At 36.4% G+C, this 57,671-nt stretch carries 51 protein-coding genes and 1 pseudogene (2 of these 52 cut by a window edge); 28 read left to right on the forward strand and 24 right to left on the reverse strand.

Going from position 1 to position 57,671, the window contains the following annotated elements; all coding sequences use genetic code 11:
* The 10 genes from dnaX to yjiA form a co-directional block, all read left to right on the forward strand.
* Positions 1-1,196, forward strand: the 3' portion of a protein-coding gene (gene dnaX / locus JEP71_RS07525) for a DNA polymerase III subunit gamma/tau (RefSeq protein WP_198626028.1). It extends 778 nt beyond the left edge of the window; 1,196 of the gene's 1,974 nt are visible here — the last part of the coding sequence; its start codon lies beyond the left edge, outside the window; its stop codon occupies positions 1,194-1,196.
* A 54-nt stretch (positions 1,197-1,250) separates the two neighbouring features.
* Complete coding sequence (locus JEP71_RS07530; RefSeq protein ID WP_023580840.1) at positions 1,251-1,580, forward strand: YbaB/EbfC family nucleoid-associated protein; 330 nt, start codon at positions 1,251-1,253, stop codon at positions 1,578-1,580.
* Positions 1,580-2,185, forward strand: coding sequence for a recombination mediator RecR (gene recR / locus JEP71_RS07535; protein ID WP_088493661.1), 606 nt, complete (start codon positions 1,580-1,582; stop codon positions 2,183-2,185). Before JEP71_RS07530 ends, recR begins: the two co-directional genes overlap by 1 nt.
* 245 nt (positions 2,186-2,430) lie before the next feature.
* Positions 2,431-3,099, forward strand: coding sequence for a vWA domain-containing protein (locus JEP71_RS07540; protein ID WP_227336451.1), 669 nt, complete (start codon positions 2,431-2,433; stop codon positions 3,097-3,099).
* Positions 3,099-3,854 (forward strand): PP2C family serine/threonine-protein phosphatase, encoded by a 756-nt coding sequence (locus tag JEP71_RS07545; protein WP_109371663.1) that lies wholly within the window; start codon positions 3,099-3,101, stop codon positions 3,852-3,854. The genes JEP71_RS07540 and JEP71_RS07545 overlap by 1 nt, the downstream gene beginning before the upstream one ends.
* On the forward strand, positions 3,848-5,323 hold the full coding sequence (locus tag JEP71_RS07550; protein WP_198619371.1) for a DNA-binding protein: 1,476 nt from the start codon (positions 3,848-3,850) through the stop codon (positions 5,321-5,323). The genes JEP71_RS07545 and JEP71_RS07550 overlap by 7 nt, the downstream gene beginning before the upstream one ends.
* Before the next feature lie 15 nt (positions 5,324-5,338).
* Positions 5,339-7,846: an energy transducer TonB family protein gene (locus tag JEP71_RS07555; RefSeq protein WP_198626030.1), complete on the forward strand. Its 2,508-nt coding sequence runs from the start codon at positions 5,339-5,341 to the stop codon at positions 7,844-7,846.
* A 336-nt stretch (positions 7,847-8,182) separates the two neighbouring features.
* Positions 8,183-10,333, forward strand: coding sequence for a carbon starvation CstA family protein (locus JEP71_RS07560; RefSeq protein WP_109371657.1), 2,151 nt, complete (start codon positions 8,183-8,185; stop codon positions 10,331-10,333).
* A 60-nt stretch (positions 10,334-10,393) separates the two neighbouring features.
* Entirely contained in the window at positions 10,394-10,600 is a 207-nt protein-coding gene (locus JEP71_RS07565) for a YbdD/YjiX family protein (RefSeq protein WP_004245057.1), read from the forward strand.
* A gap of 22 nt (positions 10,601-10,622) precedes the next feature.
* The gene (gene yjiA, locus JEP71_RS07570) at positions 10,623-11,603 is read left to right on the forward strand and encodes a GTPase (RefSeq protein ID WP_198626032.1); all 981 of its coding nucleotides are present in this window, start codon (positions 10,623-10,625) and stop codon (positions 11,601-11,603) included.
* A gap of 198 nt (positions 11,604-11,801) precedes the next feature.
* Here the strand turns inward: yjiA and JEP71_RS07575 are convergent, their stop codons facing one another.
* The 3 genes from JEP71_RS07575 to pepT form a co-directional block, all read right to left on the reverse strand.
* Entirely contained in the window at positions 11,802-13,124 is a 1,323-nt protein-coding gene (locus tag JEP71_RS07575) for an L-cysteine desulfidase family protein (RefSeq protein WP_198626034.1), read from the reverse strand.
* A 676-nt stretch (positions 13,125-13,800) separates the two neighbouring features.
* On the reverse strand, positions 13,801-15,168 hold the full coding sequence (dcuC, locus tag JEP71_RS07580) for a C4-dicarboxylate transporter DcuC (RefSeq protein ID WP_198619374.1): 1,368 nt from the start codon (positions 15,166-15,168) through the stop codon (positions 13,801-13,803).
* Complete coding sequence (gene pepT, locus JEP71_RS07585; protein ID WP_198619375.1) at positions 15,165-16,418, reverse strand: peptidase T; 1,254 nt, start codon at positions 16,416-16,418, stop codon at positions 15,165-15,167. The genes dcuC and pepT overlap by 4 nt, the downstream gene beginning before the upstream one ends.
* Before the next feature lie 444 nt (positions 16,419-16,862).
* On the opposite strand from pepT, the gene JEP71_RS07590 reads away from it, so the two are divergent.
* Positions 16,863-18,251, forward strand: a complete 1,389-nt coding sequence (locus JEP71_RS07590) for a hypothetical protein (RefSeq protein ID WP_198626035.1) — start codon at positions 16,863-16,865, stop codon at positions 18,249-18,251.
* A gap of 133 nt (positions 18,252-18,384) precedes the next feature.
* On the opposite strand, the gene JEP71_RS07595 is transcribed toward JEP71_RS07590, so the two are convergent.
* A complete protein-coding gene (locus JEP71_RS07595) occupies positions 18,385-18,570 on the reverse strand; it encodes a hypothetical protein (RefSeq protein ID WP_198619377.1) in 186 nt (61 codons plus the stop codon).
* A 463-nt stretch (positions 18,571-19,033) separates the two neighbouring features.
* On the opposite strand from JEP71_RS07595, the gene JEP71_RS07600 reads away from it, so the two are divergent.
* A complete protein-coding gene (locus JEP71_RS07600) occupies positions 19,034-20,554 on the forward strand; it encodes a hypothetical protein (RefSeq protein ID WP_198626036.1) in 1,521 nt (506 codons plus the stop codon).
* A gap of 81 nt (positions 20,555-20,635) precedes the next feature.
* Here the strand turns inward: JEP71_RS07600 and JEP71_RS07605 are convergent, their stop codons facing one another.
* The gene (locus tag JEP71_RS07605) at positions 20,636-21,976 is read right to left on the reverse strand and encodes an MATE family efflux transporter (RefSeq protein WP_198619379.1); all 1,341 of its coding nucleotides are present in this window, start codon (positions 21,974-21,976) and stop codon (positions 20,636-20,638) included.
* A gap of 200 nt (positions 21,977-22,176) precedes the next feature.
* On the opposite strand from JEP71_RS07605, the gene JEP71_RS07610 reads away from it, so the two are divergent.
* Positions 22,177-23,076: a diaminopimelate dehydrogenase gene (locus JEP71_RS07610; protein WP_198626037.1), complete on the forward strand. Its 900-nt coding sequence runs from the start codon at positions 22,177-22,179 to the stop codon at positions 23,074-23,076.
* An 84-nt stretch (positions 23,077-23,160) separates the two neighbouring features.
* On the opposite strand, the gene JEP71_RS07615 is transcribed toward JEP71_RS07610, so the two are convergent.
* On the reverse strand, positions 23,161-23,988 hold the full coding sequence (locus JEP71_RS07615) for a phosphoenolpyruvate hydrolase family protein (protein WP_198619381.1): 828 nt from the start codon (positions 23,986-23,988) through the stop codon (positions 23,161-23,163).
* 16 nt (positions 23,989-24,004) lie between these two features.
* A complete protein-coding gene (locus JEP71_RS07620; protein WP_109371637.1) occupies positions 24,005-25,216 on the reverse strand; it encodes a Tm-1-like ATP-binding domain-containing protein in 1,212 nt (403 codons plus the stop codon).
* A 230-nt stretch (positions 25,217-25,446) separates the two neighbouring features.
* On the opposite strand from JEP71_RS07620, the gene JEP71_RS07625 reads away from it, so the two are divergent.
* From JEP71_RS07625 to JEP71_RS07640, 4 genes are all read left to right on the forward strand, one after another.
* Positions 25,447-26,079, forward strand: coding sequence for a TetR/AcrR family transcriptional regulator (locus JEP71_RS07625; RefSeq protein WP_109371635.1), 633 nt, complete (start codon positions 25,447-25,449; stop codon positions 26,077-26,079).
* A 64-nt stretch (positions 26,080-26,143) separates the two neighbouring features.
* Positions 26,144-26,776, forward strand: a complete 633-nt coding sequence (locus JEP71_RS07630; protein WP_006535016.1) for a helix-turn-helix transcriptional regulator — start codon at positions 26,144-26,146, stop codon at positions 26,774-26,776.
* A 222-nt stretch (positions 26,777-26,998) separates the two neighbouring features.
* Positions 26,999-28,630, forward strand: coding sequence for a hypothetical protein (locus tag JEP71_RS07635; RefSeq protein WP_198626038.1), 1,632 nt, complete (start codon positions 26,999-27,001; stop codon positions 28,628-28,630).
* A gap of 74 nt (positions 28,631-28,704) precedes the next feature.
* Complete coding sequence (locus JEP71_RS07640) at positions 28,705-30,261, forward strand: hypothetical protein (RefSeq protein WP_198626039.1); 1,557 nt, start codon at positions 28,705-28,707, stop codon at positions 30,259-30,261.
* Here the strand turns inward: JEP71_RS07640 and JEP71_RS07645 are convergent.
* A complete protein-coding gene (locus JEP71_RS07645; RefSeq protein WP_198626040.1) occupies positions 30,256-30,666 on the reverse strand; it encodes a GNAT family N-acetyltransferase in 411 nt (136 codons plus the stop codon). The two genes, JEP71_RS07640 and JEP71_RS07645, sit on opposite strands and share 6 nt — an antisense overlap.
* A gap of 113 nt (positions 30,667-30,779) precedes the next feature.
* On the opposite strand from JEP71_RS07645, the gene JEP71_RS07650 reads away from it, so the two are divergent.
* Positions 30,780-31,817 carry an AbrB family transcriptional regulator gene (locus JEP71_RS07650; RefSeq protein ID WP_196532273.1) on the forward strand — a complete coding sequence of 346 codons (1,038 nt, stop codon included), beginning with the start codon at positions 30,780-30,782 and terminating at the stop codon, positions 31,815-31,817.
* 113 nt (positions 31,818-31,930) lie between these two features.
* On the opposite strand, the gene JEP71_RS07655 is transcribed toward JEP71_RS07650, so the two are convergent.
* The gene (locus JEP71_RS07655) at positions 31,931-32,281 is read right to left on the reverse strand and encodes a YacC family pilotin-like protein (RefSeq protein ID WP_160230012.1); all 351 of its coding nucleotides are present in this window, start codon (positions 32,279-32,281) and stop codon (positions 31,931-31,933) included.
* 213 nt (positions 32,282-32,494) lie between these two features.
* Between JEP71_RS07655 and cueO the strand changes: the two genes are divergently transcribed.
* Both cueO and hpt read left to right on the forward strand, forming a co-directional pair.
* Positions 32,495-34,075, forward strand: coding sequence for a multicopper oxidase CueO (gene cueO / locus JEP71_RS07660; RefSeq protein WP_198619386.1), 1,581 nt, complete (start codon positions 32,495-32,497; stop codon positions 34,073-34,075).
* A gap of 159 nt (positions 34,076-34,234) precedes the next feature.
* Positions 34,235-34,777, forward strand: coding sequence for a hypoxanthine phosphoribosyltransferase (hpt, locus tag JEP71_RS07665; protein WP_151434361.1), 543 nt, complete (start codon positions 34,235-34,237; stop codon positions 34,775-34,777).
* A 56-nt stretch (positions 34,778-34,833) separates the two neighbouring features.
* Here hpt and JEP71_RS07670 read toward each other — a convergent pair whose 3' ends face one another.
* The 3 genes and pseudogenes from JEP71_RS07670 to can form a co-directional block, all read right to left on the reverse strand.
* The gene (locus JEP71_RS07670; RefSeq protein WP_198626042.1) at positions 34,834-35,250 is read right to left on the reverse strand and encodes a helix-turn-helix domain-containing protein; all 417 of its coding nucleotides are present in this window, start codon (positions 35,248-35,250) and stop codon (positions 34,834-34,836) included.
* A pseudogene (locus tag JEP71_RS07675) lies at positions 35,247-35,557 on the reverse strand (type II toxin-antitoxin system HigB family toxin). The gene JEP71_RS07670 and the pseudogene JEP71_RS07675 overlap by 4 nt, the downstream one beginning before the upstream one ends.
* 146 nt (positions 35,558-35,703) lie before the next feature.
* Positions 35,704-36,357: a carbonate dehydratase gene (gene can, locus JEP71_RS07680; protein ID WP_072070989.1), complete on the reverse strand. Its 654-nt coding sequence runs from the start codon at positions 36,355-36,357 to the stop codon at positions 35,704-35,706.
* Positions 36,358-37,205: 848 nt separating this feature from the next.
* Between can and JEP71_RS07685 the strand changes: the two genes are divergently transcribed.
* The 4 genes from JEP71_RS07685 to JEP71_RS07700 all read left to right on the forward strand — a co-directional run bounded on the left by JEP71_RS07685 (position 37,206) and on the right by JEP71_RS07700 (position 40,596).
* Complete coding sequence (locus JEP71_RS07685; RefSeq protein ID WP_109371621.1) at positions 37,206-38,141, forward strand: ABC transporter ATP-binding protein; 936 nt, start codon at positions 37,206-37,208, stop codon at positions 38,139-38,141.
* Positions 38,138-38,908, forward strand: a complete 771-nt coding sequence (locus JEP71_RS07690; RefSeq protein WP_109371619.1) for an ABC transporter permease — start codon at positions 38,138-38,140, stop codon at positions 38,906-38,908. The genes JEP71_RS07685 and JEP71_RS07690 overlap by 4 nt, the downstream gene beginning before the upstream one ends.
* Before the next feature lie 185 nt (positions 38,909-39,093).
* Positions 39,094-40,326: an MFS transporter gene (locus JEP71_RS07695; RefSeq protein ID WP_198626044.1), complete on the forward strand. Its 1,233-nt coding sequence runs from the start codon at positions 39,094-39,096 to the stop codon at positions 40,324-40,326.
* 87 nt (positions 40,327-40,413) lie between these two features.
* On the forward strand, positions 40,414-40,596 hold the full coding sequence (locus JEP71_RS07700; RefSeq protein ID WP_198619389.1) for a DUF2526 family protein: 183 nt from the start codon (positions 40,414-40,416) through the stop codon (positions 40,594-40,596).
* Positions 40,597-40,696: 100 nt separating this feature from the next.
* Here the strand turns inward: JEP71_RS07700 and htpX are convergent, their stop codons facing one another.
* The 5 genes from htpX to JEP71_RS07725 form a co-directional block, all read right to left on the reverse strand.
* Entirely contained in the window at positions 40,697-41,662 is a 966-nt protein-coding gene (gene htpX / locus JEP71_RS07705) for a zinc metalloprotease HtpX (RefSeq protein ID WP_196532270.1), read from the reverse strand.
* A 76-nt stretch (positions 41,663-41,738) separates the two neighbouring features.
* Positions 41,739-42,299, reverse strand: a complete 561-nt coding sequence (locus JEP71_RS07710; protein ID WP_196532269.1) for a LemA family protein — start codon at positions 42,297-42,299, stop codon at positions 41,739-41,741.
* Between the two features lie 303 nt (positions 42,300-42,602).
* Positions 42,603-43,421 (reverse strand): dimethyl sulfoxide reductase anchor subunit family protein, encoded by an 819-nt coding sequence (locus JEP71_RS07715; protein ID WP_198619390.1) that lies wholly within the window; start codon positions 43,419-43,421, stop codon positions 42,603-42,605.
* A gap of 2 nt (positions 43,422-43,423) precedes the next feature.
* Positions 43,424-43,975, reverse strand: coding sequence for a 4Fe-4S dicluster domain-containing protein (locus JEP71_RS07720; RefSeq protein WP_198619391.1), 552 nt, complete (start codon positions 43,973-43,975; stop codon positions 43,424-43,426).
* Positions 43,976-43,977: 2 nt separating this feature from the next.
* Entirely contained in the window at positions 43,978-46,314 is a 2,337-nt protein-coding gene (locus JEP71_RS07725) for a molybdopterin-containing oxidoreductase family protein (protein ID WP_198626046.1), read from the reverse strand.
* Positions 46,315-46,545: 231 nt separating this feature from the next.
* Between JEP71_RS07725 and JEP71_RS07730 the strand changes: the two genes are divergently transcribed.
* Positions 46,546-47,235 carry a helix-turn-helix domain-containing protein gene (locus tag JEP71_RS07730; RefSeq protein ID WP_198619393.1) on the forward strand — a complete coding sequence of 230 codons (690 nt, stop codon included), beginning with the start codon at positions 46,546-46,548 and terminating at the stop codon, positions 47,233-47,235.
* 64 nt (positions 47,236-47,299) lie between these two features.
* Here the strand turns inward: JEP71_RS07730 and efeB are convergent, their stop codons facing one another.
* The 6 genes from efeB to JEP71_RS07760 all read right to left on the reverse strand — a co-directional run bounded on the left by efeB (position 47,300) and on the right by JEP71_RS07760 (position 51,872).
* A complete protein-coding gene (efeB, locus tag JEP71_RS07735) occupies positions 47,300-48,565 on the reverse strand; it encodes an iron uptake transporter deferrochelatase/peroxidase subunit (protein WP_198619394.1) in 1,266 nt (421 codons plus the stop codon).
* Positions 48,555-49,478: an EfeM/EfeO family lipoprotein gene (locus tag JEP71_RS07740; RefSeq protein WP_198619395.1), complete on the reverse strand. Its 924-nt coding sequence runs from the start codon at positions 49,476-49,478 to the stop codon at positions 48,555-48,557. The genes efeB and JEP71_RS07740 overlap by 11 nt, the downstream gene beginning before the upstream one ends.
* Complete coding sequence (locus JEP71_RS07745) at positions 49,468-50,304, reverse strand: FTR1 family iron permease (RefSeq protein ID WP_198619396.1); 837 nt, start codon at positions 50,302-50,304, stop codon at positions 49,468-49,470. The genes JEP71_RS07740 and JEP71_RS07745 overlap by 11 nt, the downstream gene beginning before the upstream one ends.
* A 2-nt stretch (positions 50,305-50,306) precedes the next feature.
* Positions 50,307-50,654 carry a cupredoxin domain-containing protein gene (locus JEP71_RS07750; RefSeq protein ID WP_088493623.1) on the reverse strand — a complete coding sequence of 116 codons (348 nt, stop codon included), beginning with the start codon at positions 50,652-50,654 and terminating at the stop codon, positions 50,307-50,309.
* A 69-nt stretch (positions 50,655-50,723) separates the two neighbouring features.
* Positions 50,724-51,281, reverse strand: coding sequence for an iron transporter (locus JEP71_RS07755; protein WP_109371597.1), 558 nt, complete (start codon positions 51,279-51,281; stop codon positions 50,724-50,726).
* Positions 51,282-51,584: 303 nt separating this feature from the next.
* The gene (locus tag JEP71_RS07760) at positions 51,585-51,872 is read right to left on the reverse strand and encodes a helix-turn-helix domain-containing protein (protein WP_072063612.1); all 288 of its coding nucleotides are present in this window, start codon (positions 51,870-51,872) and stop codon (positions 51,585-51,587) included.
* Positions 51,873-52,474: 602 nt separating this feature from the next.
* Here JEP71_RS07760 and gss point away from each other — a divergent pair.
* Positions 52,475-54,352: a bifunctional glutathionylspermidine amidase/synthase gene (gene gss, locus JEP71_RS07765; protein WP_198626048.1), complete on the forward strand. Its 1,878-nt coding sequence runs from the start codon at positions 52,475-52,477 to the stop codon at positions 54,350-54,352.
* Between the two features lie 179 nt (positions 54,353-54,531).
* Here the strand turns inward: gss and dsdC are convergent, their stop codons facing one another.
* A complete protein-coding gene (dsdC, locus tag JEP71_RS07770; protein ID WP_109371592.1) occupies positions 54,532-55,476 on the reverse strand; it encodes a DNA-binding transcriptional regulator DsdC in 945 nt (314 codons plus the stop codon).
* 223 nt (positions 55,477-55,699) lie between these two features.
* On the opposite strand from dsdC, the gene dsdX reads away from it, so the two are divergent.
* Together dsdX and JEP71_RS07780 are read left to right on the forward strand one after the other, a co-directional pair.
* Positions 55,700-57,037 carry a D-serine transporter DsdX gene (dsdX, locus tag JEP71_RS07775; RefSeq protein WP_160230020.1) on the forward strand — a complete coding sequence of 446 codons (1,338 nt, stop codon included), beginning with the start codon at positions 55,700-55,702 and terminating at the stop codon, positions 57,035-57,037.
* Between the two features lie 12 nt (positions 57,038-57,049).
* Positions 57,050-57,671 carry the 5' end (the start) of a D-serine ammonia-lyase gene (locus JEP71_RS07780; protein WP_198619398.1) on the forward strand. It continues 707 nt past the right edge of the window, so 622 of the gene's 1,329 nt are visible here — the first part of the coding sequence; it begins with the start codon at positions 57,050-57,052; the stop codon falls past the right edge of the window.

A 57,671-nucleotide genomic window follows, 5' to 3' on the forward strand; every position in this document is an offset into this window, starting at 1 on the left:
ATGGTCAACAGGTCATGTCGCTGGTTAATGAAGTCGCTTCAAGAGGTACTGACTGGGAAAATTTCTTGGTTGAAACACTCTCATTACTGCATCAAATTGCGATGTTGCAGTTATTGCCTAGTGAAGAAAATCCTCAAGAACAATTTACTCAAGAACGCCTACGTTTATTGGCAAAATCTGTTTCTCCACAAGATTTACAACTCTATTATCAAACCTTATTAGTAGGGCGAAAAGAACTGGCTTATGCGCCAGATAGACGCATGGGGGTTGAAATGACTCTGTTACGTGCGCTTGCTTTTCATCCTAAAACAGTGATTGATGAAATACCTTCTGCGCCATTAGCACAAACTTTACCTTCAGCATCATTGCCTACAAATAGAATGTCTGAACATTATGCTCCGCAAACTGTGCAGACTCATTCGCCTCAAGTGGATCACCCATCTTCTTCACCAATAGAAAATAGTGCTTCATTAGGCAATAGCCCCGCAGCACAACTTCTAAGGGCAAGGCAGGCAATAAAGGGGACGGAACAACAAACCCCGCCAAAAAAGTCTGAACCGGCGACGCCTAATCGGGCCAAGCCGGCTGCTAGTGCATTAGAGCGGCTAGCAGCCGTGAGTGAAAAACGCCAGCAAGCAGCGAAGCGTCAGACTAATGCGCCTGAAAAAAAGAAAAAAGAAGAGTATCAGTGGCGTCCGCAAAACCCTGAGTTAATGTCAACGCAAGAGGTTGTTTCTTCACCAAAAGAGATCAAAGAAGTTCTCGAATATGAAAAAACACCTGAATTAGCAGCAAAAATTGCTAAAGAGTCGCAAGAAAGAGATGCTTGGGCGGCTGAAATTGACAAAATGCCACTCCCTAAATTGGTGCAACAACTGGCATTAAATGCGTATAAAGAGACAGTAAACGAAGAAAACGTTATTTTGCATTTACGAACTAAACAGAAACATTTAAATTCTGCAAATGCGTTACGCACGCTTACTAATGCGTTAAGTGAATTGCATGGAAAAGCAATTTCACTCACAATTATAGAAGATGATGATCCAACGGTAAAAACACCGTTGGAGTGGCGACAAGCCATTTATGATGAAAAATTGGCGTTATCGCGTCAATCGATTATTACGGATAAAACGATTCAAACATTACAGCAATATTTTGATGCTGAATTGGATGAAGAGAGTATCCGACCTGTTTAATCGCAACATGTTGTATGACTTCATACTGTGTGGCTTTTACAAAGAGAGACAATTATGTTCGGAAAAGGTGGTTTGGGTAATCTGATGAAGCAAGCCCAACAAATGCAAGAAAAAATGCAACAAATGCAAGAAGAGATCGCAAACTTAGAAGTGACAGGTGAATCTGGCGCTGGCTTAGTTAAGATCACTATCAATGGTGCTCATAATTGCCGTCGTGTTGAAATCGATCCTAGCCTGCTAGAAGATGACAAAGAGATGCTGGAAGATCTGATTGCTGCTGCCTTTAATGATGCTGCGCGTCGTATTGATGAAACACAAAAAGAAAGAATGGCCTCTGTTTCTAACGGTATGCAATTGCCACCAGGCTTTAAGATGCCATTCTAATGCAAACCAGCCCACTTCTTGAATCATTAATGGAAGCGTTGCGTTGTTTACCCGGTGTCGGGCCTAAGTCAGCGCAACGAATGGCTTTCCAACTACTTCAACGCGATAGAAGCGGTGGTATGCGACTTGCACAAGCACTCACGCGTGCAATGTCTGAAATCGGTCATTGCTGTGATTGCCGAACTTTTACTGAAGAAGAGCGTTGCACCATCTGTGCGAATGTTCGTCGTCAGCAAAATGGGCAAATTTGTGTTGTCGAAAGTCCTGCGGATATTCATGCTATCGAGCAGACAGGGCAGTTTGCAGGGCGATACTTTGTCTTAATGGGGCATTTATCCCCTTTAGATGGTATCGGTCCTATGGACATTGGTTTAGATAGACTTGAAGAGCGCTTAAGCCAAGAGACGATTTCTGAAGTGATCTTGGCAACCAATCCGACTGTTGAAGGTGAAGCTACAGCCAATTATATTGCTGAAATCTGTGCTCAGTATGATATTACGGCAAGCCGGATAGCTCACGGCGTTCCAGTGGGCGGCGAACTTGAAATGGTTGACGGTACAACGCTTTCACACTCTATTGCTGGACGCCAAAAGATCCACTATTAACATCATAAATATTTTATTTAAAAAGCACCTTTTACTTAATGTAATGAGGTGCTTTTTTTCATCTAAAATCGCGTAAATGTTCTAAAATTTAATTTAAAACACTCTATTTAAAACCTCAAAACCTGTTTTTTTTCAGAAATATCTTTATCTTCCTTTTATCGCTTTTTTCTTTCTGATGAATTTTGCGTCTTTATGTTACATTAATCATTATCATGAAAAATAATAACTGAATGATGGAGCATCCCATGATCCCTGACGTAGCCTTGGTTGATAACAGTGAACAACGTACCCCTCTGATCTTAGTGCTAGATAGCTCTGGCAGTATGTATGGTCAACCTATTCAACAATTAAATGAAGGGCTTAAATTACTCGAACAAGAACTCAAAAATGATGTGATTGCGGCTAAACGTGTACGTATTTTAGTGATTGAATACGGTGGATATGACCAATGTACGGTTCATGGTGATTGGAAAGATGCTATGGATTTCACAGCCCCTGTTTTAGAAGCTAATGGCACAACCCCAATGGGACAAGCCATTACTTTAGCGCTTGAAGAAATTGAAGCTGAAAAACAGCGCTTTAAACAAGCGGGTGTTGCTTATACACGTCCTTGGCTATTTTTAATGTCTGATGGTGTTCCGACAGACCAATGGGAACAGGCTGCACAGCTTTGTCGCCAAGCAGAAGAAAGCCAAAAAACAGCGGTGTTTCCGATTATGGTTGATGGCGCATCAGCAGAAGTCATGGGAAGTTTTAGTCGTAATGGCGTTAACGGCGTGAAAATGCTTAAAGGGTTGCAATTTAAAGAACTGTTCTTGTGGCTAAGCGCCAGTATGCAGGTTGTTTCACAATCTACACCAGGCGGTACGGCACAATTACCTTCAACTGATTCTTGGGCGAGTGTACCTGTTTGATGAATGATTGGTTAGCTTATGGGGCATCTGTGACAGGCATTGCCCATCAAGAACGTCAAATTCCCTGTCAGGATGCTTATTTTATTCGTCGTAAAGGTGAATATCTTATCGCTGCTGTTTGTGATGGTGCTGGTTCTTCTCGTTATAGTGAACAAGGTGCTCAGCTTGTTGCTCGGTTATTTACGCTACGTATTACAGAGTGGCCAAACATTGATTTGTTAACCGAAAAACAGATAACACAAGGAGCTAAACAACTTATTGAAGATATTCGCCTCCAACTTGCTGAATATGCAGAAATAAAGCAGTGTGCGCTTAATGAATATGCATCAACACTGGTTGCATGTTGGGTCGGTGATGATAGTGGCTATTTATTCCATTTGGGGGACGGTATTGCTGTGGTGGAATACTGTGATGGTACAAGTTATGTATCACAACCTGAAAATGGAGAATATGCGAATCAAACTTGGTTTGTAACGTCAGAAAATTGGGAAGCGCATTTACGCGTTATTCCCCTAAATAAACCTGTAAAACAAGTTATTTTGATGTCTGATGGTGTACAGCCTTTTGCCATGAATAAAGCGGGTGATGCCCTTTATGAACCGTTTATCACCCCTGTGATCCGTTATTTAAAAACTGTATCAGAAGATAGTGGAAGTGAGGCATTAGCAGGGACTTTAGCTGATCCTCGAACACACTCAATCACAGGCGATGATAAAACCTTAGTTATTTGCATCAGGGATGAAGAGTTGTGGTAAAAGCGAGAAAGAAAGGGATAGTTCAACCAGTATCTAGGCAATTACAAGATGAAAACGGTAAGATTTATCAAATAGGTGATTTGATAAAAAGTGGTGGTGCGGGTAGCGTTAGCCATATTAATAATGCACCTTTCCAAGTCTCAAAAGTTTATCATGACAAAATTGATAAAGCCTATTATCTGAAAAAGATCACGGCAATGCAGAAGTTAGAACCTGCATTAAAGCCCGTTTCTGTTAACGATACGCCCATTATCCAACTCGCATGGCCTCAAGCACGTTTATACAATAGCCAAAAGCAATTTGTTGGCTTTGTGATGCCTGAACTTGATGTGAAAAATACGATTGAGTTGGAATACATTCTTCAAGAACGCCAAGCCAAAGCGCATGGCTTACCCACGGGAATGGGGGCGAAAGTGAGTCTCGCATATAACCTTTGCTCATTGATTGATGCTTTACATCAGCAAGGGCACCGTATTATTGATATGAAACCGCTGAATTTGCGGTTTTATAAATCAAGTCTGTATATGTCTCTTCTCGATTGTGATGGATTTAGTATCCAAGGTGAGAATACGCGTTTTCCTGCTGGGCAATTTACTGTTGAATATCTTGCCCCTGAATTTCAAGCAAAACAAACCGTTCCAGAATCTCAAGAAGAGTGGCAAGACCGATTTGCCTTAGCCGTTATTATTTTTCAGTTGCTTAATTTTGGTATCCACCCTTTTAGTGGCCGACCTAAAAATGACACTGTACCTACGGATATACCAAGACGTATTGCGGGGCATTTTTATGGTTATGGCATAAAGGCGCATAATTTGATCACCCCAAATGTCGCCAGTGGACATAAACAATTACCTGATAAGCTAAGAACGCTCTTTGATAAAGCATTTTCAGGCACACCTTCGCAAAGACCAAGTGCAAAAACATGGACGACAGCACTTTATGAATATGCACAACCCGAAAAGCAACAGTTAGTCATTTGTCAAAAAGATAAAAACCACCAGCATTTTGCAGGTAAAGCTTGCGCAGCTTGTGCAAGAGAGGCGAAGTTACAGCAAGTTGCAATTACTCAGAAACAAAACCAAACGCAACGTGAGCCAGTTCGTCAAAAAAGAGTACAAAATGCGAATATCCGACAAGCGCCAACTCAAACTACGCCAGCGAAACCTATTCAACCGCCAGCGATATTTATTGCGGTTAAAAATGCAATAAACCAAGTACCCAAAGTCATATTACATACCGCTATTGCCATGATAGTCCCTGTATTTTTGGGTTTATTACTGATGAATTTTATTCCACAAGGAGCCAGCGGTGGTTTAGGTTCTAGCTGGATCGCAGATTTAATCAAAGCGGATTATATTGAGCAAATACTAATAACGATGTTGAGTGTGATGTTTTTAATGGTTTTAGCCATTATCTTGTTAGTTCTTTTTGTTTTCCCTTCAATGCATATTTTGAAAAGAAAGCCATAATTTAGGGAAAATAACATGAAAAAAAGAATAAAGCTGATCCTGATTATTATTGGCGTTATAACGTTACTGTTCCCTTTCTGGTTGCCAGCCTTCTTAGTTTCAACCTTTAGCTTGATTGATAGTTTTAATAGTAAAATTCTCCCCTCATCTGTTCGCTTTGATGAGCGTAATTTCTTACTGGGATTATGGTTAGGCTCTCTTATTATGACGATTGTTATGTTATTGCAATCGTGGCGAGCTAAAAACATTTACTATTTATGTGGTGGTGGATTAGTCCTTTTAATGGCGCTGGGGGTGTCATTCTCGGTGATACCAAAGAGTGAATTAGAAGATCGTCGTCGCTTTGTTTTACAAAATATAGAACAATCTGAATGGCAAAATTATCATTATTTTGTTGTTAATAGTGAAAATGAGATCCGTAACATTATTCGGTCTAATCAACCGAAAGCGCTGGCATCTATTAGTGCTATTGAGAAAGCGCGAATTGCTTTACCAGGATTGGATTATTTTAGTGATGATGTGATTGTGGCGACAAAAGCGAAAGAAGCTTATTTAGTTCATACCAAGGGAACATCAGAACGTGCGGAAGCTGTAAAAACACTCAATTTTTATGGCGACTGGCTATTAAATCAACCTGAGATTATGGTCGCTCAGGCATTAGCTTCCCTTTCAAATAGTAATGATGCTCAATTAACGCAATCAGGTATTAATGTTATTGCTGTTGCGCCATTATCACCTGAGGCATGGCAAGTTTTATCACTTACTTATATCGCCCATCGTTCTTTGGATGCACAAATTGAAAAAGCGATGTTAGCTTTAATGGTGGCAGATACGCTCAAACAGGCTAAGCAAGGTCATAATGATATTTCAGCGCAACAATTGTTGAAAAAAGCAATTTCAGAGCTTACTGAAAATCAGCGTCAGGTTTATCAGATATTACAAGCGCGTGTTATTGAAGATCGTTTTTATCGACAAAACAGTACACCACCAGAAGAAGTCACTAAGCTTGCTAATCAGCGATTACCAGTGAGTAATGCAATCAATAATGATTTAACCACTTATCTTGAAATGCAATCAATGATGGGAAAAGAGTATCCCGGAGAAGTGATTGTTGAATCACCTAATGAAGTGAAAAACTTAACTGAGATCCGTTATCCAACAATCAGAAAATATATCCCTCGTGCAGATGTTATTTTATCCGTTGATGTCGATCCTCAAGGGCGTATTTCAGGGCTTTGGGTGCAAAACAGTAGTGGTGTTGATGCTTTCGATGATCAAGCAGTGAAAGCGGCTCGTCATTGGCGTTTTATGCCAAACAAAGACGGATATCGCCAACGTGTGACAGTTCGTTTTGAAAGTACCCGTCTTGGTTGGAAAGAGTATGCGGTTAAGCAACAATCAACATTGATAAAACTGGTTAAAGCTTATGCGAGACAAGATGCAAAAGGGATAACACTGACTGAAAATGCTTATACAGAACTGAAAAAGCAAGCGCCAGAATTAGATGATGGAAGAGAAGCAACTCGCTCCAGCTATGATCCTTATTCATCTTATTACCCTAGATTATCTCAACAACAGCAAGAAAAACGTGCTGCGTTACAAGCCATCTTAAAAGAGTTGCAGACATTGCCTAATGGTAAAAATAACCATGAAAGTTGGGATAACAGTATTCGCTTTTTAAATGAAAAACTCGCTCTTCATCAGGATAATGCCGATATCGTGAGAACAGTGGCACGTTTTGAATTGCAATATTACAACGTAGGAACCAACAATTTAACCAGTTCTCCTAAAATTTATCCTCAAGAGAAAAAATATTGGCAAACTTTATTACTCAATGCGCGTACTCATTTTGAACAGGCCATCGCATTAGAACCCGATCGTGAAGATGTCTGGTTAGGATGGGGCATAACATGGCTCGATGAAGATCCTGAAATTGCAGCAGGGGCATTTGCTAAAGCGTCACAGCAAAAATCAAAAGAAAGTGTTGGTTCGCTGATGCAAATGTTAGAAATGAGAATGGTGATACATACACTTGAGGGTGCTCGCTTAGATCGCTATCAAACCTTGCGAGCGCGAATGGATATGCGTTATTTACCTGAAGGTATTGAAGTTAAACCTTCAGATGATTATCTCAGTGATGACTTAACTCAGATTCAATTAGCTCAACGTGTAATACCAGCATCAGATCCTAATAGTAAAGTGATACGTAAGTCGCTAAACAACAAGGTTGTTGAGCAATCAAATCGGGCATTTAGTATTGATTTCTCATCAGCGAATATCAAAGGCAGTGATCAGGCATTACCGAAAGTGAATGCACCTGATACAGCACCTAAAACAGGGGATATGATCTTACAACTTGATGTTGACCCTCAAGGTGTTCCTACTGTGGTGCTATTGAAATCTGGCAGTGGTGATATGAGCATAGATAATGCCGTTATTGATGCTGCATATCAATGGCGTTTTAATGGTTCACCTGCTCGAAAAGGTAACGTGCTTTTGATATCCGTTCAATTTAGCCAATAATTACTACTTAATTAAATAATGTTATAAAAAACCTCCTTTTTTGTTAGTGAAAAGGAGGTTTTTTTCTATTTAATGATTTTCTAACTTATTGAAAGAAATAAAATTGTTATCTAGATCACAAAAAAATAGCCATTTCAAAAAGACAGAACCACTCAACTCAAAAAACAGACCGCTTAATTCGTTATACAACCGCTAAGCGATTTTGTCGCACTGTTTATATCTCATTCTTCTTATTATGTAGTAGCGGGCAGTTGTCTCTCATATTCGCTCAAATCATTCTCAGCTGTCCCGCATTACTCTTTGGCTGTTCGGTCTTGCCTGAAAAAAAGGTGTCTCATGAACAAAAATGCATTTTTAAAGCACGTACCTTGGGTGATCCTAGGGATTATCGGTGCTTTTTGTCTTTCAGTGGTTGCGCTTCGCCGTGGTGAACACGTCAGTGCACTATGGATAGTTGTTGCTTCTGTTGCCGTTTATTTAGTTGCTTATCGTTATTACAGTCTTTATATCGCTCAAAAAGTGATGAAGCTTGATCCAACTAGAGCAACACCTTCTGTTGTTAATAATGACGGTTTGAACTACGTTCCAACTAACCGTTATGTTTTATTTGGTCACCACTTTGCGGCTATCGCGGGTGCTGGTCCTTTAGTAGGGCCTGTTCTTGCTGCTCAAATGGGGTATTTACCGGGTACGCTTTGGTTATTAGCTGGGGTTGTGCTTGCTGGTGCAGTACAAGACTTTATGGTGTTGTTTATTTCAACACGCCGTAATGGTAACTCACTTGGTGAGATGATAAAGAAAGAGATGGGTCCTATTCCGGGTACTATCGCTTTATTCGGCTGTTTCCTTATCATGATCATCATTCTTGCAGTGCTTGCGCTTATCGTTGTTAAAGCATTAGCAGAAAGCCCATGGGGTGTGTTTACTGTTTGTTCAACAGTACCAATTGCCCTGTTTATGGGTATCTATATGCGCTATATCCGTCCAGGCCGTGTCGGTGAAGTCTCTGTTATCGGTATTGTATTACTGATTGCTGCGATTTGGTTTGGTGGCGTTATTGCTCATGATCCATACTGGGGACCTGCACTCACCTTTAAAGATACAACAATCACCTTTGGTCTTATTGGTTATGCTTTTGTTTCTGCATTACTGCCAGTTTGGTTGATCCTTGCTCCTCGTGATTACTTAGCGACGTTCCTGAAAATTGGGGTTATCGTTGGTTTAGCCGTTGGTATTGTTATCCTAAATCCTGAACTGAAAATGCCAGCGGTTACTCAATATGTCGATGGTACAGGACCATTGTGGAAAGGGGCTTTATTCCCATTCTTATTTATCACTATCGCTTGTGGTGCCGTTTCTGGTTTCCACGCACTGATTGCTTCAGGTACAACACCTAAGCTTATTGCCAATGAAATGGATGCGCGTTTTATCGGTTATGGTGCAATGTTAATGGAATCATTCGTTGCGATCATGGCGTTAGTCGCTGCATCTATTATTGAACCTGGTCTGTATTTTGCAATGAATACACCACCAGCAGGTTTAGGTATTACTATGCCGAACCTTCATGAATTAGGTGGTGAAAATACAGCAGTTATTATGGAGCAGTTAAGAGAAGTTACTGTGCATACTGCTGCAACGGTGAGTTCATGGGGCTTTGTTATTTCGCCAGAAGAAATTCTACAAACGGCGAAAGATATTGGTGAGCCTTCTGTATTAAACCGTGCTGGTGGTGCGCCTACCTTAGCTGTTGGTATCGCGATGGTATTCCATAAAATCATTCCTGCTGCGGATATGGGCTTCTGGTATCACTTTGGGATCTTGTTCGAAGCGCTCTTTATTTTAACGGCGTTAGATGCGGGTACACGTTCTGGTCGCTTTATGTTCCAAGACTTGTTAGGTAACTTTATCCCTTACCTGAAGAAAACAAATTCGTTCATTCCGGGTGTGATTGGTACTGCGGGTTGCGTAGGATTATGGGGATATCTGTTATACCAAGGTGTTGTTGACCCATTAGGTGGTGTTAAGAGCTTGTGGCCACTGTTTGGTATTTCAAACCAAATGTTAGCGGCAGTTGCTCTGGTATTAGGTACTGTTATCTTAGTTAAGATGAAACGTACTAAATATATCTGGGTGACAGTTGTTCCAGCAGTATGGTTATTAATTTGTACAACATGGGCATTAGGTCTGAAACTTCTCAGCGATGATCCACAAATGGAAGGTTTCTTCTACTTAGCAAATGAATACAAAGCGAAGATCTTAGCAGGTGGTGCTGACTTAACTGCGGCTGAAATTACCAATATGAATCATATTGTAATTAACAACTATACCAATGCTGGCTTAAGTATTCTGTTCTTAGTGGTTGTTTACAGCATCATTTTCTACGGTTTCCGTACTGCAATGAAAGCACGTAAAAACCCAGAAGATACATCACAAGAAACACCGTATGTTCCTATGCCAAAAGATGTAAAAGTGTCCTCAGGTCACTAATTTAGGTAGATAGGTTAAACCCCCGTGCTGGCTTGCCAGTACGGGGCTTAGGAGAAACTTATGTTTGGTAATTTAGGACAAGCTGGAAAATATCTAGGACAAGCAGCACGTATGCTAATAGGTATTCCTGATTACGATAATTATGTGCAACACATGAAAGATAACCATCCAGATAAGCCTGTTATGACCTATAACGAGTTTTTCCGTGAGCGTCAGGAAGCCCGTTATGGCGGTGGTGATGGTAAAGGCGGTTTTCGCTGTTGCTAATGATCCGTAAAGGAGATAAATGATGGAACCTATTGCAGTGACAATACTGACCGGTTTTTTAGGATCGGGAAAAACAACACTTTTACGTCATATGCTTAATGAAGAGCATGGCTATAAAATTGCCGTTATTGAAAATGAATTTGGTGAAGTCCCTATTGATGATGAAATCATTGGTGATAGAGCTACTCAAATTAAAACACTGACCAATGGTTGCATTTGTTGCAGTAAATCGAATGAATTAGAAGATACGCTATTAGACTTATGTGACAGCCTAGATCGTGGTGAAATCGAATTTGATAGATTAGTTATTGAATGCACAGGAATGGCTGATCCAGGTCCTATTAGCCAAACATTCTTTTCTCATGAGATCATCTGCCAGCGCTACTTATTAGATGGCATTATCACGCTTGTTGATAATGTTCACGCTCAGCAACAACTGGATCAATTTACGATTGCACAATCACAAATTGGTTATGCCGACCGCATTCTGTTAACGAAAACAGACGTCACTCCAGCCTCTCCTGAATTAATGGCACGACTAAGACGTATTAATGCTAGAGCGCCTGTGCATACCGTTATTCATGGACAAATTGATTTAGGATTACTGTTTAACGTAAAAGGTTTTATGTTGAACGATAACCTCGATGTAAAACAGCCTCTGTTTCGTTATCAGGCTGATAAGCAAGATGACATTAATTCGATTGTACTAAAGTTTGATTACCCTGTTGAGTTACAAGAAGTTTCAGACGTAATGGAAAAATTATTATTAAGCTTTGCTGATAATCTTTTGCGTTATAAAGGGATATTAAATATTAAAGACCAACCTAATCGCTTGTTATTCCAAGGTGTGCAACGCCTTTATAGTGCTGATTGGGATAGACCGTGGAATGAAGATGAAACTCGTCAAAGTACATTGGTCTTTATTGGTATTCAATTACCAGAAGAAGAGATAAGAGCCAATTTTGATGCATTGATGCCTAGCACAGAAGAGAAGGTTTATTAACCTAATACCCTGTAGTGAGTGTTAAAAAGCAGTAAGAAGTAGAGCAGTAAAGTAACCGTAGTCGTTGAACCGTAGTATCCGTAAATAGCAGTAACGAATATTGATAAGCTCCTGACTTGAGGAGGATCCTGTTCCTAGGATCTTATGTTTCACCCCATAATAACCAATATTATGGGGTGCTTTTTTTAAACGCTCAAATTAGCCATTAGCAACGGCTTTATATTCCATGATCTCAATAATTTGAACATCGGTATGTTGCATTGCACGGCTTGCTAGTGCACATAGATTTTCAATTGTAGAATCAACATCATGAGCGACAATACCGTCATTACCTGTCACATAAGTGTTATCTAGAGCCATTAACACAGCTTTATAAGCTGCACTCGCGCCAGTTGAGACTTTCATCGCACAGCTATTTGAAGCACCATCACAAATCACACCGCTGATATCACCAATCATGCTACTAATTGCCATAGCCATAGATTCGTAACGTTCATCCATTAGCCATGCAATTGCACCAGCTGCGCCCATTGATGCGGTTGTTGCTGCACATAACGCAGATAGTGCAGGGAATTTATGGTGAATATAAATAGCCAGTAAATGGGAAAGCATTAATGCTCTTGCCATTTTCTCTTCGCCAACTTGTAAATATTCAGCAACCACGACAACAGGCATCGTTGCGGCAATACCTTGGTTGCCTGAGCCAGAATTACTCATTGCGGGTAAAACGGCACCCCCCATACGTGCATCAGACGCCGCAGAAGTACGGATCATGATTTCTGATAATAAATCTTTTGCTAATAAGCCACGCTGTTGTTGGCGCTGTAAAGTTTGCCCAATATGTAAACCATAAGTATTGTTCAAACCTTCTTTTGATAGCGCATCATTTAAGTGTGCTGACTCAAGGATAAAAGAAATTTCTTCTACTGGCGTTTGGGTAACAAACTGGTAAATTTCTTGAGTATTGGTTTGGGTTAACGTTTCTTTTATTTCGCAAGGTGATGCAGATTGTTCTGCGCCAGCACAAGTGTTATCAAGAACAACATGACCGTTATAAATAATTTTAACAATATTAGTGTGGTTACCTGCAATAATGACAGTTGCGCTGTTTTCACTATCTTCAACAGTCACTTCGCTATATAGAACTTCTTGGCACTCTTTTTTAATTGAAACATTCACGATGCCCGCGGCTAATAGTGCTTTGCTTTGTTCAACATGCTCTGGTGTTGCATTCTTTAATACTTCAAGACCTGCTTTACAATCACCACCAACGGCACCTAAGCTTGCGGCAATGGATAATCCCACCATGCCCGTACCTGGTACGGTTACGCCCATACCGTTTTTCATTAAATTAGGAGAGACTTCAGCACTAATGCGGGTAATCGCGTGTTGTAAGTAACTTGCTGCTGTTGCAGCCGCTAATGCAAGCGAAATAGGCTCTGTACAACCTAAAGCGGGTTTTACTTGTTGCTTAACTGCCGCTATCAATATTTTCCAACGAGAAGATAATTGTTCTTTCATTGCATGCATCCAATAAACAGTATGAAAATTCAATAGGTTATTCTATTTTTAATACAAACATCATACTGAATTTATGGGAGAAAGTTTTTTCTGAATTTACTAAGATTGCACAAATTTTGAGAAAATATCACCCTTATTAACTTTAAAACTGGTAATTTTTTCTATATCAAAGATAAAGCAACCGTTTTGGCTCTCTTGCAGTATTTATTGATAAAAAGAGAGGCATTTTGTGTTTTTTTCTTAAAAAGAAGTGATGAGAAATAAAAAAGAATGAGATGGTTTTAATATCTAATAATAAGATTAAATAAAAATGCAATAGAACGAATACACCATTCTATTGCTAGTATAATTATCATACTTAATGTGGGCTAACTCAGAATAGTTAAAATAAATGGCAATGAGTGAGTGCGTTTAATATCATGTCATCATTTTAACAAAATAAATAATAGGCGTTTTATTTTCTGCTGTATAAGAATAATATCTTATTTTTTTGTTAATATTTTCATTAATTTAGTGATTTTATCTTTGTTTTAAAATGATTGAGTAAATATATTTTAAATAAAATATAACTAATTTTTTATTTATGAAAATAACAATAAATTATCTTCACTTATTTTTAAGAAGTTTATTATTTGAAAATAACCTGAAGCAACAATTATTGCTTCAGGTATATTTATTAATAATAGAAGATAGCAATAATAGCACTATGGAATACAAAACCGACCATAAGCGGTACTGCTGTTCTCTTTACAACATCAAACGGTTGTAATTTTGCGCCACTCGATACGGCAATGATCACACCCGCCACTGGAGACATACCTCGTCCCATATGTGACGCTTGTTGCATTGGTAAAATCATCGCAATTGGGTTTACGCCCATGCTATGGGCAATTTGTGGAATAAGTTCAACGAAGGCAAGGAAAGGTGCATTACCTGACCCCATAATAATCGCGGCAGCTAATGTTACGACAGCGAAGACCAATGCCATTGCAAATGGTGGTAGGCCAACAGATTCCGCCATAACGATCAGACTGTCTATTGCACCACTGACTTTAATACCATGAGCAAAAACACCCGCTGCGACTAATAATCCCACAACATTACTAAATGCAGAACCCATACCCTTTAAGAAATGCTGGAAGCCCGCACACACTGATTTAAAATCACGTAAGCGTAATGTTTCAATCAGCATACAAATTGCCATTGAAATCAATACAATAGTGACTACATCAAGGTGAATACCTTCAACAAATAGGCTTGATGAACTTACTGCCATAATGATAGGTAACATTGGCAGTAAGGCATAAAAGCCGGGTACATTTTTATCACTCTTTGCTTCTTCAGACATTTTGCCTAATTGAGGCACAAACCCAGCTTTGCGATCACAATGGCGTTGCCAGAAGATATGTGTAATACCAACGGCTAATACGGTAGCAATCGCCGCAGGTCCTTGGTAATAAAGCACATATTCAACAACGCCTAAATCAACCGCTTTTGCACCACGAATGGCATCAATTGCTGTTGGGGTATAAGCAACGCCCAATGATGTTGCAATTACGCCTGCCGCGGAAGCGGGGGATAAGCCAAGTCCTATCATAATCGGGAACATCGTACCCATTAATAGAACGGCCAATCCTGTTGCTGAAGGAATAGCAAGTTGCAAAATACTTGCGAGTAAAAAAGAGAAAAATAGCAACACATAAGGTGAGCGCATATTTTTCAATGGGCGAGTTGCAACACGGACAACGGCCTCATTGGCACCAATATGATCCATATAATGTGCAAATCCCATCAGCGCCATGATCATTAAACCAAGATCAGCCGCACGGCTACTAAAGAGATCACGCATTACTTCAAAAGGATCTAGCCAGCCAATACCTGTTGTTTTGACATTTTTAGGAAGAATATCTCCCCAACCAAACATCATCGTTAGCGCCATTAAGGCTAAACCCGCCACTAACAAAACAGGTTCTGCTTTATATCCTTTCAAGATCATTCTAGCGACAATAACAACGACAACTAAGACCGCAAGAATTTGGATCATGCTTTAGCTCCAGGTGCAAAACGTTCAGCGGTGATCTTAACGACAGATTTTAAGACATCACTTGCCGCATAAAGCGATTTAACTGGCAGATATTCATAAATAGAGTGGAAGTTATGAGCACCAGTAAAAATATTAGGACAAGGCAGGCCATTTTGAGAGAGCGCTGCACCATCATAACCACCGCGCATTGGGATTGGGCGAGGTGTAATACCATTCGCTTCATAAGCAGCCACTGCAATATCGATAGGATAGCGCTTATCGCCTTGCAGGCTATTAAACACGTTGGCATAACGATCTGCGAGTTTACAAGTGACAGAGCCTTCACCCCATAAACCTTCACAATAATCTGAGAGTTGTTTTAAAAATGCCATGCGGTGCGCATAACCTTTTTCGGTGAAATCACGCACATCCATTTTTAATACAGTACGCGCGCTATTACCTGCTAATTGTTTTACCCAATAATAACCTTCACGGCCTTCTGTATATTCAGGTGCTTCACCGCCCGGTAACATAGCAACAAATTTATGTGCCATTAACAGTGAGTTTTTTAATTTACCTTTGGCGGACATTGGGTGCGCTGATGCGCCTGTAAAGGTGATTTCAACATCGCCTGCATTCCAGTTTTCGTACACTAATTCACCAATACCACAGCAATCTAAGGTGTAGGCAAAATCAGCACCGAATTCTTTAGTATCAAAAACTTTTGCACCACGTAAACCTTGTTCTTCATCTGGCACAAAACCAATTTTAACTGTACCGTGTTTAACTTCAGGATGCTGTTTAAAGTACTGCAACATATCCATAATAGAGGCGATAGCGGCTTTATCGTCAGCACCTAATAGGCTTGTGCCATCGGTCACGATAATATCGTCACCAATATAGTTTTCTAATTCAGGAAATTCGCTTTGACGTAGATAAATATCGAGCTCTTTATTTAAGCAAAGGTCACCACCTTTATAAGGTAAAATTTGAGCTTTGGTATCGTTCGTTTGTTCAGCGCTGGTGTCTAGATGGCCAAAGAAAGCAACCGTTGGCACTTCATAATCAAGGTTAGAAGGGAGTGTTGCGGTAACAATTGCAGTATCACGAATTTTGATATCCTCAACACCTAACGCTTTTAACTCTTCAACTAATTGTAGTGCAAGCACTCGCTGACCTTCTGATGAAGGCATAATGCCAGCAGCGCCATTTTCCCTATTAGTGGTGGTGTTAACTTTTGTATAAGAAATAAAACGTTCAACGAGATTCATGACAAGACTCCATTGTGTTTGATTTTTTGTATTCTCTCTATTAAAGCTTAGTTGTCTCATTTATTGGAAAGAGCAACACCTACTTGTTGTATCATAAAAAAACCAGCAGGGAATTAGAGGAAAATAATTTTTTTTACAGTAATTTTTTAATGTTAATCAATGTTTAATTTTTGGTTTTTTCTTTATTAAAAAAAATCGTGTTTTGTATAGGTGAGGTTATTTTTATTTACTTTATGACTTCTATTTTTGTGAAGTTAATCATTAAACTTCATTTAATTCATTATTATTTCTTTATCATAATTAATATATTTTTTTGAAAGTTATTAAGTTTTTTTCTTAAAATAAATGCTATTTATTTAAAAAAATAGAAAAGAGAAGTGATAGATGAGAGAAATACTGAGAGTAAAATATTATTTATATATAAATAACATGAGTATTATGATAATGAATGGTATCAATGAAATTGGTAGAAAATCACCCTCTATTGCGAATAAAATAGTCTCCATAGGCGGGAAAATAAAACTCTCTATTTCTAATCTATCTATCAAGGTGATGAATACAATAAATGAATTTATTTACCCTAATCGCTATGAAAATAAAAATATATATAATACAAAGAGTACATTTTTAAAACCTAAAATTTTAATTATCAGTAATGAAGAACAAAACAATATAGATAATGAGATGATAGAGTCTAATATTATTAATTCAAAGAGTGAATCTTTAAAAAACAAAAAGTTAATTGTTAGTGATGAAGAGAAAAATAATGTAGATTATGGGATGAAGGGAACAAGTATTCTTAAATTTGAAAGTGAATTTTTAAAACCTGAGATAAAAAAAGAAACGCCAGAATATAATATTGCAGATGAAAAGAAAATATTATTTAAAAAGAAACAGAGTGTTTTGGAATTTATTGAGCTTCCGAATGGAGAATTGATTCCAATTGATGAAGCTATTAATGCTCTTCATTCATGTAAACAAGATAGTTTTTTGAAGAGTAAGATGTTATTAATTGATTATATTACAGATATGAAATTTAAACCTCTAATGAATAATAATGTTGAATTACTAGAGAAATCCAATTCTAATTATTTAAAAGAAAGTGAATTTGATGATGCAAGATATGAATCTGTAAATTTTCATTCTCATGAAATAAGTGAACATGATGAAAAAGAATCATCAACGCTATCTAATTTAAATAACGATGATACACTGATATTATCTAATGATAATAAAGTTGAATTTCATTCTAATGAAAACAAATTAGATATTGAAAAGGATAAATTTAAATCTTCCTTGATTGAAACAACAAAAGACATATCATTATTAGATAGATTATCAGATGGCGATAATAGTTATGGCTATACTTTTCTTGCTAAAGTCTCTAATTTTTTAGAAGATTATAATGGGATTGAAAATAAAGAAAAATCAAACGGTTTTAATAAGGAAAATTATTTAAATAAATTGGTTGAATTAGATTCTTTTTTCAAATTAAATAAAAAAGTTAATGATATTATTTACTTACAATATTTAAAAAATGAGCAAAGCAAGCATGAAAATGGTGTTGTAGGCGAAATTATTATTAAGCAGCCTAGTGAAGAGGAGAAATTAAAAGAAACAGAGGAACAAAAAGAAATTCTAGCAGGAAAGGATAAGATAAATGAAAGAAATCTAGCATTGATAGAGAAAGTACATAAAGCTAGATTTAATTTAATAAATAACAATAAATTAATTGGTGATTTTTTAGATGAAATAGACGAACAGCTTAAAATATCGAATGAAAATAAGCATCTTACATTAAAAGAATTATTGGAAAAAGTTAAAAAAAGCTAAAATTATGATGGTGGTGCCCATGGTTTTTATTGTGGCTGTATTTTAAATTTCAATGATGAAATTGATAATGTTTAAAAATAAAAACACACAAAATGGTTTTGTTACCATGCTAAATGACGTAATAGATATCAAGTTACTTGTTTAAATAAAGATAACCACCTTTATAAGGAATAACTTGCGCTTTTTTCTTATTAACTTGTTCTGCACTGGTACCTAAATAGCCAAAGAAGGCAATGGTAGGAATATCGTAATTAAGATCTGAAGGTAGTATTGCTGTTACAATTATAGTGTCGTGGATTTTAATATTCTTAACATCCAACGCCTTTAATTCTTTAACTCATTATAATACAAGCACACGCGGGTCTTTTGATAACGGCATAATTCCCGCAGAGTCATTTTCCCTATTTGTGGTGGTATTAACTTTCGGATAAGAAATAAACCATCAACGAGATTTATTATAAGATTACATTGTGTTTTATTTTTGTATTCTCTCTTTATTTAATCTAAGTCATTTTCTTGATAAGAAAAAACCAACACTTACTTGTACCATAAAAAACGATTAGAATTATAGAAAAATAATTATTTTTTATAATAAATATTTAATATTGATTAATGGTTATTTTTTATTGTTAATATTTTTAAATTTATGTTAAGCCATATTTCTTGTGAAAAACCATCAAAAAGTTTTTTAAAATAAAATATTTTTTAGGTTATTAATTGATAGTTAGATAAGTTATAAAGGATATTATAATAATGACAAATAGATTAATAAGGATATAATTATGCCTTCTAATATTACTTCATCTAATATAGTTCTAAATCATTTTTTTAATAATAGTTTCGAAAAAAAATCAGATAATATCATGGCTGAAAAATTTTCATCATTAGATAATGGATGTATTGTTTTTACTCCTAACATATATTTAGAATCCAATTTTGTAAGTGATAATAAAGAAAAACCTATAAATTATGTTAGTGAGGAAATTTTATCAGTCGAAAATAAAAACATGGCTAATAAATCAAGCGTAAAATTAACCTCTCATGATTTAAAAGAAAATAAAGAATGCTATTCAAACTATGTAGAAGAGGGTATTTATGTAAAATATATGCCGTTAGATGATAGCAATGTTTCAACGGATATTGTTAGCAATAGCGATCAGTCCTCAGAAGCTACTGAGAGTATCTATATGGATATGACTGGAGCATTACATCATGTTGTTCTTGAAAAGAATGATAGTACAGATAAACAGAATGCTGAAGCAGAGCGTGGTAATAACGATTTTAATGAGCGTGAACTACAAGAAATTAGAAATTCAAGACCAAAACTCCCCCAAAGAAATTTGACCTCTGAAGAAAAAGAAATTCTTACATCAAAGATAAAATCAGAACTAGCAGGATATATAGAAAATGCTTTTACTAATAAAAAAATTAAAATATATAAACATAAATTAATTGAAGGATTTAATAACGAAGTTTCTTTGAAAATATTTTCACTAAAAAATATAGATGATGTAAATATTGAAGATTTGATATATTACTATATTGATAGTGGTTTACCCTTGGATTATAAGATAGTTAAAAATGATGAAAAATTAATTAATGACATTAAAAACTATTTATTTGTGTATTCTTATATCTTTAATAAAAATGTGAAACAAGATGTTACTGGTTTTTTTACAGAAGACTTTTCTAAGATTAATAAATTACATGAACTCCAAAAGATAAATTTATATGCAGATATTGTAGAGAAAATAGTAGACTGTATTATTGATAAAAAAACGTTAATTGAATCGTTAGTAATTATTTTGAATAATAAAGAAAACGGGATAAAAAGAAAATTAGATTACTTAAGTAAATTAATTAAACATAAGGGGCAGTTTATTGGAAATAAGGAAAATGCTTTTAATCAGTTAAAGAAAATAATTGAATCCAGTGTGGAAAAATTAAATAAAACTGGTTTATTAAATAAAATAAAACTATCAGAAGAAAGTAAAAAAATGCTGATAATAAAAATGATAAAAAAAAGTGTAAATGGATCGTTTTTATCAATGGATAATTTATCAAATTTAATTATTGATGAAAGTAAAGTAAAAAAGAAAATAACGAGTGATTTTTTAAAAAAAATAGAGTATATACCAGAGGAATTGCTTTTAAGTAAAGAAAATAGAAAATTTACCAATGGTGTAATTAATTCTTTTATTGAAGAACTCAAAGATTATAATATAAATAAAATACCTAATGATATCCAGTTTTATTATATGATTGATATAGAGTTAACACTTCTTTATTTTAAGAGTAAATAGATATTACATTAAGTTGCTCCCTCAAAAAATATTGAAATATGAGGGAGCTTTTTTATCAGAAAATTAATTATTAATATTAATTTAAATATCCAAGCGCTTAGTTTGCCATTTACGAGAGCGCCAACGCCATGCGTTAGTTAAGCCACGTAGCCATTCATCACAAAGAAAACCAATCCAGATACCAATTAGGCCCATTTCCATTTTTATACCAAGGAAATAGCCCACCGGAATAGCAACACCCCACATAAAGCAGATAGCTGTCATCAGCGGAAATTTAGCATCACCAGCAGCACGCAAGGCATTCACCATCACGATATTAAAAGTACGACCTGGTTCTAAAAAGACGGACAAAATAAACAGCGGGATCAATTGGTCTATGATGCGTTGGTCTTCTGTGATCGAATACAAAATAGGATCACGCATAAACCAATAAACAATAACCACCCCGATGGTAAATATCACACCCGTTTTTAAACTTTTCCACCCACGATTAAAAGCATCATCAAAGCGTTTTGCACCCACTAAGTGACCCACTAATATTTCATTACCAATACTAATCGCTATGCCAAAAAGCATTAAAAACAGTGACAGTTGGAAATAGAGAGTTTGTGCTGCAAGAGGAACTTCGCCCATTAATCCAATAAAAGCCGATGCAGTCATGTAATGTAAAATCCAAACCAAGTTTTCACCCGCAGCAGGTAAACCGATATGTAGGATTTTCCCTAACATATTTTTAGACCATACGACGAGTTGTTTGGCTTCGAATTTAATACGCAAACCGTAGAACAGTAATCCACATAATAAAATAACTGCAATAATACGACCAACAACCGTTGACCACGCAACACCCACTAATCCGTATTGTGGTAAACCAAAAAAGCCATAAAGCACAATCATATTACCAATGACAGTAACAATATTGGCGATCAGTGTGACATACATTGCTGCTTTAGATTTACCATAAACTCTCAGACAAGCTGCAAGAATAATCGAAATGGCCTCAGGAATAAGGCAAATACCAATAATATGCAGGTAGTTGTAGCCATCTTGCACCAAGTGCTCAGGCGTATTCATTATGTTAAGAATATTGTAGCCAAAGAAAAGAATGATCAAGGCACTACTAATACCTAACAAAGAGTTAAACGCGATAGAAATATGAATTGCTTGGCTGGCTTTTTCTTTTTTACCCGCGCCTAAGTATTGGGCAATAACAACGCTACATCCCACACTAATAAAGCTAAAAATAGTGATAAAAAGATCAAAGACTTGGTTACCGACGCCCATAGCAGCTAAGTAAGCCGTAGAAACGTGGCTTACCATGTAAGTATTAATTAATAGTGTGGCTAGATGTAGGAAAATATCTATAAATATTGGCCAACTAAGGGAAAAAAGCGAGCGATCCGCTACATCAGACTGATGCATTGAAAACCTTCTTAAAAACAGAGTGAAATCGATATTATTAATATAACGCGTAGGAAGATAAGAGATTCTACAAGGTTTATTTATAAGGTAATAGTGCAAATAATGTTTATCTGGCAAAAAAGATATTTATATGGTTTATTCATTGATAACTAATCACTATTATCATTAAGAGATGATTAACGTTAAAGTCAGGGGAATGAATGAATACTAAAATAAAAGTGGCGATTGTCGGTTATGGCAATATTGGTCGATTTGCATTAGAAGCGGTTCAAGCTGCTCAAGATTTTGAATTAATGGGTGTTGTTCGTCGTGATATCAATAATGTTCCAGAAGAACTGCAAAATATTACCGTGACTAACGATATTAAAACATTAGGTAATGTTGATGTTGCTCTCTTATGTTCACCGACTCGTGCAATTAAAGAATTAGCTAAATCTATTTTAAGCTTAGGCATTAATACAGTAGATAGTTTTGATGTTCACAGTGAAATTGTGGCATTAAAAACAGAGTTAGATGAAGTTGCAAAAAAACATGACCGTGTCGCTGTTATTTCAGCAGGTTGGGATCCGGGTTCTGATTCTATTATTCGTACGCTAATGTTAGCTATGGCACCAAAAGGGATCACTTATACTAATTTTGGACCTGGTATGAGCATGGGGCATAGCGTAGCGGCTAAAGCAATTGATGGTGTAAAAGATGCACTTTCAATGACTATTCCATTAGGAACTGGCGTTCATCGTCGTATGGTTTACGTGGAATTAGAAGCTGGAGTAGATTTTAATCAAGTAGAGCAAGCCATTAAAGCAGATAGCTATTTCTCTTCTGATGAAACTCATATTAAGCAAGTCGATTGTGTTGATAGCTTAAAAGATGTGGGACATGGTGTGCAAATGTCTCATAAAGGGGTTTCGGGTAAAACACATAATCAATTATTTGAATATTCAATGCGTATTAACAACCCTGCATTGACGTCTCAATTTATGGTGTCTGCTGCAAGAGCAAGTATGAAACAACGTGCAGGTGCTTATACGGTTATTGAAATTCCACCAGTTGATTTCTTAGCTGGGGATTTAAATACATTAATTGCAAGACTCGTCTAATCGATTAAGAGTATCTGCATAAAATATTGCCCACATAACGTGGGCAATATAGATTAACGCTTAGGCAAACTTGATGATTTTGAATTAGCGTTTAATACTTTTAAATTCTTTGGTTGTTGCGGTTAATGCCACTTCTGTTGGTAAGCGTTCCATTGAACTTGCACCATAGAAGCCGTGGCAATCAGGGCAGTTATCGAGGATATATTGTGCATCTTCTGGTGTTGCAATTGGACCACCATGACAAAGCACAATCACATCAGCACGCACTGCTTTTGCCGCTTTTGCCCAGTCATTAATTAAAGGAACACAATCCGCTAAGGTTAATGCTGTTTCAGCCCCAATATTACCGCCAGTTGTTAATCCCATATGAGGTACAATAATATCTGCGCCAGCTTCAGCCATTGCAATCGCATCTTCACGACTAAAGACATAAGGTGTGGTTAATAAACCTTTTTCATGAGCCTTGCGGATCATATCCACTTCAAGACCATAACCCATACCTGTTTCTTCTAAATTAGCGCGGAAATTACCATCAATCAGACCTACCGTTGGGAAATTCTGTACGCCAGCAAAGCCTGTTGCTTTAACTTCATCTAAGAATTTATCAAAGTTACAGAAAGGATCTGTACCATTAACGCCAGCAAGTACAGGTGTATGTTTAACAACAGGTAATACTTCTTTTGCCATATCCATAACGATTTCATTGGCGTTACCATAAGCTAATAAACCCGCTAAAGAGCCACGGCCAGCCATACGATAACGACCAGAGTTATAAATAACGATAAGGTCAATACCACCGGCTTCTTCACACTTAGCTGAAAGCCCTGTACCCGCACCACCGCCAATAATTGGCTCATGGCGTGCAATCATTTCATTGAATTTTTTTAGTAACGTTTCACGTGAATGAGTCATTCTTCTTTCTCCGTGGTTAACAAATAAGTTCCTGGTGTAAATCATAAATTTGCTGAGTAAACTCAGCAGAGTTTATGTGATAAGGACTGATGACTAACTGACGAGTCTCTGTCTCTTTAAATGTTGTTATAAATGCATCAAAAAAAGCTTGGTTTGCTTGAGGATCCCAGAAAGGGGCTCCTTCAATATCCAGAGCTGAAAAACCGCCCTGTGGTAATACAAACCGCAATGGACCTTCACACTGATTGAGTTTCTCAGCGATCCAGATACCTAATTGACGGTTTTCCTCTGGTGTTGTACGCATCAAGGTGACTTGCGCATTGTGATGATAAAATTGACGCCCTTTATATTTCTCAGGAACACTCGATGGGCGACCAAAGTTCACCATATCTAATGCGCCACAAGAACCTATATAAGGGGTTTTGGTTCGGGCGATTGCACCAAAACGGTCTTCATCACAAGCAAGTACACCGTCAAACAAGTAATCACACACTTCTGTTGTTGTAAGATCGAGCACGCTATGAAGTAGGTGACTGTCTGCCAGTTTTTCCATGGCTTTACCGCCACTTCCTGTTGCGTGAAAAACAAGGCAGTCATAATTATTTTCAAGTTTTTGTGTAAGTTGTTGTACACAAGGCGTAGTTACACCAAACATCGTTAATGCGACAGCCGGTTTATCAACAACATGTTCTTCTTGGTAAAAATAAACAGCGCCAGCTATTTGGTTCGCCGCATTTCTTAGGACTTTGCGAGAAATGCGATTTAAGCCGGATACATCTGTGACGGAGTACATCATTGAGATATCACTTGCACCGATATAGCCTGAAATATCGCCAGACGCCATCGTTGATACCATCAATTTAGGTACACCAATTGGCAAAGATTGCATTGCTGGTGTAATCAGTGCCGTTCCCCCCGATCCGCCTAGTCCAAGAATGGCTAAGACATCATCTTGGTGAGTTAAATAGTGTTCAAATGCGATAGACATCGCTTCTATGGCTTTACCTCTATCGCCACAGAAAACCGCGTCTTTACCATTAGGGTGAAAACTTGCGATTTCTGCTGCGGTGACATCAGCTTCTTTGGCGAGTGTCGTGGGTTTAGTTGTCAAATCGACGGTTTTAACAGGAAGGCCTGCTTTTTTAATTAAATCACTGACATAAAAAATCTCAGCACTTTTAGTATCAAGCGTTGTGGCAATATAAATAGAGCCAGAATACTGTTTCATAAGCCTTCCCTTACCTTTTATGATTATCGACGAATAGATTATAACCATAATGAGACTCGAGTTTCATTTATCATAACATCGTTTTGAGACTCTTGTCTCATTATTTTTATTTTTATACTCTAGAGGTCGATAAGGTGTGATTAATCACCTAAAGTAAACGTTAAGTGTTGTGAGTATTTGACTTAAAATAAATTAGACACATAAAGTGTGGAAATAACGAAGGATTTTCTATGAGTGACAATGACGAAACGGATGCTATGTCCGGTACACGAAAAAGAACCCATCAATTATTGGTGACAACAGCATTGGGACTTTTTGAGCAAGGAATGTTACCGACAGTGTCGGAATTAGCGGCACATGCAGGTGTTTCGAGAGCAACCGCATATCGTTATTTTCCAACACAAAGTGATTTAATTAGTGCCACTGTTGATGCAAGTTTAGCACCGATCATTGCATGGAACCCCACTCCTGAAGATAATACGCAACAGCGCATTACTGAATTGCTCAATCTTGCCTATCCTCAAATGTTTAAACATGAAGGTGCACTGCGTGGTGCATTACAAGTCTCATTACAGCAGTGGGCAAAAGAGAGGCAATCAAGTGAATATGCAGAAAAACGATTTATTCGCGGTCACCGTAAAGAGATTTTACTCAAAGTTATTGAACCGTTAAAAGCACACTATCCTGAAGAAATGTGGGATAAGGTGATTAAATCTTTCTCTTTAATTTATGGGTCTGAAGTCTTTTTGGTAATGAAAGATATCTGGAAAATGGATGATCAGCAGGTCATTGATATGACTCAATGGATGGCAAAAGCTATTCTAAATCAGGCAAAATCTGATTATCCTGCAGATAACGATTAATTATTTGAATAAATCAGTTAAAATTGTATAAATCATTTACGTTTTAGCTATTGCAGGGATCGTTATGTCACATAAAACAGAAGACCAAGAGTGGCTGGTAGAACAACTACAATTTATTGCACAAGGCATTGGTAAAACATTATCGCCTTTTTGTGAAGTTGTACTTCATGATCTAACCGATAGTGAAAATACCATTATGGTCATTGAAAATAATCTATCAGGTAGAAAAGTAGGGGATAGAGCAACAGAATTGGGAATGGCACGTATTGAATCGTCCGATTTCCCTCAGATTGTGGCAAATTACCCCAATCAATTTCCTGATGGAAGAACGGCAAAAAGTACGTCTATCGGTATTAAAGACAAACAAGGCAATTATGTTGCAGCGTTATGTTTAAATATTGATATTTCAATGATCAAAGGATTACAAATGGTACTTAACCAATTTGCAACCCTTGAAGAAGGTAATGACATTATTGAAACCTTTAGTTCAGTGACGGAAGATTCGCTGAAAAAACGTATTGATGAGTTTTCTGCGACTTATTCAGTCACACCAAGAGCATTAAAACCGCATCAACGACGCGAGTTGTTACTCTGTTTACAAGATGAAGGTTATCTTTCGCTGCGTAAAGCAATGGAAATTACTGCACAATACCTCGGTGTTTCAAGAGCAACGGTGTATAACGATTTAAAAGAATGATTAACAAATAAATTATTTTTAAATTCCAGCGGAATATAAATCAGTAAACTAAAAAAAGATATCACTTGTTGATATCTTTTTTTATTTCTGTTTTTAAATTTTAATAATATAGTGTTTTTTTATTGAAATTGATTAACTAATTACTTGTGTTTGATTTTTATAAACATAAAAAAATAAAAGGAATAGACTGTCTATAATAATTTTTAATTGATAGGTGTTAAAATGAAAATTTCAGGAATACAACCAATTTTATCTTCATCTATAGATACGGTTGATAATAAAATAAATAAAAAATTTGGTTTAACAAAAAATATAAATTCCATCGGTAATACTACTGTTCCTTTTGATAAAGAAAAAAGAGAAGAAATATTACAAGAAAATTATTTAAAGTATATTAAAGAATGTCAGAATATATTAAATAAAACAAATACTGATATTTATAAACCCCATTCTGGAAATCTTAGAGCAGAAAATGTAGTTGATAAAGAAAATATATTTAATAAAAATACGGATGAACTTGAAATAGAAAAATATTTTAATGAAATAATAGAAAGTGCGAATTCAATTATTAACTTAGGCAATAATGCTGAGGATGCCATATATTCTGGGAGTAATTTTAAAAAAGAAGAAACTAGATATGAACTCTCTGATTCGATTACTAATTCAGGAAAGAAGGAATTAAATACAGAACAAAAACTTTATTTTAGAAGTGAGAAAAAAAGGAGCTTTAAAAATCTAATTGTAAATTTAATTTCACCATTTAAATTTATAAATAGAACATTATTACCTATAAAAATAAACTTTGAGAATAAAAATATAAATAAATCGTTAAATACATTTAAATTTGATAATATATCAAATGATAATGATGCGTTTAACAATTTCTCAATTAAGTTAGAACAACTTAATAAAACATTTACTGATAATGTTAATAAGGTAATATCTAAAAAAGTAAATAGTAATAACAAAATAGATATTATGATCAAATATCATACATTAGAAAAAGCTTTGGAGTGTAAGCTTGTTAATGATATTAAACTGATAAATGATGAATTTAAAGCTGATTTAGCTAAAAATAAATTCCAGAATAATTATTCTGATTTGCCTAGTAAAATAATGAATGAATTAAACGTTATTTTAAATTCAAATATAGATGAATTATCCTCTTCTAAGATAACCGATAAGTTAAAAAATTTAATAAAAGAAAAAATCAATAGTCAGGATAAGGATGTAAAGATTGAGAATTTTATTGATAAAATTATTGGTTCTATTTTTAATAAAGAGAATATATTAGAAATTGAAAAAACTGTTGATGGTAATTTCGAAGAAATCAAACAAGAAACATCTTTAAGTTTAACAAAAGAATTATTTAACCAGTTATCAAAAGATGAAAAATTTATTGGCGAGAAAGACTCTATTGCTAAAGTAGACAACTTAATAAGGATGGTGAGCAAAGATATTTATAAGAATATGGGAGAACAAACGGATAAAGAAATAAAATTAATTAATGATAGTTTTTATGAAAATATAAAGAAAAATGATAATGGACATAATTTTCTTACTCGGCTATTTAAAAACTCAAGTAATAATATTAATTATAAATGGGCGCAAGATGCTGTTGTTTTACTAATTAGTTATAGTTATTTTGGAAATAAAAAGAATGAAACAACTGAATACTTTAGTGATGGTAAAGTGACAGATGGCGGTAATGGTGCTAGTAGTACACAAAAAACAGTAGTGGAAAATAACTTAAAAGGTATTTTTAGCCGGCTAGGGTTAAGTATTGATGATTTAGATAAATCTAAAGATGAAGTGCTAAGAAAGTATTTTGCTAATTATTTTGAGCATGTTTAATAATTTCATTAAATTATTTTTATTTGTATTTTTAATGAGTTAATTATATTTATTGATTTATAGGTGGGTGATTTATGATTAGCAAAACAAATCTATTTAAATCCAACGTGTCATTTGTAAATAAAAAGCATTATCTTCCCAAAAAGGAAGATTATATTTTTACAAAAAAAATAACTGAAATAAGAAATACACCAGTTTCACCTTCTTTTGGTAAGAGAATTATTCATGTGTTGACTTCTTTATTTCATAAACTAGAGATTGGTTTTCTTATAAAAGATATAAAAAATAATAAGCTATTTGATACTGTTAATATAAACAAATATAGTAATATTTTTAATGAAATAGATAAAAAAAATATTGAAATAAAAAATAAAAATTTAAATTCTATAAATAACATAATTTCTCATGCAAATGATAAATTTGATTTTTACAGTTTCTGTGATTATATAACTGAAGTAAAAAGAGCTAAAGATTTTTTCTCAGGACTAGATGATATAGAGAATGAAGGCTCTGACAGTAAATTAATTGTAGAATATTTAAATGAAATTATTGTAAATAGAATAACTTCAATAAATGATAAAAGTATGAAAAATATTTTCAAGTTAATAAATTCAATTTTTAATTTTGAAAATATTCATTTAAATAAAAGATATGATTTTATGAGTAACTTTTCAACAGAGAAAGAAAGAGATAATTTTATAAAATCAATGAACATTTTACTTATTGGTATTGAAGAAGCCCAAGTGCTTAATAAGTTTGATGATACTATAAAAAATAAAATAGAAAATAAATTATCTACTATTATGATGATAGCACTTAATAAAAATATGGGCAGTGAATATTCCTTTAATGACTTAATGCAAGAATGGATAGGAAAATATATTAGTGATAACCATAATTCGATAAAAAGAAATACGATAGTAGATATTGGTACGCAAGTAGATACAAATATAACTGTAGATACTGGTACACAAGTAGATACAAATATAACTGTAGATACTGGTACACAAGTAGATACAAATATAACAGTAGATACAGCTACACAAATAGATACAAATACGACTGTAGACACGGATATACAAGCAAATATAATTATAATTAATGATGTAGAGAAAGAAACAAAAATAGAATTACCAAGACATAGACCTAAAGAAGACTTGAGTAGAAAATATATCAATATTGATGATTTTGATGTTAAAGGAAATAACGAGTTATTAAAAATAAAAATAGATAATATAAGTGAAATTGATGAGGATGACACTCAAGATATTGATGATGGTGAATTAGATAATTTAAAAGAAATGAATGAAGATGATGATTTTGGTCATCAATGGGATTATGAAGGTTTTAATATAAATCATGTTCATTATAAAAAATCAGAATTGGATGCTTTAATGAAAAAAATAAAGAATTTAAATTCAGAGCTAAAGTCAGATAAGAATTTCAATGAAATAAATAATAAATTAGACTCGATTATACTCGATATAGATGATAGTTTTACAGAAGAAGAGACTCCTTTAGATTTAAGTGATAAATTAAAATTTTCACCAGATAATTATCAATTGAATGTTAATACGGAAGAAAATACGAGTGAAATAAGTGAAGAAGACAAAACTAACAAAAAACTATAAATTTTTCCTTAAATAATACTTCTTATCACTAATCGGATAGTTCTCTAGCGTGCCAAATATTTCAAATCCCTGCTTTTGATAAAAAGGCAGGGCTTGAAAACTAAAGGTATCCACTTCAGCATATTTGGCACCTTTTTCTTTTGCAGCAAATTCCATAGCTTGCAGTAATTCTGTTGCTATATTTTTTCCTCGATAGGCTTTATCTACCCACAAATAACGAATACGTAACCAATTTCCTAAAATATCACCTGTTATCCCACCCATCTTTTTACCATTTTCTTCCTTAAAGACCGCAAGTGGTGTGTATTGATCCATATGAATATAGTTGAGGTTATGTGTTAATAAACCTTCATAAATTTCATTGATCTCATTTGATGTGGGATTTGTGGTTATTTTCAGCGACATAATCGGCTCTATGCATTAAAAAAAATAATAATTACATTATCACTATTTGGTTATTAAATATTTATACAAATGCTAGGATGGAAACAATAATTAAAAAAGCTGGATAACACAACATGTCGTTTTTGAAAACTCTACCGGGTATTTTGTTTTGTGCATTAATTGGTGGTGTGCTAACCCTTTCTGGTTTACCTATGGCACTGATGTTTGGGCCGATTATTGTTGTCATCATTGCTTATCGCTTTAAATGGGAACTGTCAGTGCCTAAGCACACATTGACATTTATTCAACTGACTTTAGGTTCGTCGGTTGGCTTAATGTTTAATCAAGTTCATTTAGGCAGTGCTGATAACTTAATTATTCTATTACTGACATTAGTTGTTTGTTTAGCCATTCAGTTTTTTGTGAGTTTCTTTTGGTTTCATCGTCATATCGGTTGGACAAAAGAAGAGTCGATGTTAGGTGCCGTACCCGGTGCGATGGCGGCTATTTTGGCTCTTACTGATCATACTAAAACACCACCACAAAAAATCGTTATTTCTCATACCATTCGTTTAATGGTGCTGATTATTATGGCGGGTTTTATTGTGGGAGCCGATAAAGCCAATATGCCTGAATTTGCAATACCCGAAATGACGATAATTTCTCTGTTGTGGTTATTGTTGATTATTGCGTTAGGGTTGGGCTCTGGGCTTTTATTACAGAAAATCCGATTTCCTGCACCTTTTATGCTGACCTCATTAGGCAGCGCGATATTGGTTCAATCTTTTGTGAGTGAGCCTATTACGTTTCCAATGCTTCTTAATGAATTGAGCATGGTATTAATTGGTATGAATATTGGCGCACATTTTGTTGTTTTCCCGCTTTCATCACTGATTAAAAATGCATTTTCTTCTGTGCAAGTTGTGATTATTAATGTGATTTTAACCGTGATTGTGGCGTATGGGGCGGCTTATCTAACAGGTGTGCCTTGGGCAACGTTAGTATTAGCTTGGGCGCCGGGAAGTATGGAAGCAATGACTTTTGCTGCGATAACCATGAATGTAGATGCGGCTTTTGTTATGTCGAATCATATTTTTCGAATGCTGATTATTCAAAGTATTCCATCTGTGGCTTTGTATTGGAACGAATATAGACAGAAGAAAAATAATTAGCATAAAGAAAGGTAGAAAAATCTTTTGATAACCTCTATGAGTCATTTTATATCACAACTGTATTTAAAGAGGTTATCTCGCTTTATTTATCCAATAGTGAATTAACACAATTATTAATAATTTAATAAACTTAGCGATTTATTCGCTAATAGCTGACATTTCTTACTGTGTGTTACTTCAATACCTTTTAAATCTTTATAGCTATCTTCATTTAATTGGCTCATTGGCAACGTTGAGTAATTACTGACATCCCATTGTTGTGATCGTGAAAAAACCATTAATGCTCTTTCAATTTTAGGTTTTGATATTTGCTCATAACCACAATCTTTATTTAGAAAAAGATAGATAGCGGTTAAATCTGCCAAGTCTTCTGCTTGCGTGTAAGTTAACGCTTTTGTACTCGAAGAAAAGAGCATAGTAAAAGAAAGCGTTAGTGTGCAGAACAAGGCGAACATTTTTTTCATTAGGCGTGCTATTCCTTTGTGTGATGATTTAGCAAGTTTTGTTATTTGGCTTAATGTAGTTAAAAGTTTTGCAAAGACCTTCTATTTTGTTGGGTTTTAAATTGACCTTCCAGTAAGGGGAAACTTTAGCATCAGTAATAGTTTACAAAGCTTTTTTATTCATCTTATTTCGATAAATACATAATAACTTGTTTTTATTCAAAGGAATATATTATGCAACGTCGCGAATTTTTAAAATTAGGCGCCACATTAAGTGCTGTAACATTATTACCGAGCTGGAGTCGTTTTGCGTTTGCCCAAAGTAACACGCCTTCATTGGCTATTCCACCTCAAATTACCCCAGATGCTCAACAAAAGATTGTTCTTAATATTCAACAAGGTGTTTCTCAATTTATTCCGACGGCAAGTACAACAACTTGGGGTTATAACGGCAGTTTATTAGGGCCTGCATTGAAATTGAAACGTGGTCAACCTGTCACTATCAATATAAATAACCAACTCCCCGAAACGACAACCGTTCACTGGCATGGGCTTGAAATTAGTGGCGAAGAAGATGGCGGCCCTCAAGCAACGATTGCACCTGGGAAATCTCGCACAGTGACTTTTACACCAAACCAAGTTGAATCAACGTGTTGGTTCCATCCTCATACGCATGGTGTAACAGGTCAACAAGTGGCTATGGGGTTAGGCGGATTAGTGATTATTGAAGATGATGAAACCGCAAGCCGAAAATTACCTAATCGCTGGGGTATTGATGATTTACCCGTTATTTTGCAAGACAAACGTTTAGATAGTGAAGGACAAATTGATTATCAGCTTGATGTGATGAGTGCGGCGATTGGCTGGTTTGGCGATATGATGTTGACCAATGGGGCGATCCAACCACAGCATATTGTGCCAAAAGGCTGGGTAAGATTACGATTCTTAAATGGATGTAATGCACGTAGCTTAAATCTGGCCACTAGTGATGGCAGACCCATGTATGTGATCGCCAGTGATGGTGGATTATTAGCAGAACCTGTAAAAGTGACAGAACTCCCTATTTTAATGGGAGAGCGTTTTGAGGTTTTAGTGGATACCTCAGATGGTCGTGATTTTGATATTGTCACTTTACCTGTACGTCAAATGGGCATGGTGTTAGCACCGTTTGATAATGTATTACCTGTATTACGTTTATTACCGTCAGCAGAAAAAGCACAAGGTACTTTACCCGATCAATTAGCATTAATTCCAGCATTACCAACCCTCAGTAACATTGCAACTCGTACATTACATTTACGTATGGATATGCGTTTAGATATGCAAGGTATGATGGCATTAACAGAGCGTTATGGTGATAAAGCATTAGCGGGCATTCATCATGGAATGAGTCATATGCGCCAAGGTAATGGCAATGGCATGATGGGCGGTGGAATGAATTGTGGTCATGGTAATGGAGATCTAGATATTTATACTGCTAATAGTATCAATGGTATTCCATTCTCAATGACAGAGCCTGCATTCGATGTGAAACAGGGTATTTATGAACGTTGGGTTGTTTCTGGTCGTGGTGACATGATGTTACATCCATTCCATGTGCATGGTACGCAATTCCGTATTTTATCTGAAAATGGTCGAGCACCAGAAAAACATCGCCAAGGCTGGAAAGATATCGTGAAAGTTGAAGGTCAATTTAGCGAAATTTTGGTGAAATTCGATCATTTAGCCACAAAAGCGCATCCATTTATGGCGCACTGCCATTTATTAGAGCATGAAGATACCGGTATGATGGCAGGTTTTACCGTTAGTAAATGATTTGTCGCTATAAAACTGATTAATATCAGTAAGATAAACTAATGGAAGGCACAAGATTAATATTTTGTGTCTTTATTTTCATTAAATCAGATCATCGCATGATGAAGGAAGTTCTGGTACAATCGTTTGCTTTCCCCGTTAACCCAATCGAAATAAATCATGAAACATATTGTTGATGTCATGATCTCTGAAGAAGAGATCAAACAGCGTATTGCTGAGCTAGGTCGTGAAATCACAGAACATTACCGCCCACGTCAAGAACAACACGATCTTGTCTTAATCGGCTTGTTAAAAGGTTCTTTTATTTTTATGGCAGATTTATGTCGTGAAATTAATGTGAACCACGAAGTCGATTTTATGACTGTATCAAGTTACGGTAATGGTATGACGTCAACGCGTGACGTTAAAATCATTAAAGATCTCGATGAAGATATTCGTGGTAAAGATGTTCTGATTGTTGAAGATATTATTGACTCAGGTAATACCTTAAATCGCGTTAAAGAGATTTTAAGCTTACGTGAGCCAGCTTCTATTTCTATCTGTACTTTATTGGATAAACCATCACGCCGTGAAGTTGATGTACCTGTTGAATGGATTGGCTACTCCATTGAAGATAAATTTGTTATCGGTTACGGCATCGATTACGCACAGCGTTATCGCCACCTGCCTTATATTGGGCATGTAACGTTATTAGATGAGTAATGAATTTACTTAAAATAGAAGTGAAAAACCCGCTGTAGGCGGGTTTTTTGTTGGTCTTATTTAATAAAAATAGATACAGGTAAATTAAATCGAGCTGCTAGTTTTTTAATATGTTCTAGCGTGAGATTACGTTCACCATTTAAAATACGGCTTACATAAGAGCGCGAACCTAATTCTTCTTTAAAATCAGTGGTGTTTAATTGATATTGCTCCATTAATGTACGCAAAACAGTAATGGCATCATCACATTGATTTAGTCTTGCATTGAATGCTCTAAATTCAGGGGCACTATTCTCATATTCGTCAATTTTATGACAAAGCATATCAATTAAAGGATTATCTGGGTCGTGTTCTACTAAGTATTCAACTAATTTGACACCTTCTTCATAGTCTTTACGAGATTGGCTACGACCAAGAATAGGAACTATATTGACTAGGCTATTAGCAGCCTTAATTGCATCAATAATCATCATTCTTTTGTTCTCCGATAGTAATCAATGAGTTTATCGTATTCAGCATGAGTAGAAATATGTTTTACAAATATTTTGTCGCGTTCAAAATCTGCAAAAAATAGGATCCTTAGCGTATTTCCACCAATATTGATAACCCACCATTTTTCTCTATATTTCATTCTATCTAAACTTGGGAAGATTTTTTTAATGCTTCAGGTGTTTGATAAGTATTCTGCTTTAGCGTTCTGTAAGTATCAGTAAGTGATTGAGTACAATTGGGGAAACGTGTAGATGCTAAATCAAAAGGCTCTCGTGATATTACGTGCATTCCCTGTCCCTTGTTTCCTATTTGACAACAGCATAGCACTCTTTTTCGTTGTTGCCAAATAGGCAACTTCATATTTTTAATATATGAAAAAGCCCTAATATTATTTTAAATATCAAGGCTTCTAATGACTTTTTATGGTGAGTAAATTAACGCGGATGGCTTAATTTTGCCATCGCTTGGCGATACGAAAGTTCAAGTTTTTCACGACTATCAGAAGTGACATCAAGGTCGTGTAGCTCACCGTTATTTAAACCGTAAACCCAACCGTGGATCATCACTTTTTGTCCGCGTTTCCACGCTGCTTGCATGATCGTCGAGTGACCAAGGTTGTACACTTGTTCGATAACGTTTAGCTCACAAAGTAGGTTTAATCTATCATGTGGTGCCAGTTCACCTAACATGGAACTGTGCTTGTACCAAATATCGCGGATATGCAGTAACCAGTTATTGATAAGACCTAATTCAGTGCCTTCAATCGCTGCTTCAATACCACCACAACCATAGTGACCACAGACAATAATGTGTTCAACTTGTAATACATCAACTGCATATTGGATCACAGAAAGACAGTTTAAATCAGTGTGGATCACTAAGTTTGCGACATTACGATGAACAAAGAGGTCACCAGGTGCTGCGTTAATTAATTTTTCTGCTGGAACGCGGCTGTCAGAGCAACCGATCCATAAAAAGTGAGGTTTTTGACCTTTACAGAGATCTTTAAAAAACTGAGGGTTTTCTTCAGTAACAGATTCTGACCATTGCTTGTTATTGGCTAACAGCTCTTCAATTTTTCTCATCATGACGTGACTGCCTGTAAATTCGGTTTCCCACCATTTGCGCTGACAGTACGCCAACACGAAATAGCTCTTGTGTTATTGTTGGATGCGAGAGATCCGTTAAGAAAGGGTATTTTTATACCATTACTTTTGAATTAATCAGAGGGCTTTTTAAAGCCAAGTGACAGATAATTGCTTGTATTTTTTCGCGTTCAAATAAGATAGATCTTTTTATAGCATTTGTTTAATGAATTTATCAATACATTCTTTGATGTAAATCAAATGTATAAAAAGATAACTGTTTGTTAAGCCTACTGTTGTATTATTCAAAAATAGACACTTATAAATATTATATAAATAAATTTAATGATTATGATTATTGGTTTTATTTTTATACTGAAAGCATAAATGATAAAAAATAAAGAACATCATTGATTGAGGTAATGAATGGCGAGATAATATTCATCAGTAAACTTGAGAAACAAAGGCAATAATTTTATTGGTATCAATTAGGCTAAATGATTGCACTAAGGGATAAATTTATTAAAACATCAGAATATCAGTAAGAAATAAAAGAACCTTGAGCCTTGATTGCTAATTTACATTCTCTTCAGGTCTTATTCTTTGTTATTAAAATAGTTAAAAAATATTTATTTATTCGTTTGTGTCATAAACCCTAAAACGGTTTATTTACGACCTTATTTTCTCTAGAATATCCTTATTCCATTTTGATCTTATTGAACTAAGCCTATTTTCTGAATTGAAGCGTGTGAGCAATGCTTAGCATTAGCAAGGTTTAGTTGAATAGCTATTTTCTGATTTCAGCTCAGTCAATGCTGAATAATGCAGTTGATAAAAGGTAATTCCCACTTATGACGTATGCATTGGAGTTAACGGAGTTAACGAAAACTTATCACAATGGCGTAAAAGCGCTAAAAGGTATTAATCTCACCGTTGAGGCTGGCGATTTCTATGCTTTATTAGGTCCTAATGGTGCGGGTAAATCGACCACGATTGGTATTATTAGCTCTTTAGTCAATAAGAGTAGCGGCAAAGTAAAAGTGTTTGGTTATGACACCGATACCGATATGGTAAATGCAAAACGCCAGTTAGGATTAGTGCCACAAGAATTCAATTTCAACCCGTTTGAAACCGTATTACAAATTGTTCTCAACCAAGCGGGTTATTATGGCGTGCCTCGTAAATTAGCATTAGAACGTGCCGAAATTTACTTAACTCAGCTAGATTTATGGGAAAAACGTGATGATAGAGCACGTTTTTTATCGGGGGGGATGAAGCGCCGTTTAATGATTGCGCGTGCATTAATGCATCAACCGAAATTGCTTATTCTTGATGAACCTACCGCGGGTGTTGATATTGAATTACGCCGCTCAATGTGGACGTTTTTAAAACAATTAAATGCTGAAGGTACCACCATTATTTTAACGACTCACTATTTAGAAGAAGCAGAAATGCTGTGTCGGAATATTGGTATTATTCAACGTGGTGAGCTGGTTGAAAATACCAGTATGAAAGGTTTATTAAGTAAATTAGAGTCTGAAACATTTATTTTAGACTTAGCACCTAAAAGCCCATTACCTGAATTACAAAATTATCAATATCGCTTGGTTGATACATCTACTTTAGAAGTCGATGTTAAAAGAGAACAAGGATTAAACAGTGTTTTTGCTCAACTTAATGCACAAGGTATTCAAGTGTTAAGTATGAGAAATAAAGCCAATCGTCTTGAAGAATTATTTGTTCATTTAGTGAATGAAGATCATACAGTAGAAGGAGAGAGGGAATGATTCAGCTGTATTGGGTAGCCCTCAAAACAATTTGGATTAAAGAAGTCACCCGTTTTGGTCGTATTTGGGTGCAAACATTAATTCCACCAGTGATAACAATGTCTCTCTATTTTGTTATTTTCGGGAACCTAATTGGTAAACGAATTGGCGATATGGGGGGCGTAGATTATATGCAGTTTATTGTTCCTGGCCTGATTATGATGGCAGTAATAACAAACTCTTATGCCAATGTTTCCTCTTCCTTTTTTGGTGCTAAATTCCAACGTAGCATTGAAGAATTATTAGTTTCACCTGTTCCAACGCATGTTGTTATTGCGGGCTTTGTCGGTGGGGGTGTTGCTCGTGGTATTTGTGTTGGAGTATTAGTGACGGTAGTTTCACTCTTTTTTGTACCATTGGAAATACACTCTTGGACAATGGTCGTCGTGACATTACTGATGACCTCAATTGTGTTTTCACTCGCGGGGTTATTAAATGCGATTTTTGCGAAAACCTTTGATGATATTAGTATTATTCCAACTTTTGTTTTAACACCATTAACCTATTTAGGCGGTGTGTTTTACTCACTGTCACTCTTGCCTGAATTCTGGCAAGGTGTATCTAAATTAAACCCGATTGTTTATATGATCAGTGGTTTCCGTTATGGTTTTCTGGGCATTACTGATGTCTCTTTAACAGTGACGATTAGCGTACTGTGTCTTTTCATTGCTGTGTTTTATGTTATTGCATGGTATTTAATTGAAAAAGGTCGTGGTTTAAGAAGCTAATCAAAAAAACACGATCGATAGTTATAAAGTTTGAAATCGGTATCTTAATTAGAGATACCGATTTTTTTTAGCTATTTTTTCAGCATAAATGTTAATTTTTATTTAAATAATGACTTCGCTATTAACAAAATGGTTTTTCTTGTTTAGTATACTAAACACTTTGATGGGGATGGAAAGGAAATGTAATGACAACGGCAAGCCAAACAGGCAAAGCGCCTGAGGCAATCTCTCGTAATAAACTTTTATGTATTGCAGGTATGGGATGGACTTTTGATGCAATGGATGTGGGACTATTGGCTTTTTTACTCACAGCATTAAAAGAAGATTGGGGATTAACCGCATCACAATTGGGTTGGATTGGTAGTGTAAACTCAATTGGTATGGCCGTAGGCGCTTTTGTATTTGGCATTATGGCGGATAGAAAAGGGCGAAAGCCTGTTTTCATCTTCACATTGCTATTGTTTAGCTTAGGTTGTGGATTAACGGCATTAGCAAGCTCTTTAATGGTCGTGCTTGTTTTACGCTTTTTTATTGGTATGGGATTAGGTGGGGAATTACCCGTTGCTTCAACACTTGTCAGTGAAAGTGTTGAAACCCACGAACGAGGTCGTATTGTTGTTTTACTCGAAAGTTTTTGGGCGGTAGGTTGGCTAATTGCGGCTCTGATTGCGTATTTTATTATCCCTGATTATGGCTGGCGTATGGCAATGCTATTAAGCGCATTACCTGCGGTATATGCCCTTTATCTACGTTCAAAATTACCTGAACCTGTATCTCCTCACACTTTACAGAAAAAAACACGCTTATCAATTCGCCAATCAATGGCATTGATTTGGTCACCTCAATATCGTCGTTCAACATTAATGTTGTGGATATTATGGTTTTGTGTGGTCTTCTCTTATTACGGTATTTTCTTGTGGTTGCCTAGTGTCGCTATGTTAAAAGGCTTTAGTTTAATTAAGAGCTTTCAATACGTGCTTATTATGACATTAGCGCAGTTACCCGGTTATTTTACGGCAGCTTGGTTAATTGAGCGCTATGGGCGAAAGTTTGTTTTAGTGACTTATTTAGCTGGAACAGCCATTAGTGCTTATTATTTCAGTGTGGCTGACTCTACTGCAACATTGCTTATTTTCGGGATGTTGTTATCGTTCTTTAATTTGGGGGCATGGGGGGCTTTATATGCTTATACACCAGAACAATACCCCGATGGAATTCGAACAACGGGTGCTGGAACAGCAACTGCAATAGGGCGTATTGGTGGAATATTAGGACCTTTAATGGTGGGATATTTGGTTCAATATCAATTTGAAATAAGCTCAATATTTCTGATATTCAGTTTTTCGATTGTAATTGGAATATTAGCGGTGATGTTATTGGGGCAAGAGACAAAAAATAAGCCACTTAACTCAATTTAGTCATGCTTTGTGCGACTAAAAATATAGAATTTCTCTTTCTTGTAATATGATAGCAGTTAAGATTTTTATGAGAAAAAGGAAATAACGATGTCTCATTATGATGAAGTGGTTAAACAGGTTGATGATGCTATTGCCACAACCAGTATTCAAACCATGAATGAACTTTTAGTGGAATTAGGTAAAGATAAAACGATTGAGTTTCCACAGCGTTATGAGCAACAAGAGCGTTTACGTACGGCTATTTTCCATCACGGTGAAAAATATCGTTAGTCGGATTGTTGCTAAGAAATAAGAATTAAAAAGCGTTTTCACCTGTTTATCAATATGGTGAAAACGCTTTTTTCTTTTTACTACATTGTATCAACATGAATTAAAACGTTTTTCGACCTTCTAACACTGCGATCCTATTTTCAATGGAGGGATGCGTTGAGAAAAACGAATCTCCTTTATTAAAAATAAAGGCTGCTTTACGATAAGCACGTCCCGTCGAACCATCTTCAAAATTTTCAGTGTCATGTTGTGCTGAAATTTTCTTTAATGCATTAATCATCGCTTGATTATCTTGGGTTAAATCAACCGCAGCGGCATCTGCCATATATTCACGAGTACGGGACAAATAGAAATAGAGCACCTGTGTAATGATCGGCAACACCAAGTTTAGAATAATTAAAATGAGTCGTGCTTTACTTGCTGCATCATTACTTTTACCACCACGGTTACCAGAGGCAATATATAAGCGGCTACCAAAGATATTTGTTACCGTCAGAATAACGTTAGCTAATATACCAACATATAACGTTAGTCGTGAATCACCATGAATAATATGCCCTGTTTCATGCGCTAATACTGCTTGTACTTCTTGGCGATTAAGGCGATTTAATAAGCCTGTTGTTACACCAATAAAGGCGTTTTTCTCAGACCAACCCGCTGCGAAGGCATTCGCTTCTGGTGTATCAAGAAGATAGAGTTTAGGAATGTAGCCAAGAGTTGCACTTAAGCTAAGCTCTTCAACAATATTAAGGAGTTGGCGCTCTTGTGCATTTAAAGTGTCATCAGGGCTAATTAATCGCGCATTCATTCCCGTGAGCATAATTTTATGCCCTTTAAAATGAATAAAGATAAGCAATAAAATCGAGATGGCGAGAATAATTAATGTTGCAATAGGGAGCGTTTTGAAAGTCAGAAATGCCAACATATTATCAGTAAGATCTAAATAAGGATTGGCTCCAATAGCAGTATCCACCAGCAAACCGATCATAAGCATTAAGAGTAAATATGTTGCTATAACAAAACGAGTTCGAATAGCATTTTTTCGTAGAACATTTCTGAAATCCATTAGTGACTCCAAACAGCACCGTTAAGTGCTGTTTTTATCAATCTAGAAGTAATAAGTATCTTTTATCACTATCAAATTAATCGAAATTAATGCGGCGTGCTTCTTCTGCTTTAATGGTTTCTTCATCAAGGCGCCAGTACTCTTTATCAATAACAAGGCTTGGGAAAATTTTGACGATAAATACCGCAGGAATAGAGGCGATGAAAGCACGGTATTGCTCTAAAGTACGGTTGTAACCGCGCTTTGCAAAAGAGAGTTTATTTTCTGTTGAAACAATCTCTTCTTGTAAATTCGCCATGATAGTGTCGGATTTTAATTCAGGGTAATTTTCAACCGCGACATTAATGGCACCACTTGAGACAATTTTTGATAACTCATCTTCAGCCGCTTTGGCTTCTTTGGTATTTGCGCTTTGAGATTGTGTTCTTAATTCGGTTATTTTAGTAAATACTTCAGACTCATGACTAAGGTATTTTTTAACGGTGGCTAATAAGCTATCAAACACTTTGCCACGACGATCTAATTGCACTGAAATTTCAGTCTCACTTGAGATAACCGCTTCACGCATAGAGATAATACGGTTGTAATAATAAAAAATAAGACCTAATAACGCGATGGTAATAATTAATCCAGTCATGTGAAGCGCTCTCTTTTCTAATAGTAAACAGGGAATTGTGCTAAATTATTAATGTTAATTTTGCCTATTATTGATAAAGATAGCCAGATGATTATTTCAACAAAGATAAAAAGAGTACTGATAAGGTAAAATCAATAATATGGGCGAGATAAAAAAATACCCCGAATAAATTCGGGGTAAAATGAAAAGTAATGCTAGGGTAAATAAAAAAATATCAAGTGAAACATCGGGGATAAAACTAGGTTAAATAAGCAAGCTAACTAAGCTATTTAACCCAGCTATTAACCTAGAGAGATAACATACTTAAAACCAAGGTGCTTGCGCCATTACATTGCCATAAAACAACATTCTTCCTGTAATTTCGCCACTAAAAAGCATCAAAATAGCGATAATAGAGAGCGATGTTTTGCTAAATGAAGCACTATGAGACAACGTAATAATACAAATACCCATAATCAGACTAGCAATGACTTGCCACCATAATAATAGGCTTGCTACATCTGCACCGAGTACTTGTGCTCTCATAACTAATCCCACAAGTACTAATAATGCGCCGATTAACGTCCCTATTTTTAATGAATTGCTAATGGTTTTACCTTGTAAACGTAACCAAGGGATCATCGAGCCAAAGCCAAGCAACAAGGCTGTACCAATAAAGCTAATTTGTGTTGCTGGTGTATGCCATAACGGGTGTGCCTGCATTTGGTAATAGATTTGTGCCGTAACCAAAATAACAGGCAAACCAATAACGCCACAAAATAAGCCAAGTAGGCTATTACGGCGGATGGCATGAGGTTGTACCCAACTGGCTAATGCCCATAATGAAATCAATCCATTTAGCATCACGAAAGCAATAGCTTCGCGACTTAACCAAGAGTGAGCGATACCTAATACAGAACGATAAGCGCCAAGTGGATCACCCAAATGCCCCATCGACATTGAGGAGCCAACAACTTCAATTAGCCAAATTAGTGCAATCGTTGTTCGTAACGCTTTGGTATTTAATATCGCTGAGTTTTGTGTCTGGTTTTGCCATTGATACAGTGAAAGTGCTAATACGGCACCAATGCCCCACTGACTCATCACCGTAAACAGGACTAACGGCAGTTGATAATCATGCATGATTAATCCTCCATACCAATAATGACAATATTAGGATTACTGATGGTGTGATCAGGAACGCCATAGCGTTTTTCCAATAAAGTCCAATTTGTTGTATGTTTTTTACGTAAATCTTCAATGTCACCAAATTCGATGGCACTCGTAGGGCAAGACTCGACGCAACGTGGTTTCAAGCCTTCATCCAGTCTATCTGCGCACATGTTGCATTTACTGGTTTTGCCTTCAACGGGATCATAAACGGGTGCATTATAAGGACAGGCCATAATACACATCTGGCAACCAATGCATTTGTCATGATCTTGCACGACAATACCATCCTCACGTTTGGTATAAGTGTCAGCTGGACAGACTTTTAGGCATTGTGGATCATCACAATGGTTACAAGACATAGTAATAAAGGCTTGTGCATTAGGTTGATCTTCGTTGAATTCACGAACACGACGCCATAGCACACCGGGTGGTGTTACGTTTTCAGATTTACATGCCATAGAGCAGGTGCGGCAACCGTAGCAATCTTTGGTATTTATCAGAAAACCATACTGTTTCTTCGCCATGATCATGCCTCCCGTCTTACGTTAACTAAGGTGCTATTACAGCAATGACCATTACCTAAAGGCTCTACGTGATCATTGGTGACATGGCTACTACTTCCGCCTTGTTGCTCCCACCATCCATTGTCTAATGAGATAACACCTTGCTTAATGTGAGTGGTCACAACGGCAATCGCGCGGTGTTCACCTCGATCATTAAACGCGATAGCCCATTCACCATTTTTAATACCTCGAGCTAAGGCATCATTAGGATGGATAAGAATATTCGGCTGATTACGTTGTACTTCTAAGATCCATTCATTCATACCATGACTGGAGTGAACACTACGGGCGAGTTTGCGTTGTACCGCCATAAGAGGATACTTTTGGGCAAGTTCAGGTGAGCCTTTTATCGATTCTTTTACTGGATAATAGGTGACAATAGGGGAGTAATTTTTTCCCTGCCACTCTTCAATAAAGAAGTGCGCTTTTTTCGTTGAAGTTCGGAACATACCATCTTTAAATGGGATCCAATCGCCTTCAACTGGGCGTACTGGGCCTTTTTCAAGCATTTCACGAGTAATGCCAGAGCCTTTTAGGCAAGCATCAATGTAATGTTCGATAGGCTGATTAAAGACTTCACCAAAGCCAAAACGCTCAGCAAGGCGAGCAAAGATCCAATAATCAGGTTTTGCTTCTCCTGGTGGCTCAACGGCTTTTTCCATTAATTGCACATACTGACTACGAACACCCGCCATTAAACTGGTATCTTCAAAAATAGTGGTAACAGGAAGCACAAGGTCGGCATAAAGTGCCGTGGATGACATCAAGTTATCTGCGACAACAACAAAAGGTACTTTTTTCAGTGCATTACGCACCATATTTGTGTTAGGAAGTTGCGTCATCACCCCCATTGTCATGATCCACCAAAAGTTAATTGGGTGTGGTCTTTCATTGACAATCCAATCACCGACTTTTGCAACAGGGATTGGTTTAATGGGTTTTGCATTAGGTGCTGGTGGAATAATCGGGCTAAATTTCGCCATTTGACGAGCACCGCCCGCATCACAAACTCCTGTACCTTTTTTACCGATATTGCCGGTTAATAAGGCGAGATAAAACTGGCTTGCTGCGACATAAGCACCAAACTCTGTTCGTTGAGCGCCTGACATATTTTGCACAATCATCGCTGGTTTGGTGGTGGCATAATCGAGAGCTAAACGAATGATCGTTTCTTTTGGAATATCCGTTTCTTGGCTGGTTTTTTCGATAGTCCAAGGTTGTGCTTGTTGATAAATTTGCTCAAAAACTGTCACATAGTCAGCATTAGCAGGCAGTTCATCATGAGTTAACGCAGGAACAATATTCGCTGTTTCATGGTGAACAAGTTGCTGACTTAATGTATCAAAAACCAGATAGCTATCTTTATCATCATCAGATTGGCGTAATAGTTTTTGTTGTGAGTCAACAAGGTAAACGGCACCGGTATGCGCCCGTAAAAAAGGTTTATCAGTGAGATTTTCTTCAATGATAATTTTAATCATTCCTAAAGCGAGTGCGGTATCTGTACCAGGTACAATAGGGATCCATTCATCGGCTTTAGCCGCAGTTTCATTAAAGCGAGGATCAATAACCACCATTCTGGCGCCATTTCGGCGAGCTTGGTTGTAGTTTTTAAAATAGGCTTGCATAGTGACTGCTGGGTTATTACCCCAACAAAGAATATAGCGACTATCTTTTACCGTATCTCGAGTATCTGCATAGCGTAGACCCACCATTGGGATCATCGCTGCGGTTACAGCAGAACAGCATAAAGAGCCAGCTTGTTTTGTGGAGCCTCCTAAGTAATCGAAAAACGCTTTACCCATATCGTTTTTAATCGAGTCCATATTGCCTGCATGAGTGGAGATAAATAGCCCCTCATTGCCAAACTTATCAATGGTTTCTCTGATATTCTTTTCAATAAGATCAAGCGCTTCATTCCAACTGATCGGTTTAAAGTCGGCGTTCCCTTTTTCGCCAACACGTAATAAAGGTGTGGTTAAACGATCTTTATGGTATACCCACTTAGTTCGGCTCATACCACGCAAACAGCATTTCACATTAAAGCCTTCAGTGGCTTCAACTTTGATAAGTTGCCCATTATGTGTAAAAGCTGTTAGGTTACAGTGCAAACATTCCATCGCACAGGTTGAACGAAAGGTTTTATATTCGGATAATTTGATCCGTACTTTTTGGTTATATATGGGTTTATTTTCATTAACTAGACTGAACGCGTTAGGAGAAAGAGCGGCCACGCCAATGGCGCCCATTCCTTTTAACAACGTTCTTCTATTTAATTCCCATGTTTGATTTTTAGACATAGACATTCTCACGCACAAGAAAAGTTAACTATATATAAACTCAATTCATATATAGTTAACCTTGAGTTAGATCATCTAAAAATAGACAAAGAAAATAATCGATAGAAAATGATTAAAAAGCCCTATTTAAAATAAGGTTTTAGTGAAATAAACTAGTAAAAATGACAAAAAAAGAATAATGGGATATCGTCATAAAGCAAAGTAAATAACGAATAGGTGTGAAGAAAATAAATGCAGAATTCTCAAGGAGTTAACTCGGTTGATATCGCTATTACCATTCTCGAATTTATTGCGTCGAATGGGGGTATTGCCCGATCGTCAGATATTGCAAAAGCCTGTTCGCTTTCAAAAAGTCGCTTACATAAGTATTTAGTTTCACTTTGTCGCTCAGAAATGCTGTATCAAGAAAGTGAAGGAAGCCAGTATTGTTTGGGCAGTAAAATTCTTTTTTTAGCGCAGGCAACGCCAAAACCACAATCCTTTGTGGATGAGATTAATCAGCTATTATGTGAGTTCAGAGACGAACATAATATGTCTACGGGATTGGTGATATCTCAAGGTAATCAACTGTTTTTAACACGTTACAACCGTAGCTTTAAACATGTTGATATCGATTTTTTGCCTGATACTCCTGTTCCTCATAAAATTAGTGCCGCGGGTGCTGTTTTTGCCACCTTTAGTGATTTGATGATTGAAGCAGATTTATCACAAAAGCAGCAAAATACTATTCGCCAACAAGGTTTTGCTATTCGTCAGGAGCCTGCTGATGGTATTCCTGGCGCACAATCTATTTCATGTCCTGTATTTAATAAAAAAGGGGAAATGGTGGCGGCAGTATTGACGATGGGATTTATTGAACCTGAAAGGCAAGTGGAGCTAGGCAATGCATTAAAAGCAAAAATGGCGCATTTCTCCCATTAATTTGCTAAAGAACGTATTTAGGCACTTTTGCATTAAAAGCAAAGTGCCTAAAATCGTGTGTTGATTAATCGAATAGTCCTTTTGCCAGAATGTCGCCTTCTTGTGAAACACCGGGTAACACAAAGTAATATCCACCGCCAAAAGGTTTGATATAACGCTCTAAGGGTTCACCATCTAAACGTTTTTGGGTATCAATAAACCCTTTTTTAAGGTTATTTTGAAATGAGATAAAGATCAGCCCCATATCTAGTTGACCTGAAGGCGTTAATCCTAATGAGTAGCTATAACTACGTCGGCGTAATTTTGCACTGTAACGTTCTGGATTTCTTGGTTCAGCTCGTCGCATATGAGAATCAAATAGCACTCTGTCACCGTGGGGATCTTTTTCAAATTGAGGATCGTCCATCTCTTGCTTCATACCTATTGGTGCACCCGTTGAGCGATGGCGCCCAAAGTTATTTTCTTGATCTTCAAGCGGTGTTCTATCCCAAAATTCCAAAGCAAAACGAATAAGGCGAACAGCTTGATAACTTCCACCTAAACACCACTGTGGCTCTTTTTGTTTCTCAGTGATCCAAACAAGATCATCCATCAAACTATTATCTGAAGAAGGGGCGTTGCCCGAGCCATCTTTAAAGCCAAAAAGATTAATAGGTGTTTGTCGATTATCGATATCACGAGAAGGAAGAAAGCCATCGATTTTCCATACAGCATAAACCTTTCCTGACAGGTGTTTTAAAATATCTCTTAACGCATAAATTACACTTTCTGGGCTATTCGCACAAAGTTGCAGTAATACATCGCCACCACACCATTTAGGATCGAGTCGGTCATTAGGAAAGGGTTTCATTGGTTCTAAGCGCTTAGGTTTTTTAGCTTGAAAACCAAAACGGCTATCAAAAAAACTATCACCTAAAGCAACGGTGACGGTTAATTCATCAGGGTGTAATTGTGTTCCTAAAATACCAGATTCAGCAGGGGGAAGATGCGGGTTAGCCCTTTGTTGAAGTTCTCTGGGTTGAGTTAAAAATGCAATTCGTTGTGTCAGTGTTGTAAATACTCTTTTTATATCATCGGCGTTTGTTACTGTCAGATTAAGTGCAATCAATGAGGTATGTTTTTGTTCTGGCGTAATAACACCCGCTTGATGTTTACCTAAATAGGCAATAGCGCGCTGATAACGAGGTATTGAAGAAGCGCTTTGTTTTTCTACTGCTTTCGCTCCTATACTGGCGAGTAATAGACTCCCTCCTAACCATTTTAACGTTGTACGTTTATTTAGGTTAACAGGATTTTTTGATAGCGATTTAAAGAGAGTTTTATTTTTCATCACTTGCTTCTTTATAGTGATAGTAAACATCAATATTGAGCGTGCTACGCAAGTTTGCCACTTGCTCTGCTAATTGTGTCACTTGAGAAAAAAGCCAACTTTTTTCTGTTTCAGGAAGCGCGGTTAAAGGCTGGAATAGACCTTCATCGCGCTGATATTTTAAAAGCAGAGCACCTATATCGTCATATTGTTTGATAAGCAGTTGATATTCTGTCGTTGGAATATGATTAGATAAGATCTCTACGATTAAGCGCGATCCAGATAAATTGGCATAACTATCACCCAGATCGCTGTTTGAATATTGATTTTCAATACCAGCGAGTTTGTCAGTTAAAATAAACTCTAAGCTATCACCCGCAGATTGAACCAATTTAGGAATAGGAATATCTTCAATCGCGACACGTTTTTTTAAGTCACTAATGCCTCTTAAAAGGGCTTTTGCTGATTCGGTGGCTTTTTGAAGATCTTTTAATTTAAACAGTTGATATTCAACTAAATGAAATCCTGCAAAACGAGGTGAATTTTCTCTTTCAAGAAAGAAATCGGCTCGATTATTCAATAAACGTTCGCTTGTACCAAAAAGGGCAATAATAGGGCGGATCACTTCATAATGATAATGCGCTTGTTGATAAGCATTTTGTGCATTAATAAGCTGATTTTTTTCGCTGTTTTCGATTAATTTATCGAGCGATTTTTCAACTAGCGTTAATTTTTCAACAGCCTTTTCTCGGTAATTTAAAATATCGGTTTCAAACTTTTTAGGAGTGGGGATATCCCCTTTGGCAATAACGACATTGTCGCTATCTTGAATAATACCCTGAATAATTTTTTCGGCATAAATAGGAAAAGAAAACAACAAGATAAATAGAAAAATGGTGATCTTTTTACTTAACAACTTTACATTATTTAGCATGGCGAGCGCCTCGCTTAAATAACAGTGCTACAACCACCCAATACACAATAAATGTCACCACGCTTAAACCAATGGGTTGAGAGCGATAAGCAAAAAACGAGACTAAAAAATTACCAAAGACACTGGAATCATCAAGAATATGGCTAATATCCCAAAGCGGATAAATAAAGAAATCAGGTAATTCAAAATCCATTTCAATCAATAGATTTGCAATTTCTTCTACGGCTTTTAATAACAGAGAAACGGCAAGGAATAGTAATAAAAATCCTGTTACGGTAAAGAAATAGCGCCATGAAATAACTTTTGAAGTCAGCAAAAATAGCCATAGTGTGAATGCAGCGACAAGTAAGCCAATAAAGACCTCAATAAAGAAAGGTAGTGCTGTTTGTGCATTTAGGGCCATAATATGGCTAGAGAGGAATACCACGACTTCGCTGCCTTCTCTGGCAATCGCAATGGCAATAATCAATAAAATACCCCATGCACTTTGTTGCTGTGTTTTTTGGGTGAGTTCATTTTCTATATTTGCTTTTAATGATTTTCCTTGCCCATTCATCCAATAAACCATCTGCACAATAAGTACACAAGCGAGGATCTCCATTGCGATCATAAATAGAGATTGCCACATATCTTCGAGTGAGCTAAATACGCCATAAATACTTAGCGCTAGAATAATGGCAAGAAATAACCCAAATACCACGCCACCCCATAAATATTTCATACCTTGTTGTGGTGTTGGTGAACGTTTTATCCACGCATAAATAATGCCTACCACTAATAGCGCTTCAAAACTTTCTCGCCAAACAACAAACAGAACTTGTCCCATAATTACTCTGCCTTTTCAGTTGCAACAATTTCACCTTGAGGATGAGAAAGGTGAAAATCATCAAAGAAGGTGTAACGGCCTGGTTTTAGTGGTGCGATTACAACGACAGAATTGGCGCCCGGTGCTAATACTTTTTCTTTACGTAGCTGTGTACTTTCAAATTCAACAGGGCTAGTGCCTGTATTACGAATTTTTATTCTAATAGGTGTTTTAGCGGGGACTTCAAGTACTTGGGGAATAAGTTCGCCATCTTTCATTTCTAATTCAACGGTGTATTTCTCTGCTGCAAAAACAGAGGATGTCACCATTAACAGTAGTAATAATGTATATTTAGAGAGAGTTTTGATCATCAGCGTTTCACTTAAAAAAAGAGAAAAAGGATAAATCCAAAGGGTTGGATTTATCCGTTATCAAGCTAATTAGTAACTGCCTTTACGACCCGTACCGCTATAGGTGAAATCCCATGACACTTCAAAGGGTTCAAACCAAGGTGAAACACCCGTTTCTTTATCTATATGGCGACCAAAAGCGATATCTTTGTTGTATGAAGGCGGGTAAATTTTATAGGTCACGTTATATTGACCATTCCCGTCTAGTTTCAGGTTTTCACCATAGTGAGGGCCATCGTTGGCAACCATCGCCATAAATGTACCTTGTTGTTTTTTCGCAGGCGCGTCGGATTTTGTTACAGTGTATTCGATGGTGAGGTAAGGGATCCAATCACCCTCAGCAAATCCATTCGGATTATCTTCCGTAGCATGAATATCTGCTTCTAAATGGATATCTGCCTTATCAGCAGCCAAGTGATTCATCGCATGATGACCTTCTTCGGTATCCATTGTGATAGGTTGGAGATAAACCCCTTGAATTTCCATACCATTTTTAAGAATAGGATGACCAACTGGATACTCGACAGCAAGAGCGGACGCAGAAAGAAATGAGAGTGCAGTGAGAGAGAGTGCATAGCGATATTTCATGTTTAACCCCTATTATTGAATGATAATTGTTATTATTCTTAATAAGGTTAACATAATTTGTATTAGAAATAGGAGATAATCTATACGAAAAATATCGCTTAAGTTGGCAGGGAAGTCAGTGAAAATAGTGATAACGTTTTCTTTTATAAAAGAAAAAAATTTGTTGTTCTGAAAGAAATATATGAATGGGATTAATAATTCCAGGTAATAATACTCAATGAAATCATCTAATTAAGAATAATATATGGAAATCTTATTTATCATAATAAGAAGATAAAATAGAAGACTTCCATATTAAGAATATTAAATTTGACTTTGAGCACTCCAAAACTGTTTGGACTGTGTCAGCGCTACAGCTGAAACTTGCTCTTCATTTGGTGGGAGGAAAAATGCAGGAGTGACTTTTAGCTCTTGTGCAATATGAAAGAGCATATCAACATCAATCTTACATAGCCCATTCTCATAACGTGAAAATTGTTGCTGGCTAATACCGACTCGTTCCGCGACAACTTTTGCTGACAAGCGAAGTTGCTGGCGTTGTTTACGAATTTTATGCCCAATAATTTGAGAAATGGGATAAATCTTTGACATTAGTGACCTCATTCTTCCTATCAACCACCAATAATATCCAATAAATTGAATATTAAGTTTCCGTGATGGATCTTCAAAATAAACAAGCACTCCAGCTTGAATGAGTCAAATCCATACTACTGTGTTATCGGTTAATTGGATGAATTATTTATACCCGTTACGTTATAAGATGATATTAATTTTCATTAAACTATTTTGAGATCTTTCTTTTTTCTAGCAGGATAATCGAGGATTTTTTGATAAGCAGTGCTATATATTGCCTAAACACCATTTATTCTGTTATTTATGCTCGCATTTATGATTAATAAAGAGTAAATAATGCAATCACAATAAAAAAGATAAAGCCCTCTTTGACTGTATTTATACTCGAAAATACCTTTTATAGGCTTTTTATAATGGGTTATTTTTGAGTTTTTTTTTATCTCGCTGAGATTTCCCTTCTTAAAATAGCGTCAAACCCAAACAATAATTTTCATTTTATTGTCATTTATAAAATTACATTCACATCTAATAGTCTATGGCGTTAAGATTGTTATCTATAATACTTAGGCAAATTATAAGTATTGCAGGGTAATTATCTATTTATCGTCAAGGTCGAGATTATGAATGTAAAAGATATCATTCGTCATGAACCATTTGGAACATTGCTAGGCTATGCGCCTGGTGGTGTCGCGATTTACTCTTCAGATTACAGCAGTATTGATAAAGAAGACTATGCCGCTAATGATTCATTCCGTAGTTATATTGGTAATGAATATATGGGGCATAAGTGGCAGTGTGTTGAGTTTGCTCGCCGTTTTCTCTATTTACATTATGGAACTGTATTTACTGATGTGGGAATGGCTTATGAGATATTCTCGCTGCGTTTTTTACGCAAAACCATAAATGACGATATATTGCCATTACAAGCCTTTGCCAATGGTAGTAAACAGTCGCCAGCAGTGGGTGCTTTGCTGATTTGGCAAGAAGGTGGTGAGTTTAAAGTAACAGGGCATGTTGCGGTTATTACTGAAGTGCTTGAAGATAAAATTCGTATTGCGGAACAAAATGTTATCCACACTCGATTACCTGCTGGGCAACAGTGGACTCGAGAATTACCGCTTAAAGTGACGGATAACGGTTACTTTATTCAAGATACTTTTGATAATACAACTCTATTAGGTTGGATGATCCAAACAGAGCCTAATGCTTATAGCCTTCCTCAACCTAAAATTGCGCCTGAACTGTTAGCCATTCATGCGGAAAAACTTGAGAATAAAGGCCAGTTGGATGGCAAATGGTTAGATGAAAGTTCACCGCTAGAAAAAGCGTATGTCGTCGCACAACACGGTCATATCATCAATCAAGATAGCTATGAATATTTCACCATTTCAGAAAGTGCAGAGCAGGAACTTATTCGTGCAAGTAATGAAATGCATTTGATGTATTTGCATGCAACTGAAAAAGTGTTGAAAGACAATAATCTACTGCGTTTATTCGATATTCCTGAAGTGTTGTGGCCTCGTATTCGTTTGTCATGGCAAAACAGACGCCATCAAATGATCACGGGACGATTAGATTTTTGTATGGATGAACGTGGTGTCAAAGTTTATGAATATAATGCTGACTCTGCCTCTTGCCATACCGAAGCTGGCTTAATCATCGAGAAATGGGCACAGAAAGGTGGAATTAAAGAGGGTTTTAACCCTGGTGAACGCTTACTTGATGCATTAGCGGATGCTTGGAAACACTGTGATGCAAAACCTTTTGTGCATATTCTTCAAGATGATGATAGTGAAGAAGATTATCACGCTCTCTTTATGCAACAATCACTGAATCAAGCAGGTTATAACAGTAAAATTCTACGTGGATTAGATGAACTTCATTGGAATAGTCGTGGTCAATTGATTGATGCAGACAAGCGGGTTGTTGAATGTGTCTGGAAAACATGGGCTTGGGAAACAGCATTAGACCAACTAAGAGAAGAGAGTGAACAACAAGCACTGATCCCTATTCGTACAGGGCATCCTGAAGGCGAAGTCCGCTTGGTCGATGTGCTTTTACGTCCTGAAATTACCGTTTTTGAACCTCTTTGGACACTTATTCCTAGTAATAAAGCGATTCTACCTATTTTATGGCAATTGTTCCCTGATAATCCTTATTTGTTAGATACTGATTTCACAGTGACACCTCGTCTTGCACAAAGTGGTTATGCGGTTAAACCGATTGCAGGTCGTTGTGGTAGTAACATTGGTTTAGTCGATCATAAAGATAATGTGTTAGATGAAACCAGTGGTCAGTTTGATCATCAAGAAAATATTTACCAAGAATTATGGTGTTTACCAAAAGTGGCAAATCGTTATATCCAAGTTTGCACCTTTACAGTGGGCGGGCATTATGGCGGTTGTTGTTTACGTTCAGACCCAACTCTAGTTATTAAAAAAGAGAGTGATATTGAACCTTTAATTGTGATTGAAGATAAACACTTTCTAGCTAAATAAGATCATAGACGTTTAGAATTAATAAACGATAGACCCGCCTAATTGGCGGGTTTATTTTAATAAATAATATTCTCAGTGATATGTTTTCTATTTGCGACGATTAAACCTGCATATTTTGCAATAGCGACGATCTGTTGTGTTGAAAAGGTCATCTCTTTCATCGGATTTTCCTTAGAAAATTACATTCTTTCCTTGATTTGTTTTTTCAGCCACTGAATGAAAAGCTGTACTTTAGCATTATTTTTTTCATTTCGAGTGACGAGGTAATAACGCTGAGCACAAAAAAGCTCACTATTATCAAAAGGAATAATTAATTCTTTATTAGCCAGTTGTTTTTGCACTAAACGTTTTCTTCCCATTGCTACTCCTGAGTGGTTAACCGCAGCAATAACAGCAAGATCAGAGCGGTCAAAACAGATATTGCTACGATTAGGAAAAAGTGAAAGCCCCATATATTCACTCCAAGCTCGCCATTCGTCGAAATCAGAGTTATTACTCCAAGCTTGCCTATCATGCAGTAAGGTGCAATTGGATAGATGATGAATATTGCCAATAAGCTCATGTTTTTTAGCATATTCAGGGCTACATACGGGAATAATAGATTCTGAAATTAAATCTTCGCAATAAAGATTTTGTAGTTGTTTATCATCAAAATAAATCGCCAGATCAATGCCATAACCTCGAAAGTTAATATCATCATTTCCTGTGAGTAGATTTAATTCAATAGAGGGATAACGTTCAGTAAAATCTGAAATAAGAGGAACTAACCAACATTGGGCAATAGAAGGTCGTGAATAAACGGTGAGAATGCCTGAGACTTCTTGGTTATGAATATCTAAAATTTCTTGGTTAATATCTTCTAGCGTTTTTTTAAGCGCCCAATAAATTCGTTCACCTTCTTCTGTTAACTCTATTCGGCGATGAAAGCGGTCAAATAGCTTGATACCTAATTCTTCTTCTAACGTATTAATACGATGACTAATAGCACTTGGCGTTAAGGACAGTTCTTCTGCTGCTAAAGCGAATGAAAGATGGCGACCTGTTGCTTCAAAAGTGTGAAGTCTTGCTAATTGATAACTAGATAATCGTTTATTTCTTAAAATCACGCTAGAAGATTCAAACATTCTTTTATTCTCGTTTTGTTGTTAATAGTAACGTAGGTTAACAATCAAGCTAATGTTAAGATGAAATACCATGCTGCTACTTATCATAATGTGATTATTTGTGCATTGTGTCACTTATTTGAGTTAATTGATTTCATCTTAGTGTAAATTTTCATCATTTGTAAGTACCGAATGATTAATATTCAATATGATTAACAATAAATAAAATATTTGGGATGGATATATGGATTCAACGTTATGGGTGCTAGGTACTCTTATAATTAGTATCTTGCTCATTGTTTTTACTATAATAAAACTTAAGTTTCACCCGTTTTTAGCCTTACTATTGGCAAGCTTCTTTGTGGGTACTGCAATGAAGATGAATCCTTTAGAAATGGTAAATGCGATTGAAAACGGTATTGGTGGTACGTTAGGATTTTTAGCAGCAATTATCGGTTTAGGAACTATTCTTGGTAAGATGATGGAAATATCAGGTGCCGCAGAACGCATCGGTATTACATTACAAAAATGCCGTTGGTTATCTCCAGACGTTATTATGGTATTGGTTGGTCTTATTTGTGGTATTACACTCTTTGTTGAAGTGGGTGTGGTATTACTGATCCCTCTTGCTTTCTCTATTGCGAAAAAAACAAATACTTCATTATTAAAATTAGCTATTCCATTATGTACAGCATTAATGGCTGTTCACTGTATTGTTCCTCCTCATCCTGCTGCATTATTCGTGACTAATGAATTAGGGGCAGATATGGGAACCGTTATTGTTGCGGGTCTTGCAGTTGGTTTAGTCGCATCTTTAGTGGGTGGTCCTTTATTCTTAAAAATATTAGGTGAACGCTTACCATTTAAAACAGTACCTGAAGAATTTTCTGATATGGAAATTCGTGAAGAAAAAGATTTACCTTCATTAGGTGCCACTCTCTTTACTGTATTACTGCCTATTGTTCTGATGTTGATAAAAACAGCAGCAGAATTAAATATGACAAAGGGAACATCGCTTTATACTGCATTACAGTTTATTGGTAACCCAATTACAGCGATGTTTATTGCTGCCTTTGTTGCTTATTATATTCTAGGTATTCGTCGTAATATGGGCATGAATACGTTATTGAAGAAAACAGAAGATAGCTTTAGCTCTATTGCCAACATCTTATTAATTATTGGTGCGGGTGGTGCTTTTAATGGCATTTTAAAAGGTAGTGGTTTAAGTGAATCTTTAGCGTTAATTCTTTCTAACTTAGATATGCATCCTATTTTATTGGCTTGGTTAGTCGCCATTATCCTTCATGCTGCTGTTGGTTCTGCAACTGTTGCAATGATGGGCGCGACTGCAATTGTTGCACCACTAATGCCTTTATACCCAGACATTAGCCCTGAAATTATTACATTAGCAATTGGTTCAGGTGCTATTGGTTGTACCATCGTCACAGACTCACTGTTTTGGTTAGTGAAACAGTATTGTAATGCAACTTTAAGTGAAACTTTTCGTTTTTACAGTGTCGCGACCTTTATTGCCTCCTTTGTCGCACTAGGCGGTACATTTATGCTTTCTTTTGTCATATAAAAGAGAACGACTATGAACCATATAGATATAAATAAATTAACAAGCAATTTTCCACTAGTTCGTGACTTAGTGGACTTAAAAGAAGTGGTTTGGTTTAACCCAAAAGTGACCACCACTGACCAGGGACTTCCATATGTTGGTTTAACGCAAGATGACGTAATTGACGCACAAGCGAGATTACAACGTTTTGCACCTTATTTAGCTAAAGCATTTCCAGAAACAGCTGTTACTCAAGGAATTATCGAATCAGAAGTGGTTGATATTCCTAAAATGAAAGTCGCACTTGAAAAGCGTTATAACACGTCCATTAGCGGTCAATTGCGTTTGAAAAAGGACAGTCATTTACCTATTTCTGGCTCAATTAAAGCGCGTGGTGGGATTTATGAAGTACTGACTCATGCTGAGAAATTAGCGATAAACGCGGGATTGTTGAGCACAGACGATAATTATGAAAAATTATTTTCTGATAAATTTCGTGAATTCTTTAGCCAATATAGTATCGCGGTAGGCTCAACAGGCAACTTAGGTATGTCTATTGGGATCATGAGTGCGAAATTAGGCTTTAGTGTGAGTGTTCATATGTCTGCTGATGCACGTCAATGGAAGAAAGATAAATTACGTTCTCATGGCGTTA

The organism is Proteus sp. PR00224 (assembly GCF_016238105.1).
Classification (GTDB): Bacteria; Pseudomonadota; Gammaproteobacteria; order Enterobacterales; family Enterobacteriaceae; genus Proteus.

Bases quoted from the DNA above. Each gene is read 5' to 3' on its own strand.
- JEP71_RS07590 (WP_198626035.1), top strand. From the start codon at position 16,863: ATGAATGGTATCAATGAAATTGGTAGAAAATCACCCTCTATTGCGAAT.
- pepT (WP_198619375.1), bottom strand. From the start codon at position 16,418: ATGAATCTCGTTGAACGTTTTATTTCTTATACAAAAGTTAACACCACC.
- JEP71_RS07695 (WP_198626044.1), top strand. From the start codon at position 39,094: ATGACAACGGCAAGCCAAACAGGCAAAGCGCCTGAGGCAATCTCTCGT.
- JEP71_RS07635 (WP_198626038.1), top strand. From the start codon at position 26,999: ATGAAAATTTCAGGAATACAACCAATTTTATCTTCATCTATAGATACG.
- JEP71_RS07645 (WP_198626040.1), bottom strand. From the start codon at position 30,666: ATGTCGCTGAAAATAACCACAAATCCCACATCAAATGAGATCAATGAA.
- JEP71_RS07745 (WP_198619396.1), bottom strand. From the start codon at position 50,304: ATGGGACAAGTTCTGTTTGTTGTTTGGCGAGAAAGTTTTGAAGCGCTA.
- htpX (WP_196532270.1), bottom strand. From the start codon at position 41,662: ATGGATTTCAGAAATGTTCTACGAAAAAATGCTATTCGAACTCGTTTT.
- JEP71_RS07565 (WP_004245057.1), top strand. From the start codon at position 10,394: ATGTTTGGTAATTTAGGACAAGCTGGAAAATATCTAGGACAAGCAGCA.
- JEP71_RS07530 (WP_023580840.1), top strand. From the start codon at position 1,251: ATGTTCGGAAAAGGTGGTTTGGGTAATCTGATGAAGCAAGCCCAACAA.
- JEP71_RS07730 (WP_198619393.1), top strand. From the start codon at position 46,546: ATGCAGAATTCTCAAGGAGTTAACTCGGTTGATATCGCTATTACCATT.
- JEP71_RS07540 (WP_227336451.1), top strand. From the start codon at position 2,431: ATGATCCCTGACGTAGCCTTGGTTGATAACAGTGAACAACGTACCCCT.
- JEP71_RS07740 (WP_198619395.1), bottom strand. From the start codon at position 49,478: ATGCTAAATAATGTAAAGTTGTTAAGTAAAAAGATCACCATTTTTCTA.
- dcuC (WP_198619374.1), bottom strand. From the start codon at position 15,168: ATGATCCAAATTCTTGCGGTCTTAGTTGTCGTTGTTATTGTCGCTAGA.
- JEP71_RS07610 (WP_198626037.1), top strand. From the start codon at position 22,177: ATGAATACTAAAATAAAAGTGGCGATTGTCGGTTATGGCAATATTGGT.
- hpt (WP_151434361.1), top strand. From the start codon at position 34,235: ATGAAACATATTGTTGATGTCATGATCTCTGAAGAAGAGATCAAACAG.
- JEP71_RS07630 (WP_006535016.1), top strand. From the start codon at position 26,144: ATGTCACATAAAACAGAAGACCAAGAGTGGCTGGTAGAACAACTACAA.
- JEP71_RS07715 (WP_198619390.1), bottom strand. From the start codon at position 43,421: ATGCATGATTATCAACTGCCGTTAGTCCTGTTTACGGTGATGAGTCAG.
- JEP71_RS07760 (WP_072063612.1), bottom strand. From the start codon at position 51,872: ATGTCAAAGATTTATCCCATTTCTCAAATTATTGGGCATAAAATTCGT.
- dsdX (WP_160230020.1), top strand. From the start codon at position 55,700: ATGGATTCAACGTTATGGGTGCTAGGTACTCTTATAATTAGTATCTTG.
- efeB (WP_198619394.1), bottom strand. From the start codon at position 48,565: ATGAAAAATAAAACTCTCTTTAAATCGCTATCAAAAAATCCTGTTAAC.
- recR (WP_088493661.1), top strand. From the start codon at position 1,580: ATGCAAACCAGCCCACTTCTTGAATCATTAATGGAAGCGTTGCGTTGT.
- dsdC (WP_109371592.1), bottom strand. From the start codon at position 55,476: ATGTTTGAATCTTCTAGCGTGATTTTAAGAAATAAACGATTATCTAGT.
- JEP71_RS07710 (WP_196532269.1), bottom strand. From the start codon at position 42,299: ATGACTGGATTAATTATTACCATCGCGTTATTAGGTCTTATTTTTTAT.
- JEP71_RS07650 (WP_196532273.1), top strand. From the start codon at position 30,780: ATGTCGTTTTTGAAAACTCTACCGGGTATTTTGTTTTGTGCATTAATT.
- JEP71_RS07690 (WP_109371619.1), top strand. From the start codon at position 38,138: ATGATTCAGCTGTATTGGGTAGCCCTCAAAACAATTTGGATTAAAGAA.
- JEP71_RS07600 (WP_198626036.1), top strand. From the start codon at position 19,034: ATGCCTTCTAATATTACTTCATCTAATATAGTTCTAAATCATTTTTTT.
- JEP71_RS07605 (WP_198619379.1), bottom strand. From the start codon at position 21,976: ATGCATCAGTCTGATGTAGCGGATCGCTCGCTTTTTTCCCTTAGTTGG.
- gss (WP_198626048.1), top strand. From the start codon at position 52,475: ATGAATGTAAAAGATATCATTCGTCATGAACCATTTGGAACATTGCTA.
- JEP71_RS07560 (WP_109371657.1), top strand. From the start codon at position 8,183: ATGAACAAAAATGCATTTTTAAAGCACGTACCTTGGGTGATCCTAGGG.
- JEP71_RS07755 (WP_109371597.1), bottom strand. From the start codon at position 51,281: ATGAAATATCGCTATGCACTCTCTCTCACTGCACTCTCATTTCTTTCT.
- yjiA (WP_198626032.1), top strand. From the start codon at position 10,623: ATGGAACCTATTGCAGTGACAATACTGACCGGTTTTTTAGGATCGGGA.
- JEP71_RS07575 (WP_198626034.1), bottom strand. From the start codon at position 13,124: ATGAAAGAACAATTATCTTCTCGTTGGAAAATATTGATAGCGGCAGTT.
- JEP71_RS07685 (WP_109371621.1), top strand. From the start codon at position 37,206: ATGACGTATGCATTGGAGTTAACGGAGTTAACGAAAACTTATCACAAT.
- JEP71_RS07640 (WP_198626039.1), top strand. From the start codon at position 28,705: ATGATTAGCAAAACAAATCTATTTAAATCCAACGTGTCATTTGTAAAT.
- JEP71_RS07655 (WP_160230012.1), bottom strand. From the start codon at position 32,281: ATGAAAAAAATGTTCGCCTTGTTCTGCACACTAACGCTTTCTTTTACT.
- JEP71_RS07555 (WP_198626030.1), top strand. From the start codon at position 5,339: ATGAAAAAAAGAATAAAGCTGATCCTGATTATTATTGGCGTTATAACG.
- JEP71_RS07750 (WP_088493623.1), bottom strand. From the start codon at position 50,654: ATGATCAAAACTCTCTCTAAATATACATTATTACTACTGTTAATGGTG.
- JEP71_RS07725 (WP_198626046.1), bottom strand. From the start codon at position 46,314: ATGTCTAAAAATCAAACATGGGAATTAAATAGAAGAACGTTGTTAAAA.
- JEP71_RS07720 (WP_198619391.1), bottom strand. From the start codon at position 43,975: ATGGCGAAGAAACAGTATGGTTTTCTGATAAATACCAAAGATTGCTAC.
- JEP71_RS07625 (WP_109371635.1), top strand. From the start codon at position 25,447: ATGAGTGACAATGACGAAACGGATGCTATGTCCGGTACACGAAAAAGA.
- can (WP_072070989.1), bottom strand. From the start codon at position 36,357: ATGATGAGAAAAATTGAAGAGCTGTTAGCCAATAACAAGCAATGGTCA.
- JEP71_RS07670 (WP_198626042.1), bottom strand. From the start codon at position 35,250: ATGATGATTATTGATGCAATTAAGGCTGCTAATAGCCTAGTCAATATA.
- JEP71_RS07615 (WP_198619381.1), bottom strand. From the start codon at position 23,988: ATGACTCATTCACGTGAAACGTTACTAAAAAAATTCAATGAAATGATT.
- JEP71_RS07700 (WP_198619389.1), top strand. From the start codon at position 40,414: ATGTCTCATTATGATGAAGTGGTTAAACAGGTTGATGATGCTATTGCC.
- JEP71_RS07620 (WP_109371637.1), bottom strand. From the start codon at position 25,216: ATGAAACAGTATTCTGGCTCTATTTATATTGCCACAACGCTTGATACT.
- cueO (WP_198619386.1), top strand. From the start codon at position 32,495: ATGCAACGTCGCGAATTTTTAAAATTAGGCGCCACATTAAGTGCTGTA.
- JEP71_RS07545 (WP_109371663.1), top strand. From the start codon at position 3,099: ATGAATGATTGGTTAGCTTATGGGGCATCTGTGACAGGCATTGCCCAT.